This window comes from Caulobacter sp. DMC95, from assembly GCF_056313785.1.
In genome coordinates this window covers 652,913-708,978 of the sequence record NZ_JBQUZP010000001.1, presented here as the reverse complement: position 1 = coordinate 708,978, position 56,066 = coordinate 652,913, and the positions used below count along the sequence as shown (strand labels likewise).

The 56,066-nt window shown below is 66.4% G+C and carries 53 protein-coding genes and 1 tRNA gene (2 of these 54 running past the window's edge); 25 read left to right on the top strand and 29 right to left on the bottom strand.

Annotated features, from left to right (window positions below; genetic code table 11):
* Positions 1–415 carry the 5' portion of an LPS export ABC transporter periplasmic protein LptC gene (lptC, locus tag ACT53N_RS03430; protein WP_476062557.1) on the bottom strand. Its footprint begins 218 nt before the window's first position, so the window shows 415 of its 633 coding nt (coding positions 1–415); its start codon is at positions 413–415; its stop codon lies beyond the left edge, outside the window.
* Positions 416–580: 165 nt separating this feature from the next.
* Between lptC and ACT53N_RS03425 the strand changes: the two genes are divergently transcribed.
* On the top strand, positions 581–1,645 hold the full coding sequence (locus ACT53N_RS03425) for an LLM class flavin-dependent oxidoreductase (RefSeq protein ID WP_476062556.1): 1,065 nt from the start codon (positions 581–583) through the stop codon (positions 1,643–1,645).
* Entirely contained in the window at positions 1,642–2,271 is a 630-nt protein-coding gene (locus tag ACT53N_RS03420; protein ID WP_476062555.1) for a cysteine hydrolase family protein, read from the top strand. Before ACT53N_RS03425 ends, ACT53N_RS03420 begins: the two co-directional genes overlap by 4 nt.
* Here ACT53N_RS03420 and ACT53N_RS03415 read toward each other — a convergent pair.
* The gene (locus tag ACT53N_RS03415; protein WP_476062674.1) at positions 2,268–3,620 is read right to left on the bottom strand and encodes a DsbA family protein; all 1,353 of its coding nucleotides are present in this window, start codon (positions 3,618–3,620) and stop codon (positions 2,268–2,270) included. The genes ACT53N_RS03420 and ACT53N_RS03415 overlap by 4 nt on opposite strands.
* Positions 3,621–3,691: 71 nt before the next feature.
* On the opposite strand from ACT53N_RS03415, the gene ACT53N_RS03410 reads away from it, so the two are divergent.
* Both ACT53N_RS03410 and ACT53N_RS03405 read left to right on the top strand, forming a co-directional pair.
* Positions 3,692–5,347 carry a sulfatase-like hydrolase/transferase gene (locus ACT53N_RS03410; RefSeq protein ID WP_476062554.1) on the top strand — a complete coding sequence of 552 codons (1,656 nt, stop codon included), beginning with the start codon at positions 3,692–3,694 and terminating at the stop codon, positions 5,345–5,347.
* Complete coding sequence (locus tag ACT53N_RS03405) at positions 5,335–6,351, top strand: formylglycine-generating enzyme family protein (RefSeq protein WP_476062553.1); 1,017 nt, start codon at positions 5,335–5,337, stop codon at positions 6,349–6,351. The genes ACT53N_RS03410 and ACT53N_RS03405 overlap by 13 nt, the downstream gene beginning before the upstream one ends.
* Before the next feature lie 4 nt (positions 6,352–6,355).
* Here the strand turns inward: ACT53N_RS03405 and ACT53N_RS03400 are convergent, their stop codons facing one another.
* Complete coding sequence (locus ACT53N_RS03400) at positions 6,356–6,835, bottom strand: DUF1330 domain-containing protein (protein WP_476062552.1); 480 nt, start codon at positions 6,833–6,835, stop codon at positions 6,356–6,358.
* A 14-nt stretch (positions 6,836–6,849) separates the two neighbouring features.
* Positions 6,850–7,758, bottom strand: a complete 909-nt coding sequence (locus ACT53N_RS03395; RefSeq protein ID WP_476062551.1) for a haloalkane dehalogenase — start codon at positions 7,756–7,758, stop codon at positions 6,850–6,852.
* A gap of 86 nt (positions 7,759–7,844) precedes the next feature.
* On the opposite strand from ACT53N_RS03395, the gene ACT53N_RS03390 reads away from it, so the two are divergent.
* The 3 genes from ACT53N_RS03390 to egtB all read left to right on the top strand — a co-directional run bounded on the left by ACT53N_RS03390 (position 7,845) and on the right by egtB (position 11,935).
* The gene (locus tag ACT53N_RS03390; RefSeq protein ID WP_476062550.1) at positions 7,845–8,936 is read left to right on the top strand and encodes an MBL fold metallo-hydrolase; all 1,092 of its coding nucleotides are present in this window, start codon (positions 7,845–7,847) and stop codon (positions 8,934–8,936) included.
* A gap of 64 nt (positions 8,937–9,000) precedes the next feature.
* The gene (locus tag ACT53N_RS03385; RefSeq protein WP_476062549.1) at positions 9,001–9,633 is read left to right on the top strand and encodes a TetR/AcrR family transcriptional regulator; all 633 of its coding nucleotides are present in this window, start codon (positions 9,001–9,003) and stop codon (positions 9,631–9,633) included.
* A gap of 145 nt (positions 9,634–9,778) precedes the next feature.
* The gene (gene egtB, locus ACT53N_RS03380; protein WP_476062548.1) at positions 9,779–11,935 is read left to right on the top strand and encodes an ergothioneine biosynthesis protein EgtB; all 2,157 of its coding nucleotides are present in this window, start codon (positions 9,779–9,781) and stop codon (positions 11,933–11,935) included.
* A gap of 62 nt (positions 11,936–11,997) precedes the next feature.
* On the opposite strand, the gene ACT53N_RS03375 is transcribed toward egtB, so the two are convergent.
* The 7 genes from ACT53N_RS03375 to ACT53N_RS03345 form a co-directional block, all read right to left on the bottom strand.
* Complete coding sequence (locus tag ACT53N_RS03375) at positions 11,998–12,204, bottom strand: con-10 family general stress protein (RefSeq protein WP_476062547.1); 207 nt, start codon at positions 12,202–12,204, stop codon at positions 11,998–12,000.
* Positions 12,205–12,227: 23 nt separating this feature from the next.
* Positions 12,228–12,380, bottom strand: a complete 153-nt coding sequence (locus ACT53N_RS03370) for a hypothetical protein (RefSeq protein WP_476062546.1) — start codon at positions 12,378–12,380, stop codon at positions 12,228–12,230.
* A gap of 164 nt (positions 12,381–12,544) precedes the next feature.
* Positions 12,545–13,279: an EF-hand domain-containing protein gene (locus ACT53N_RS03365; protein ID WP_476062545.1), complete on the bottom strand. Its 735-nt coding sequence runs from the start codon at positions 13,277–13,279 to the stop codon at positions 12,545–12,547.
* 115 nt (positions 13,280–13,394) lie between these two features.
* Positions 13,395–14,819 (bottom strand): ATP-binding protein, encoded by a 1,425-nt coding sequence (locus ACT53N_RS03360; protein ID WP_476062544.1) that lies wholly within the window; start codon positions 14,817–14,819, stop codon positions 13,395–13,397.
* Positions 14,816–15,580 (bottom strand): response regulator, encoded by a 765-nt coding sequence (locus ACT53N_RS03355; protein WP_476062543.1) that lies wholly within the window; start codon positions 15,578–15,580, stop codon positions 14,816–14,818. Before ACT53N_RS03355 ends, ACT53N_RS03360 begins: the two co-directional genes overlap by 4 nt.
* 89 nt (positions 15,581–15,669) lie before the next feature.
* Complete coding sequence (locus ACT53N_RS03350; protein WP_476062542.1) at positions 15,670–16,386, bottom strand: MBL fold metallo-hydrolase; 717 nt, start codon at positions 16,384–16,386, stop codon at positions 15,670–15,672.
* Positions 16,387–16,487: 101 nt separating this feature from the next.
* Entirely contained in the window at positions 16,488–18,116 is a 1,629-nt protein-coding gene (locus tag ACT53N_RS03345) for an amino acid permease (RefSeq protein WP_476062541.1), read from the bottom strand.
* Positions 18,117–18,215: 99 nt separating this feature from the next.
* Here ACT53N_RS03345 and hrpB point away from each other — a divergent pair, with 99 nt between their 5' ends.
* Complete coding sequence (hrpB, locus tag ACT53N_RS03340) at positions 18,216–20,687, top strand: ATP-dependent helicase HrpB (protein ID WP_476062540.1); 2,472 nt, start codon at positions 18,216–18,218, stop codon at positions 20,685–20,687.
* A gap of 133 nt (positions 20,688–20,820) precedes the next feature.
* On the opposite strand, the gene ACT53N_RS03335 is transcribed toward hrpB, so the two are convergent.
* From ACT53N_RS03335 to ACT53N_RS03325, 3 genes are read right to left on the bottom strand one after another with little or no spacing between them, the layout of a single operon-like run.
* A complete protein-coding gene (locus tag ACT53N_RS03335) occupies positions 20,821–21,612 on the bottom strand; it encodes a TrmH family RNA methyltransferase (RefSeq protein WP_476062539.1) in 792 nt (263 codons plus the stop codon).
* 5 nt (positions 21,613–21,617) lie between these two features.
* A complete protein-coding gene (locus ACT53N_RS03330; RefSeq protein WP_476062538.1) occupies positions 21,618–22,529 on the bottom strand; it encodes an RsmD family RNA methyltransferase in 912 nt (303 codons plus the stop codon).
* 17 nt (positions 22,530–22,546) lie between these two features.
* Positions 22,547–23,986 carry a glycosyltransferase gene (locus ACT53N_RS03325; RefSeq protein WP_476062537.1) on the bottom strand — a complete coding sequence of 480 codons (1,440 nt, stop codon included), beginning with the start codon at positions 23,984–23,986 and terminating at the stop codon, positions 22,547–22,549.
* A gap of 200 nt (positions 23,987–24,186) precedes the next feature.
* On the opposite strand from ACT53N_RS03325, the gene ACT53N_RS03320 reads away from it, so the two are divergent.
* Genes ACT53N_RS03320 through ACT53N_RS03305 form a run of 4 tightly spaced genes read left to right on the top strand, consistent with a single transcriptional unit; the run spans position 24,187 to position 27,371 of the window.
* On the top strand, positions 24,187–24,822 hold the full coding sequence (locus ACT53N_RS03320; protein WP_476062536.1) for a TetR/AcrR family transcriptional regulator: 636 nt from the start codon (positions 24,187–24,189) through the stop codon (positions 24,820–24,822).
* A gap of 4 nt (positions 24,823–24,826) precedes the next feature.
* A complete protein-coding gene (locus tag ACT53N_RS03315; RefSeq protein WP_476062535.1) occupies positions 24,827–25,633 on the top strand; it encodes an ABC transporter substrate-binding protein in 807 nt (268 codons plus the stop codon).
* Positions 25,576–26,616, top strand: a complete 1,041-nt coding sequence (locus ACT53N_RS03310) for a FecCD family ABC transporter permease (protein WP_476062534.1) — start codon at positions 25,576–25,578, stop codon at positions 26,614–26,616. Before ACT53N_RS03315 ends, ACT53N_RS03310 begins: the two co-directional genes overlap by 58 nt.
* Positions 26,613–27,371, top strand: coding sequence for an ABC transporter ATP-binding protein (locus tag ACT53N_RS03305; RefSeq protein WP_476062533.1), 759 nt, complete (start codon positions 26,613–26,615; stop codon positions 27,369–27,371). The genes ACT53N_RS03310 and ACT53N_RS03305 overlap by 4 nt, the downstream gene beginning before the upstream one ends.
* A gap of 3 nt (positions 27,372–27,374) precedes the next feature.
* On the opposite strand, the gene ACT53N_RS03300 is transcribed toward ACT53N_RS03305, so the two are convergent.
* Positions 27,375–29,474 carry a lytic transglycosylase domain-containing protein gene (locus ACT53N_RS03300; protein ID WP_476062532.1) on the bottom strand — a complete coding sequence of 700 codons (2,100 nt, stop codon included), beginning with the start codon at positions 29,472–29,474 and terminating at the stop codon, positions 27,375–27,377.
* A gap of 256 nt (positions 29,475–29,730) precedes the next feature.
* Here ACT53N_RS03300 and dapA point away from each other — a divergent pair, with 256 nt between their 5' ends.
* Positions 29,731–30,615 (top strand): 4-hydroxy-tetrahydrodipicolinate synthase, encoded by an 885-nt coding sequence (gene dapA / locus ACT53N_RS03295; RefSeq protein WP_476062531.1) that lies wholly within the window; start codon positions 29,731–29,733, stop codon positions 30,613–30,615.
* On the top strand, positions 30,615–31,073 hold the full coding sequence (gene smpB, locus ACT53N_RS03290; RefSeq protein WP_010919079.1) for an SsrA-binding protein SmpB: 459 nt from the start codon (positions 30,615–30,617) through the stop codon (positions 31,071–31,073). The genes dapA and smpB overlap by 1 nt, the downstream gene beginning before the upstream one ends.
* 3 nt (positions 31,074–31,076) lie before the next feature.
* Here the strand turns inward: smpB and ACT53N_RS03285 are convergent, their stop codons facing one another.
* The 5 genes from ACT53N_RS03285 to ACT53N_RS03265 all read right to left on the bottom strand — a co-directional run bounded on the left by ACT53N_RS03285 (position 31,077) and on the right by ACT53N_RS03265 (position 34,235).
* Positions 31,077–31,226, bottom strand: coding sequence for a hypothetical protein (locus ACT53N_RS03285; protein WP_476062530.1), 150 nt, complete (start codon positions 31,224–31,226; stop codon positions 31,077–31,079).
* 76 nt (positions 31,227–31,302) lie between these two features.
* On the bottom strand, positions 31,303–31,497 hold the full coding sequence (locus tag ACT53N_RS03280; protein WP_476062529.1) for a hypothetical protein: 195 nt from the start codon (positions 31,495–31,497) through the stop codon (positions 31,303–31,305).
* Between the two features lie 130 nt (positions 31,498–31,627).
* Complete coding sequence (locus tag ACT53N_RS03275; protein WP_476062528.1) at positions 31,628–32,623, bottom strand: DUF2891 domain-containing protein; 996 nt, start codon at positions 32,621–32,623, stop codon at positions 31,628–31,630.
* Positions 32,620–33,576 carry a DUF979 domain-containing protein gene (locus tag ACT53N_RS03270; RefSeq protein ID WP_476062527.1) on the bottom strand — a complete coding sequence of 319 codons (957 nt, stop codon included), beginning with the start codon at positions 33,574–33,576 and terminating at the stop codon, positions 32,620–32,622. The genes ACT53N_RS03275 and ACT53N_RS03270 overlap by 4 nt, the downstream gene beginning before the upstream one ends.
* Positions 33,573–34,235, bottom strand: coding sequence for a DUF969 domain-containing protein (locus ACT53N_RS03265; protein WP_476062526.1), 663 nt, complete (start codon positions 34,233–34,235; stop codon positions 33,573–33,575). Before ACT53N_RS03265 ends, ACT53N_RS03270 begins: the two co-directional genes overlap by 4 nt.
* A gap of 154 nt (positions 34,236–34,389) precedes the next feature.
* Between ACT53N_RS03265 and ACT53N_RS03260 the strand changes: the two genes are divergently transcribed.
* The 5 genes from ACT53N_RS03260 (at position 34,390) to ACT53N_RS03240 (ending at position 42,711) form a co-directional block, all read left to right on the top strand.
* The gene (locus ACT53N_RS03260) at positions 34,390–35,163 is read left to right on the top strand and encodes a class II aldolase/adducin family protein (RefSeq protein WP_476062525.1); all 774 of its coding nucleotides are present in this window, start codon (positions 34,390–34,392) and stop codon (positions 35,161–35,163) included.
* A 38-nt stretch (positions 35,164–35,201) separates the two neighbouring features.
* Complete coding sequence (locus tag ACT53N_RS03255; RefSeq protein WP_476062673.1) at positions 35,202–35,951, top strand: hypothetical protein; 750 nt, start codon at positions 35,202–35,204, stop codon at positions 35,949–35,951.
* Between the two features lie 119 nt (positions 35,952–36,070).
* Positions 36,071–37,198, top strand: a complete 1,128-nt coding sequence (locus tag ACT53N_RS03250) for an efflux RND transporter periplasmic adaptor subunit (protein WP_476062524.1) — start codon at positions 36,071–36,073, stop codon at positions 37,196–37,198.
* Entirely contained in the window at positions 37,198–40,341 is a 3,144-nt protein-coding gene (locus ACT53N_RS03245) for an efflux RND transporter permease subunit (RefSeq protein WP_476062523.1), read from the top strand. The genes ACT53N_RS03250 and ACT53N_RS03245 overlap by 1 nt, the downstream gene beginning before the upstream one ends.
* A gap of 15 nt (positions 40,342–40,356) precedes the next feature.
* Entirely contained in the window at positions 40,357–42,711 is a 2,355-nt protein-coding gene (locus tag ACT53N_RS03240) for a transketolase (protein ID WP_476062522.1), read from the top strand.
* Here ACT53N_RS03240 and ACT53N_RS03235 read toward each other — a convergent pair.
* From ACT53N_RS03235 to ACT53N_RS03225, 3 genes are all read right to left on the bottom strand, one after another.
* A complete protein-coding gene (locus tag ACT53N_RS03235; protein ID WP_476062521.1) occupies positions 42,708–43,064 on the bottom strand; it encodes a nuclear transport factor 2 family protein in 357 nt (118 codons plus the stop codon). The genes ACT53N_RS03240 and ACT53N_RS03235 overlap by 4 nt on opposite strands.
* Positions 43,061–43,792, bottom strand: coding sequence for a nuclear transport factor 2 family protein (locus ACT53N_RS03230; protein ID WP_476062520.1), 732 nt, complete (start codon positions 43,790–43,792; stop codon positions 43,061–43,063). Before ACT53N_RS03230 ends, ACT53N_RS03235 begins: the two co-directional genes overlap by 4 nt.
* An 83-nt stretch (positions 43,793–43,875) precedes the next feature.
* Positions 43,876–44,388 carry a c-type cytochrome gene (locus ACT53N_RS03225; protein WP_476062519.1) on the bottom strand — a complete coding sequence of 171 codons (513 nt, stop codon included), beginning with the start codon at positions 44,386–44,388 and terminating at the stop codon, positions 43,876–43,878.
* A gap of 280 nt (positions 44,389–44,668) precedes the next feature.
* On the opposite strand from ACT53N_RS03225, the gene ACT53N_RS03220 reads away from it, so the two are divergent.
* From ACT53N_RS03220 to ACT53N_RS03210, 3 genes are all read left to right on the top strand, one after another.
* A complete protein-coding gene (locus tag ACT53N_RS03220; RefSeq protein ID WP_476062518.1) occupies positions 44,669–45,172 on the top strand; it encodes a GcrA family cell cycle regulator in 504 nt (167 codons plus the stop codon).
* A gap of 58 nt (positions 45,173–45,230) precedes the next feature.
* Positions 45,231–45,440 (top strand): hypothetical protein, encoded by a 210-nt coding sequence (locus ACT53N_RS03215; protein WP_476062517.1) that lies wholly within the window; start codon positions 45,231–45,233, stop codon positions 45,438–45,440.
* Positions 45,441–45,593: 153 nt separating this feature from the next.
* On the top strand, positions 45,594–46,121 hold the full coding sequence (locus tag ACT53N_RS03210; protein WP_476062516.1) for a MarR family winged helix-turn-helix transcriptional regulator: 528 nt from the start codon (positions 45,594–45,596) through the stop codon (positions 46,119–46,121).
* Between the two features lie 7 nt (positions 46,122–46,128).
* Here the strand turns inward: ACT53N_RS03210 and arfB are convergent, their stop codons facing one another.
* The 4 genes from arfB to ACT53N_RS03190 all read right to left on the bottom strand — a co-directional run bounded on the left by arfB (position 46,129) and on the right by ACT53N_RS03190 (position 47,738).
* Complete coding sequence (gene arfB / locus ACT53N_RS03205; RefSeq protein ID WP_476062515.1) at positions 46,129–46,560, bottom strand: alternative ribosome rescue aminoacyl-tRNA hydrolase ArfB; 432 nt, start codon at positions 46,558–46,560, stop codon at positions 46,129–46,131.
* A 4-nt stretch (positions 46,561–46,564) separates the two neighbouring features.
* Entirely contained in the window at positions 46,565–47,026 is a 462-nt protein-coding gene (locus ACT53N_RS03200) for a YaiI/YqxD family protein (RefSeq protein WP_476062514.1), read from the bottom strand.
* Between the two features lie 25 nt (positions 47,027–47,051).
* Positions 47,052–47,126: transfer RNA gene (locus ACT53N_RS03195), tRNA-Thr, on the bottom strand.
* A 198-nt stretch (positions 47,127–47,324) separates the two neighbouring features.
* On the bottom strand, positions 47,325–47,738 hold the full coding sequence (locus ACT53N_RS03190) for a DUF1761 domain-containing protein (protein ID WP_476062513.1): 414 nt from the start codon (positions 47,736–47,738) through the stop codon (positions 47,325–47,327).
* A 170-nt stretch (positions 47,739–47,908) separates the two neighbouring features.
* On the opposite strand from ACT53N_RS03190, the gene metG reads away from it, so the two are divergent.
* Both metG and ACT53N_RS03180 read left to right on the top strand, forming a co-directional pair.
* Entirely contained in the window at positions 47,909–49,618 is a 1,710-nt protein-coding gene (gene metG, locus ACT53N_RS03185; RefSeq protein WP_476062512.1) for a methionine--tRNA ligase, read from the top strand.
* 1 nt (position 49,619) lies between these two features.
* Positions 49,620–50,834 carry an MFS transporter gene (locus ACT53N_RS03180; RefSeq protein ID WP_476062511.1) on the top strand — a complete coding sequence of 405 codons (1,215 nt, stop codon included), beginning with the start codon at positions 49,620–49,622 and terminating at the stop codon, positions 50,832–50,834.
* Between the two features lie 3 nt (positions 50,835–50,837).
* Here the strand turns inward: ACT53N_RS03180 and cysN are convergent, their stop codons facing one another.
* Together cysN and cysD are read right to left on the bottom strand one after the other, a co-directional pair.
* Positions 50,838–52,745 carry a sulfate adenylyltransferase subunit CysN gene (cysN, locus tag ACT53N_RS03175; protein ID WP_476062510.1) on the bottom strand — a complete coding sequence of 636 codons (1,908 nt, stop codon included), beginning with the start codon at positions 52,743–52,745 and terminating at the stop codon, positions 50,838–50,840.
* Positions 52,745–53,725, bottom strand: a complete 981-nt coding sequence (cysD, locus tag ACT53N_RS03170; protein ID WP_476062509.1) for a sulfate adenylyltransferase subunit CysD — start codon at positions 53,723–53,725, stop codon at positions 52,745–52,747. The genes cysN and cysD overlap by 1 nt, the downstream gene beginning before the upstream one ends.
* Before the next feature lie 603 nt (positions 53,726–54,328).
* Here cysD and ACT53N_RS03165 point away from each other — a divergent pair.
* A protein-coding gene (locus ACT53N_RS03165) for a polar localization protein TipN (protein WP_476062508.1) crosses the window boundary here: on the top strand, positions 54,329–56,066 show its 5' portion. 911 nt of this gene lie beyond the right edge of the window; only the first 1,738 of its 2,649 coding nucleotides appear in the window; the start codon lies at positions 54,329–54,331; the stop codon falls past the right edge of the window.

Genomic DNA, 56,066 nt, shown 5'->3' with positions numbered 1-56,066 from the left:
GGAGGAGCGTGTTCTCGGCTTCCTGATAGAGGCCCGTCTTGGCTGTGGCCTGGCTCGAGTTTGGCTCGCCATAGCCGCGAACCAGCAGAGGCGTCGTCAGGCGGATGATATTCTGATCTTCAGAATCGCGCACAGCGCGGTCGGCCGTGATGAGGAAAGGGCGTCCATCCTTCAGAACGCCGGTGAAGCGAGGCTTGTCCAACACAAGAGGCGCTGCGGCGGCTTGGGTTTGCAGCTTGCTCGAGGCCAAGCTGCGCCAAGACGCCTGAGCGATCACGGCGACAGAGATGCTGATCGCGAAAAGAGCCAGCCCCAGACGCAGCCGCCGGACGGGCTTCCGGCGGCGGTTGCGGGCGCGTTCCGCAGCGGTTTGGGAAGGAGTGATGACGCCGGCGCCATCGGACTGGGTGAGCATTTGACGCCATGGATAATCCCCCGCCGCCGTTCGCCCAAGACCTTTGTTTTGTTAGGCTACCCACGTCGCCTCTCGAACGACGGCGACGATGAAGATTTCCGGCGGAGTTGTTTGGCGCAGCGAAGCGCGTGATCCTGACTTTCGGGCCGTGTAAGGATCCGCGTCATGTTTCCCAGACCTTCGCCGCACAAGGACTTTGGCGTTTTCCTACCCGTGGCAAACGGCGGCTGGATCGTGTCTTCGACGACCCCGACGCTCGACGGTCTCTACGCCCAGAACCGCGCCGCCGCAGTGCTGGCGGACGAGATCGGCATGGATTTCGTCATGTCGATGGGCAAGTTCCGCGGCTTTGGCGGAGAAACCGATCACTGGGGCATATCGCTCGAGTCGATCACCCTGATGGCGGCGATCGCCGAGGCCACCAAGCGCGTGCGGATCTGGGCGACCGTGCATCCGCTGCTTCAAAACCCCGCCGTGGCGGCCAAGATGATCGCGACGCTGGACCATATCAGCGGCGGACGAGCCGGCCTTAACATCGTCGCCGGCGCTTACAAGGCCGAGTTCGACCAGATGAGCGCCTGGGACGATTCGCTGTCTCACGACGATCGCTACGCCTTGGCCGAGGAGTGGACCACCCTTCTCAAGCGGCTTTGGACCGAAGACAGCGTCGACTTTGCCGGGCGCTACTTCACGATGAAGGACTGCCAGTCCAAGCCCAAGCCCTTGGCCAAGCCCCGGCCAGAGCTGATCTGCGCAGGGATGTCTGATCGCGGCTTCCAGTTTTCCGTGCGCGAGGCTGACGCCTGCTTCATCGGCGGGCGCACGCGCGAAGAGCATCGCGACGCGTCACGCCGCGCCAAGCGCATGGCGGAGACCCTGGGGCGGTCGGTTCGGACCTATGCCATGTGCACGGTCATCCACGGGACGAGCGACGCCGAAGCCCAGGTCTTGGTCACACGCTACGCGGAGGGGGCGGATATCGGCGCCATTCTCTCGATGTTGGCCAGTTGGGGCGTTCCGGCCGAACGGCTGCAGGCAACGGCCCTGCAGCAAGGGGCGTTCATGACCCAGACGGTGGTCGGCTCGCCGGCCTCCTGCCGCGAGCAGATCGAAGCCTTCGTCACGGAGTGCGATTTGGACGGGTTGATGCTGATCTTTCCAGACTACGTCGAAGGACTAGGCATGTTCGGCGCTGAGATTTTGCCGGGTCTCCGGGCGGTGTTTTCGTGAGCCTTCCGACCTGGATCGCGCCTGCGCGGACGGCGCTGGTGATTGTCGACATGCAGGTCGATTTCGCCGCGCCTGAAGGACTGTCCGCCCAATGGGGGATGGACCTGTCAGCCGTGCCCGATGCCCTGTCGGCCGCCGATCGTCTCGCCGCAGCCGCGCGGCGGGCCGGGGCGCCAGTCGTTTTCGTGGGTCTTTTTACGACCCCGGACACCGACTCTCAGGTCTGGTGCGAACGGGCGCTACGGCGCGGTCACGATCCTGCGGAAAGTCCGGCTCTGTGCCGTGCGGGTGCTCGCGGGAGCGAATTCTTCGGCCCCCGGCCTCAACCGGACGACCTGATTTTCCGCAAGACCCGCTACAGTCCGTTCTGGGACACTAACATCGCCGCTCGACTGCGAGCGATGGGTGTCGACACCTTGGTCGTCGCCGGCCTGACCACCGAGTGCTGCGTCGACAGTACGGCCCGCGACGCGTTCAACCACGACTTCCACGTGTTCATCGCCGTCGACGCTTGCGCCGCCTACGAGCCGGAGCTGCATGCGGCGGCCCTACGAATGCTGGAGCTCAACACCGCCATTCTGACCGACACTGAGAGCGTCAGCGCCGCATGGGTTCCGGCGCCCTAACGCCCGTCTTGAGCACCGCTCGTCCGTTGCATCGCCGCCCGCAGGTCTTCTTCCAGCATCCAGAGTCGATCCTGGCCCCAGTGCGCCGCGCAGCCAGTGACGCGGAAGGTGGGGGCGCCCCACAGGCCCGCGTCCAGCAGCGCCGCGCGATTGAGCTCTGCGCGCTGACGCCAGCTGTCGTCAGCCAAAGCGGCGGTGGTTTGGGCGTCGGTCAGCCCCGCCCGCCGCGCCACTGAAAACAGACCCTGATCTTCGGAGAGCGCGATCCCGTCGGCGAAAGCGGCCTTCAGCGCCAGCTCGGCGAAGGTCTCTCCCAAGCCCAGCCCGATGGCGTGATGGACAACGGCCAAGGCGCGCTCGGCCCCAGCGCCCACAGGGTCGACAATGCGGCCAAACGGCAGGCCCACCCGCTCGGCCTCCCGCTTGCAGTCCAGCGTGATGTAGATCGTCTTGATCCTTGGAACCGCCAGGCCCCGCATGACCATCGGCAAGATGGGCCGCAGTTCCAGATTAGCCCCATAGGCCTGCGCCAGTCGCCGGATACGCGGCATGAACAGCCAAGAGTAGGGGCTGCGGAATGAGAACCAGGCCTCGATGGTTGGGGCTGCGCCGCTTGGCGTGTAGGCTAAGGACGGCTCCAAGGCCGGCGCGAGCAGCGGCGAACCCGCTTCGCGATCCAGGTCCCGCGCGGCGAGGCGCGCCTCCAGATGGCCCAGGCGATCGACGCCCCAGAACCACTCGCCCTCAAAGTGGAACATGCCGCCCAGGTAGTGTCCAAGCTTGGCGCGCCGCGCTTTGCCGCATTGGAGCATGTCTTCGGTGTGATGAGGCTCCTGGCTGCCGGCCCAGGCGGACATGCCCGCTAGGCTCTTGAGGTCGCCCGCCCAAAGCGCCGCGCCTGCCGGATAGGCGACATCCTCGAAGCGCCCCCGCTCCAGAGCGTCGGCGAGCACCGACTCTAGGCGCCGAACCGCGTCGATTGGCGGTAGGGCCGTCTCGGCGGGAAAGCCAAGCCCGCGGGCCCGCGCCACGCGAGCGGCGTCGCGTAGTCCATAGGCGCGAAGCCTCTCCCGATCTGGCGCGGCGGAGTCCTCTGGTGGCGGGACGAGGAAAACCATGATCTCGGCGCCGTAGCGGGCGCGCAAACGAGGCAGCATCTGAACCGCCAAGTGAGAATAGGGGTCGTCCGCCTGGTGGAAGTAGCGGATGGTCGGCCGCTCGCCACGCAGGCGCGCCGACAACGCCGCGCCGTCTCTCGCCAGTTGGCGGCGTGTCGGGCTAGTCAGGGCGGTGGTCACGCTTCGCATGATCGAGGTGCGCAGGGACACGGGCGCGGTCTCCATGAGGATCGTTGAATGACATCTAGCGGCACGATGAATGTCAATATATGCTTCGCCAACGATAAGAGAGGGAGGCGCGCATGAAGGCTTTGAAGCCACTTGTCGCGGGTGTCGCCGTACTGGCGGTCGCGGGCGCGACGGCCTGGCATTTCCGCTTTGACCTGATCGTCATGCTGGCGAAGGCTCGGCAGCCGAAGATCGAAGCCAATATGCCGGTGACCTGGGCCAAAGGCCCCGAGACGCCGCCGGCCAACGGTCAGCGGCCGCCCAATGTCGTGTTCATTCTCGCTGACGACCTTGGCTACAACGACATCACCCTCAATGGCGGCGGCGTCGCGGGGGGCACGGTGCCTACGCCCGCGATCGACTCGATCGCCAAGGAGGGCGTGACCTTCGCCAATGGCTACAGCGGCAATGCGACCTGCGCCCCGTCACGCGCGGCGATCATGACCGGCCGCTACGCCACGCGCTTTGGCTTTGAGTTCACCCCGACGCCCGTGGCGTTCTCCCGCGTCGTCGGCGGCCACGCCGGCGACCCGTTGCATCCCTCGCGCTTCAACAAGGCCGAGGTCAAGAACATGCCTGAGGATGAGAACGTCCTGGCCGTCCCCGCCACAGAGGTGACGATCGCCGAGGCGCTGAAGACCAAAGGCTATCATACGATCCATCTGGGCAAATGGCACCTGGGCGGGGTCAAGGGCTCGCGTCCCGAAGACCAAGGCTTTGACGAGAGCCTCGGATTCATGGCTGGCGCGTCGCTATTCGCGCCTGTCGGCGATCCTGACGTGGTGGAGTCGCGCCAGGATTGGGATCCGATCGATAAGTTCCTATGGGGCGCGGCGCCGTTTGCGGTGCAGTTCAACGGCGGCAAGCTGTTCAACCCCAGCCACTACATGACCGACTATCTGACGGATGAAGCGATCAAGGCGATCGACGCCAACAAGAACCGGCCATTCTTCATGTATCTGGCCTACAACGCGGTCCATACGCCGCTGCAGGCTCCCAAGGCCGACTATGACGCGCTGGCGCACATCAAAGATCATCGGATGCGCGTCTACGCCGCCATGGTCCGCAATCTCGACCGTAATGTCGGCAAGGTGCTGCAGGCCCTGAAGGACCGGGGTCTCGACGACAACACCCTGGTGATCTTCACCTCCGACAACGGTGGCGCGAACTATGTCGGCCTGCCGGACCTCAACAAGCCCTATCGTGGCTGGAAGGCGACGTTCTTTGAGGGCGGCATCAAGGTGCCGTTCCTGCTGCGCTGGCCCGAGCAACTCCCGGCCGGCGCGGTTTATCGTAGCCCGGTGGGCCATGTGGATATCTTCGCCACGGCGGCCGGCGCCGCCGGCGCGCAGACGCCGAAGGACCGCGTGCTGGACGGTGTCGATCTCGTGCCCTTCATCAAGGGGCAAGCCTCGGGCGATCCGCACAAGGCGATCTTCTGGCGCTCGGGTCGCTACAAGACGGTGCTGGCCGGCGGCTGGAAGCTGCAGGTGGCGCAGGAGCCGAACAAGACCTGGCTCTTCGACCTCTCCACCGATCCGACCGAGCGCAAGGAGCTGTCCAAGGCGCGGCCGGAAAAGCTTCGCGAGATGCAGGCGATCCTGGCGCAGCTCGACGGACAGATGGTGAAACCGGCTTGGCCGTCGCTGGTCTCGGGCGCCTTCTATATCGACCATCCGGGCGGCCAGAAGGCCAAGCCCAGCGACGAGTACATCTATTGGGAAAACTGACGGCGCTTCCCGTCCTCGTGGTCCTGGCGTTGGCCGGTTGCGGCCGGCCAACGCCCAAGGCTTGCCTGGCGGATCTGCCGGTTCCTGATCCGCAGAATCGCACGGCGGGCATGGTCCGACTGGCGGGCGGGGACTTCCAGATGGGCGCAGCGCCGCTGCGCCCCGAGGAAGGGCCGCCCCAGACGGTCAAGGTCGCGCCGTTCTGGATCGATCAGACAGAGGTCACCAACGCCGCCTTCGCGCGGTTCGTCGAGGCTACGGGCTATCGCACCGTGGCCGAGCGACCGCTCGACCCCGCGCGCTACGCCCACGTGCCGGCGGCGCAGCGGCGTCCGGCCTCGCTCGTCTTCGTGGGGGCGAAGGGGGCGAGGTCGGACGATCCTTCCCAATGGTGGCAGGTGATCCCCGGCGCCGACTGGCGTCATCCGGAGGGGCCCGGCTCCAATATCCGGGGCAAGGATGCCTGGCCGGTGGTCCACATCGCCTGGGAGGACGCCATGGCTTACGCCAAGTGGTTGGGCCGTGACCTGCCAACCGAGGCGGAATGGGAGTACGCCGCCCGCGGCGGGCTCATCGGCAAGCGCTATACTTGGGGCGACGAGGCGCAGGATCCGGCCAAGCCGCGCGCCAACACCTGGCAGGGGGCGTTCCCGGCCCAAGACCTTGGGAACGACGGCTTCAAAGCCAAGCCTGCGCCGGTGGGTTGCTTCCCGCCTAACGGCTATGGTCTGCGCGATATGGCCGGCAATGTCTGGGAGTGGACCCGCGACTGGTTCCGGCCGGGCCTTGACCCCGTCAGCGTGATCGAGACGGGCGGACCGCCCGAGGCTCGCGCGCTCGATCCGGAGGACCCGAACACGCCCAAGCACGTGGTCAAGGGCGGCTCGTTCCTGTGCGCCGACGACTACTGCTTCCGCTATCGCCCCGCAGCGCGAACGCCGGGGCCGCCGGACAGCGGCGCGTCGCACGTGGGCTTTCGCACCGTGCTCCGCGCCGCGCGCTGAGCGTTCAGTTCACCGCGTCGGCCATTTCCGGTTTCCAGAGACGCTCATCATCTTGAACTGCCAGCGACTCGAACCCTGGCGCGGGGCGTGTGCGGATATTGAGCTGGCCCGCCAGACCCGCCTTCCGGTGGTGCTCGATGGCATGCATCTCCGGCGACAGGGCCATGGCCTGGAAGGCGGCGAGAGAGGGGTACTCGGCCAGCGCGACCGCGTCCCACATTTCTTCGACTTCGCCGAGTAGCAAACCCGTGACCGCGCCGCTGTAGCGGATGCGCCCGCCGAGGGCTTCGACTAGGCCGGAAACGACAGCGCCGTAGCGGGCATAGGCCTCGCGCCCCGACAGCTCGGGCTCCGAGCCGTCGGCGTATTCAGCCTTTTCCTTGAACTTCAGCAGGTTGACCATGACGAACGGACCATCGTCCGAGGCGCCGAAGAACTCTTGGAACTGTTCGGGGCTGGGGAAGACGGTGTTGACGACCTTCATCGAAACGCTCCGGATTAGGATTGGGGCAAGCTGGCGACGAGACCGTCCAGAAGGGCGGCGATCTCGACCGGGCTGTCTTCCTGCACGAAGTGGCCGCCCTTCAGTGTGGTGTGCGCTACGCCCTTGGTTCCGGGAACCCGGGCCAGGAACATCGCCTCGCCGCCGCGGGTGATCGGGTCGGCGTCGCTGAACGCTGTGACGAAGGGCTTTTCGAACGTCTCCAGCACGGCCCAGGCGGCCTTGTTCTCCTCGACTGAGGCGTGCTCGGGCGTGATCGGCACCAGCGCCGGGAAGATCCGTGCGCCTTCCTTGTAGCTCTCGTCCGGGAACGGCGCGTCGTAGGCTGCGCGCTCGGCCTCGGAGAGGTCGCGGGCCGTGCCCCCGTTCAGGATGAAGCCCACCGGAAGCTCCGGTGTGTTCTGGCTGAAGTTGAGCCAGGCTTCGAAACCCTCGCTCTTGCCGGCGCCGATCGGCAGGCCGGTGTTGGAGACGACCACGGCCGAGAAGCGCTCCGGGAACGCAGCCACCAGGCGAAGGCCGATCAGGCCGCCCCAGTCCTGGCAGAAGAGAACGATGTCCTTGAGGTCGTTCTTTTCCAGCCACGCGCTCATCCAGGACACGTGCCGCTCATAGGTGTAGTCGGTGCGCTTGGCGGGCTTGTCTGAGCGACCAAAGCCGACGAGGTCCGGGGCGACGGCGCGACGCCCCTTGGCGGTCAGTTCGGCGATCACCTTTCGGTAGAGGTAGGCCCACGACGGCTCCCCGTGCATCAGCAGGATCGGCTGCTGGTCCTCGGGCCCTTCATCCACATGATGGATGCGCAGCGCCGTGCCATCGGCGTCGGTCACCTCGGTGTAGCGAGGGGCGTAGGGCCAGTCGGCAAGACCCTCGAAACGAGCGTCCGACGTTCGCAACACATCCATGAGACTTCTCCGACCCTTGAGATTTGTATTGACACTATGCGTGCCATTATGTCGGCTATAGGTCAAGAACGAGATGGAGAGGGCGGATGCGCAAGGTCTGGATCGGGTTGGGAGTCGCTGCGGGTGTGATCGCGGTTGGCCTGGGAACCGCTTGGCTGATGCGCGAGCGCCTGGCGCAGGCCGCGATGCGCAAGGTCTATGAGCAGGTCCTCGCTGTAGACACGATGAAGGACCTGCCTGATGGTCTGCACGTGGGTCTCTGCGGCGCAGGATCGCCGATGGCCGATCCGCTGCGGTCAGGACCGTGTGTGGCGGTGGTCGCGGGTAAGGACCTGTTCGTCGTCGACTCCGGGTCGGGCTCGACCCGCAATCTGCTGCTGATGAACATGCCGCCGCCGCGGATCAGCGCGGTGTTCATCACCCACTATCATTCCGACCACATCGCCGATCTGGGCGAGCTGATGCTGCAACGGTGGGCGAGCGGCGCGTCCAAGACGCCGATGCCGGTCTATGGCCCGCAAGGCCTGGAGCAGGTCGTTCAAGGCTTCGAGCAGGCGTACACGCTGGATCGCGGCTATCGCATCGCCCACCACGGCGAGGCCGTCGCGCCGCCGTCAGGCTTTGGCGGCGATCCGCGCGCTTTCGTGGCGGATCCGGCGGCGCCTGACGTACTGGTGCTGGAAAAGCCTAGTCTGAAGGTTTGGGCCTTCCCGGTGGCGCACCATCCAGTCAAAGGCGCGGTCGGCTATCGCTTCGAATACAAGGGCCGCAGCGTCGTGATCAGCGGCGATACCGGGCCGTCGGAGCGCCTGGTGAAAGCTTCCAAGGGCGTCGACCTTCTCCTGCACGAAGGGTTGGCCCCGAACCTTGTCGCGGTCCAGAAGGACGTCGCGGAAAAGCTCGGGCGCGACAACTACGCCCACATCTTCCACGACATTCTCGACTACCACACCGCTCCAGAAGTGGCGGCCGGCGAGGCCAAGACGGCTGGCGTCGGGGCGCTGATGTTCTATCACATCATTCCGCCGCTTCCCGTGCGCGCGCTGGACGGCGCCTTCCTGGGTCGGTCGCGCGAGATCTTTGACGGGCCGATCAAGGTCGGCCGCGACGGCGACTTCGCTTCGCTGCCGGTGGGGTCCAAGGAGATCAAGTGGTCCAACCGCTTAATCGCCCTCTAGATTGGACTTGGCCCCGCGATACTCGCGGGGCTAAGCAGGGCGGAACACTGGGAGGGTCCCGTTCGTGAGTTCCGCGCCGCGCTATCTTCAAGCGGGGGCCGATGTCGAGCCCGAAGCCCCCGCCGCGGATGGTCGCCGCCGGCGGTCTCAAGACAGCCGCGCCCGTATCGTCCAGGCCATGCTCGATCTCGTGCGGGAAGGGGACATCTCGCCCTCGGCCGAACTGGTGGCCACCCGCGCCGATGTTGGGCTGCGGACGGTGTTCCGCCACTTCAAGGACCTCGAAAGCCTCTATCTCGAAATGTCGGCGGTGATCGAAGCCGAGCTGATGTCGCTGGTCAACACGCCGTTCAAGGGCGCGACCTGGCGCGACCGGGTGCTGGAACTGGTTGAACGCCGAGGCTGGGCCTATGAGCGGATCGGACCCTTCAAGCGCGCCTCCGAGGTTTTGCGCCATAGCTCCGCGACGCTGGTGGCGGACAACACCAAGATGGTCGAGGTCTCGCGCGAAATCCTCCGTCGCCAGTTGCCGCTCGAGATCGCCAAGGACCGCATTCGCTTCGAAGGCATCGACATGCTGCTGAGTTTCGACGCCTGGAACCGTCTTCGCCGAGACCAGGAGCTTTCGCCCAAGCGCGCGACGGAGGTTCTGCAGGCGATGATCAGCGGGCTTCTGGAGGGGGTGTCCGAGGGCTGAGGCCGTCGGATAGCGCGGGTTGCTGCCGCGCCCTGTCAGCAGTCGCGCCCCTGGCGCCTTCTAGGCGCGCGCCGGAACACTGAAGGTCGCGAGACGTTGTCGTCGCTGGGCGTCGGCGATGTTGGCTGGCCCTTCAGGAGCGCCCATGACCCCCGACGACGTACCCATGGCCGGCTTCGCGCGCGCCGTTGAGACCCTGGTGGACCGCTATTTCTTGGTGCGGCGTCGTACCGAGAGCCTGGCCGCGCCGCTATCGCCGGAAGACCAGAGCGCTCAGTCGATGCCCGACGCCAGCCCGACGAAGTGGCATCGCGCGCACACCACCTGGTTCTTCGAGACGTTTCTGCTGACGCCCTTCATGCCAAGCTACGAGGTCTTCGATCCCGCCTTTGGCTATCTGTTCAATTCTTACTATGAAGCCGTGGGCCCCCGGCAGCCACGCCCTCAACGTGGATTGCTCACCCGGCCCACGGCGGCCGAGATCGGCGCCTATCGCGCCTATGTCGACGCGGCGATGGCGCGGCTGCTGGCGAGTGCGCCATCGCCCGAGGTGATCGAGCGCGTCAAGCTTGGCCTGGCGCATGAAGAGCAGCATCAGGAGCTGATCCTGATGGATATCCTGCACCTTTTCGCCCAATCGCCGCTTTCCCCCGCCTACCTGCCTTCCGCGCCCAAGCACTATGCCGATCCGGGCCTGCAGACTTTTCAACGCTTCGCGGGCGGTCTTGTCGAGATTGGGGCGAACGAGGCCGGTTTCGCCTTCGACAACGAGCGGCCTCGCCATAAGGCGTATGTCGCGCCGTTCAGGCTGGCCGATCGTCTCGTCACCAACGGCGAATGGCTGACCTTCATCGCGGAGGGCGGGTACAGCCGCGTCGAACTGTGGCTATCGGACGGTTGGGCGATGGCGCAAGCCGGAGGTTGGGAAGCCCCTGGATATTGGCGGCGCGAACAGGACGGTTGGAGCACGATGACGCTGCAGGGACGGCGGCCCGTCGATCCGCACGCGCCGGTCCTCCACGTCAGCTACTATGAGGCCGCCGCCTTCGCCGCCTGGTGCGGGCGTCGCCTTCCCACCGAGTTCGAATGGGAGGTGGCCGCCGCCGCCGGCAGCGAGGGCCCGCTGCGCCAGGTCTTTGGCGAGGCCTGGCAATGGACTTCCAGCGCCTACGCGCCATACCCCGGCTTCCGGCCAGGACCAGGCGCGCTGGGCGAGTACAACGGCAAGTTCATGGTCAATCAGATGATCTTGCGCGGCGGCTGCTCGGCCACGCCGCCTGGCCATTCACGGGCGACCTACCGCAACTTCTTCCCGCCCGGCAGCCGATGGATGTTTGCGGGCGTGCGCCTCGCCGACGATGAGCGCCCGTCAGCGGCGACTGCGGACACCAGCTTCCTTGATGAAGTCGTCGCGGGCCTTTCGGTCGCGCCGAAGTCTCTGCCCGCCAAGTACTTCTACGACGCCGAAGGCTCACGCCTGTTCGAGGCGATCTGTGAGCTTCCGGAGTATTATCTGACCAGAACCGAGACCGCCCTGCTGTCGCGGATCGCGCCGCAGCTGGCGGCGCGGATCCCTGACGGCGCGGCGCTGGTCGAGTTCGGCAGCGGCGCCAGCACCAAGACCCGCATCCTTCTGGACGCCGCGCCGCAGGTGGCGGTCTATGCGCCGATCGACATCAGCCCCTGCGCCCTGGACGCAGCGGCCGCCAGCTTGCGTGACGCCTATCCCGAGCTCGTCATCGCGCCGCTGGTCGATGACTTCACGCGGGCCATCGATTTGCCTGACGGTGCGAAGGGCCGGGTCCCGGTGGGCTTCTTCCCCGGATCGACGATCGGCAACTTCCCGCCGGCTGAGGCTGAGGCGCTTCTACGTCGCGCGCGGACGCTTTTGGGCGAGCGGGCGATGTTCATCGTCGGCGCTGACGTCGCCAAGAGTCCCGACGTTCTCGTGCCAGCCTATGATGACGCGCAGGGCGTGACGGCGGCCTTCAATCGCAACATCCTCACCCACATTAATCGGGCGCTCGGAGGAACCTTCGATCCCCAGGCCTTCGAGCATCGGGCGGTCTGGAACGCCGAGGAGAGCCGGATCGAGATGCATTTGGAAAGTCGGTGGGACCAGATGGTCACGATCGGCGGCCACAGCTTCCGGTTCACGGCCGGCGAGACCATCCACACCGAGAATTCCTACAAGTATCGGCCTGAGGTGTTCGAAGCGATCGCCGTGCGGGCGGGGTGGATCGTGGCTGAGCGCTGGATCAACCAGGACCCGACCTTCGCCATCTATGTTCTCATCGCGTAGCGCGCACACGAAAACGCGCCGGCTCTCACGTGAGAGCCGGCGCGTCTGGTCTTTGGCGCTGATTAGAGCGAGCGGTCGTCGGCGCGGCCGCCGCGAGAGGAGGATCCACCCTTGCGACCGGCGTTGGCGGCGAGATCTCGATCCTTCGCGAAACTGCGTTTTTCGCTGGGCACGCTAGCGCCGCCCTTTCTGGCGATCTCGCGTCGGCGCTCCGGATCCATGGCGGCGAAACCGCGACGGCCGCGGGGACGTTCGCTATCGGTGTCCATTTGAGGCTCCTAGTGGGGACTGGTCACAGGCGGTACGCGGGGGAAGCCACGCCATAGGGACGGTCGTCCCCGGGATCGACCGACGGCGAGGTCGGGGGCTCCTCGACGGGAACGACGCCGGGCTCGTACTCGGGCGGCTTGGGCTCGGTCGGGGGCGGGGCGTCGGGGTCGGTCACTGGCGTCGTTTCCTCTGCGTTCCAGTGAAGTAACCAGTGAAGCCGCGTTCGGTTCACCGCTTGGGCGGACTAATTGTTCTCTGTCGGTCTCTGGCGGACGAAGGATTTGTTCGGCCACGGCCTCTCAAGCGCAAGCAGATCGCCGGTCATCGCCGGTGAAACCATCAGCCGCGCGCACCGCCGCCCCGACTGTCGGCGCCTCGCATGCGATCAGGTCCCCGCCCGCCGTTCTGTCCAGGCCGCAAACCCTTCTGCGCCGCGGTCTTTGGCAATTCCGCCAGACGCAGCTGACCATCCCTGTCGGCGTCCAGCAGGGCGAAGCGGATCTTGGCCGCCCTTGTGGCCTCGTCGCGGGTGATCCGTCGGTCGAAGTCGCCGTCGGACGCCATCACGGGCTGCGGTTCAGCGATGAGACCGTAAAGCGCGGCGCCTTGCAGCACATTCGCGCTCTGTCGTCCCCTACGAGGGGCGTCGCCGCCCTTTTGTCCGCCCCCCATCGGGCCTCTGCGCAGCGCATATGGCGCTGGGCCGCCGAGGATCTCTGGCGCAATCCGGTTCTCATAGGCGGAGACCTCGAAGCCGTCGATCAGGCCGCTGCGATCCGCGTCGAGGATCGCGAAGAAGCGCAGGGCGTCGGCGACGAACTCCTCGCGACTGAGCGCGCCGTCGTGGTCGGTGTCGGCGCCGGAAAACCATGTCTCGACGGGGTAGGGCGCTTCAGGAGGCGCGCGGAAGGGCTCGCCCGCAGGGCTTATGAAAAGCTGCGGACCCTCCATGTCGCGCCTCTGGCCAGCTCCGTCCTTCGGGCCGAAGCGAGGTGGCGTGCCTCCGGGCGGAGCGCTGGCGCAGGCGGCGAGGATAGTGGCGAGTGCGGCCGTCAGGCCTAGCGAGCGAAGCATCTTGTGGGGGTCTCCAAGCGGTCGGTCTATGGAGACCACAAGCTTGGCCTTGAGATGAACTATCCCATGGGACGCCCGTCAGGCTCGAAACAATCGGGACCCGTTCCCGCCGCAATCAGGCCGGCAGTTTCACCGTGGCGGTCAACCCGCCGCCCCGACGGTTCGCCAAGGTCACGTCGCCGCCATGCGCCCGCGCCAGTGATCGCACGACCGCGAGCCCCAAGCCGATCCCGCCGGTCTCGCGATTGCGCGAGGGTTCACGGCGATAGAAGGGCTCAAAGACCCGTTCAAGCTCGGCAGGTGGCACGCCGGGCCCATCATCGTCGATCTCGATGATCGCCATGCCGTCCTCCGAGAAGACCCGCCCGCGCGCACGGCCGCCGTACTTCAGCGCGTTCTCCACCAGATTGGAGACCAAACGCTTCAGCGCTACCGGATCGCCTTCGATCACCGTCTTCTCGGCGCGTTCGACGGTGGTGTCGCCGCCCGTTTCCGCCGCTTCGTCCATCACGCTTTCCAGCAGTGAGGAGAGCTCCAACTTGGTGCGTTCGGCGGGGCGGTTCGTATCGCGCACAAAGCCGAGCGTCGCCGAGATCATCGCTTCCATCTGATCGATGTCGGCGGCAAGCTTCGGTCGGATGTCTTCCGGAACCGCCTCGATGCGGAACTTGAGGCGGGTCAGGGGCGTACGCAGGTCGTGCGCGATCGCGCCGACCATGGCGGTGCGGTCCTCGACGTAACGCCGCAGACGTTCCTGCATCATGTTGAAGGCGTTGGCGGCGGCCACGACTTCGCCCGAGCCAGTGATGCTCAGCGGCGGCGTGCGCGGGTCCTTGCCGAGCCGTTCCGCAGCGTCGGCGAAGGCGGTGATCGGTTGGGCGAGGCGCCTTGCGAACAACCATGCCAACGGCGTGACTGCGATCACCGACAGCAGCAGGATCAGCAGAATGCGTTGCTGCCAGCTGTCGAAGCGCAGGGTGGGTTTGGGTTCGACCACCAGCCAGTGGCCGTCGCTCTGGCGGACCCCAACCTTGAAATCGCCAAAGATCAGCGGTTCGTCCCGCGCCTGGGCCCCGCGAGCGTTGGCCGCGCCTGGAGCTGCGCCTTCCCGCGCAAAGGGTTCGCGTTGACCCGGTTGACCATTCGGGGCCGGCGGCGGCGCATCCGCGCGGGGAGGCGTCACCGGCGTCCGGCGAACGAAGAAGCGTGGGCCGTTGTCGATCTGCAGCTCGACGCGATTGGCCGGCACGCCCAGCGCCTTGCCGATCCCGGCCTTGAAGTCGGCCCGGCGCGGGGTGTCGGGGCTCCCCACACGGATCGAGCCTTCGCGTTTGACGACCAGAAGACGTCCATCGCGGGGCTGGACGGACTGCCCGGTCTTGAGCGCCCTGACGATCTCGCTGGAGCGATAGAATTCCGGCGGCGGCGGGGGCAGGGTGAAGATCACCGCGATCGAAATCAGCTGCGCCGCCACCAGGGTGACGATCAACAGTTCCAGCGCCTGCACGAACAGCGGCGCGCCGCGCCGGGACAAAATCATGGCGTGCGCACAACCTTGGCGGTGAACATGTAGCCTTCGCTGCGGATGGTGCGGATCAGTTCGCTGCCGCCGCCGTCGTCGAGCTTGCGGCGAAGACGGCTGATCTGGACGTCGATCGCGCGGTCATACGCGTCGCTGTCCCGGCCCCGCGCGAGGTCCAGGAGCTGGTCGCGGGTCAGGACGCGTTGGGGACGCTCCACAAAGGCGCGCAGCAGCGAAAACTCGCCGCTCGACAGGTTCACCACGACCGATTGCGGCGAGCGCAGCTCGCGACGGACCAAGTCTAGGCGCCAACCGGCGAACTCGCAGGCCGCACCCATCGCGTCATCGACAGCCCGGGGCTCTTGGCGACGGCGAAGCACGGCGCGGACGCGGGCCAGAAGCTCACGGGGATTGCAGGGTTTGGGCAGATAGTCGTCCGCCCCGAGCTCAAGACCGACGATCCGGTCGGTTTCTTCGCCCATCGCCGAAAGCATGATGATCGCCGGCCCGTCGGGTGTCGCCGAGAGGCGGCGGCAGATGGCCAGTCCATCCTCGCCGGGCAACATGACGTCGAGGACGATCAGGTCGATCGGCCCACGCGCCAGCACCTGTTCCATTGTCCGCGCGTCCTGAGCGCTTTCGACCATGTAGCCATGCTTGGCGAGGAAGTCGGAGACCACGTCACGAATGCCCGGATCATCATCAACGATAAGAATCCGAGACGCCGCACCGCGCGCCGTCTCGAATTCGCCCTGGATGGAGTTTTGGACGTTTTCCATGCCAATTCCCTGTCACGTCCCCGTCACGTTGTGATTTCACGGCTGAAACAGCCGCGCAACCCGGCCCGCGACCGGACGCCTCAGGCCTGTCAGCCTGGCGAGTTGTTCTTCGGGATCGAGAACCCCGCGCCCTGTGCCTTCATCGCCGCGACCACGCGATCGCCGACGAAGGGATTGCCGCGCCGCTCGGCGCCGAAGGTCGACATCGGGCCGTGACCCGGCACGAAGCGGACGTCTTCCCCCAGTGGCCAAAGCTTCTGAGTGATCGAGTCGATCAGGTCCTGGTGGTTGCCCATCGGAAAGTCCGTGCGGCCGATCGAGCCTTGGAACAGCACGTCGCCGACCTGCGCGAACTTTGTCTCACGGTGAAAGAAGACCACGTGTCCGGGCGTGTGGCCGGGACAGTGAAAGACCTCGAATTCCGTCTCGCCCAGAGTGACCTTGTCGCCGTCGTCCAGCCAGCGATCGGTGACGAAGATCCGGGCCTCAGGGATTCCATACATCTCGCCGCTTTCCTGGATGCGGTCGATCCAGAACTGGTCATCCTTGTGCGGGCCCTCGATCGGAACGCCCGTTCGAGCCTTCAATTCTGCGGCCCCGCCGGCGTGGTCCATGTGGCCATGAGTGATCCAGATCTTCTCCAGCGTCAGACCCTTGTCGGCGATCGCCTTGAGCAGGCGGTCGACCTCGCCGCCCGGATCGATGACGGCCGCCTTCATCGTCTTCGTGCACCAGACGATCGTGCAGTTCTGCTGCAGCGGGGTGACCGGGGCGATCACGGCGCCGATCGGCATGGTCTGGGTCATGTATACTCCTTGGCTGCCCGCAACATAGACGCAGGTCTCGCCCAAAAGAAGAAGGCCCGGGATCGCTCCCGGGCCTTCCGTTTTCCGTCGAGGCGGCGTGCTTACTTCACGTCGTCCACGCCATGACCCATCGCCTGAGCGGGCGAGTTCATGTCGGTGTCTTCGGTGATGTCGATGCCCTTGGCCAGCTTCGAGTGCCAGAAGCCGTAGGCGATGTAGATCACCGCGCCGACGGCGGCGTAGCCGCCCAGGATCATCAGCGGCAGCGGGTTGTCGTTCATCGCGTGAACGATCATCGGCTGGAAGTTCTGGTAGGCCAGGAACAAGCAGGCCGCGATGCCCAGAGCCGCCGTGAACATGCCGCCCGGAACCTTGAACGGACGCGGCAGGTCGGGGTGCTTGATGCGCAGATAGATCACCGACAGGCAGACGATCGAGAAAGCCACGGCGGTGCCCAGCGAGACCAGATCGCCCAGCAGGCTGATCGGCAGGAACGAGGCGGCGATGGCGATCACGACGCCCAGCAGGATGGTGCCCATCCAGGGGGTGCGGAACTTCGGGTGGATCTCGGCGAACACTTTCGGCAGCAGGCCGTCGCGGGCCATGGTGTAAAAGATGCGGGTCTGGCCGTAGCACAGCACCAGCATGACCGAGGACAGGCCGGTGATGGCGCCGATCTTGATGGCGAAGCTGATCAGGTTCAGCTTGCCGCCTTCAGCTGCGGCGAACGGAATATCAGCCCATTCCAGGCCCATGCGGTCGATGGCGACGGCGATCGGGGCCGGGCTGGCCAGTTCACGGAAGGGGACGACGCCGGTCATGACGGCCGCGACGGCCATGTAGATCAGCGTACAGATCACCAGCGCGCCCAGGATGCCGATCGGCACGTCGCGCGAGGGGTTCTTGGCCTCGGCGGCGGCGGTCGAAACCGCTTCGAAGCCGACATAGGCGAAGAAGATGATGGCGGCGCCGCGGAAGATGCCGCCGATGCCGAACTCGCCGGGCTGGCCGGTCGGCTCGGGGATGAAGGGGTGCCAGTTGGCCGGATTGATGTACTGCGCGCCGACCGCGATGAACGTCACCAGCACGATCACCTTGATGACCACGATGGCGTTGTTGACGTTGGCGGACTCGCTGACGCCGACGACCAGCAGGGCCGAAACCATGGCGATGCCGATGGCGGCCACCAGGTTCAGCGTGCCGGTCATGGCGAACATCGTACCGCCGCCGGGGGCGGCCACGGCCTGAATCAGCGGCGTCGCCCACATCGGGGCGTCAGCGCCGGCCACCTGGATCATGGGGAAATTGATCCCCAAGGCGTGCAGGGTGCTGACGACATAGCCCGACCAGCCGACGGCCACGGTCGAGGCCGCGACGCCGTACTCGAGGACGAGCAGCCAGCCCATGATCCAGGCGAAGACTTCGCCCAGCGTGCCGTAGGCGTAGGTGTAGGCGGAGCCCGAAACAGGCATGGTCGAGGCCAGTTCGGCGTAGCACAGGCCGGCCAGGGCGCAGGCGATGCCCGCGACGATGAACGACAGCATGATGGCGGGACCGGCGTTGGCCGAGGCCACCTGACCCGTCAGCACGAAGATGCCGGCGCCGATGATGGCGCCGACGCCCAAGCTCATCAGGTTGATGGGACCCAGCGTACGCTTAAGCTGGCTATGGGCGGCTTCCTTCTGGATGCTCGCAATCGACTTTTTCAAAAATAGCCTGTTTCCGGCCATGTGTGCGTTTCCCCAACGACCAGCGAACCCCCGCCGGTCAGGCATTGGGGGCGGACGTTAGTCAGAGAGGCGTCATCGCGCAACGCCTTGCGGTGACGGATGCGATTTCAGGGGCTATGCCTCCACCCAATGCTGCCGATCGAGAATGTCCTGCCCGCGCTGAAGGCGGCGCTGCTCGCAAACAACGCGACCGTCCTGGTCGCGCCCCCCGGCGCGGGCAAGACCACCGCTGTTCCGCTGGCCTTGTTGGACGCGCCATGGGTCGACGGGCGTAAGATCATCGTGCTGGAGCCTCGTCGACTGGCCGCCAGAGCGGCGGCGGCGCGCATGGCGTCCAATTTAGGCGAATCCGTTGGCGACACTGTCGGTTTTCGCGTCAGACTTCAGTCGAAAGTCTCGGCCCGCACGCGGGTCGAGGTCGTCACCGAAGGCGTGTTCACCCGGATGATTCTCGATGATCCTGGCCTGGACGGGGTCGCCGCCGTGCTGTTCGACGAGTTCCACGAGCGCAGCCTGGACGCCGATCTGGGCTTGGCCTTCGCCCGCGACGTCCAGAGCGTGCTGCGCGAGGACCTGCGCCTGCTGATCATGTCGGCGACGCTGGACGGCGCCCGGATTTCGTCGCTTTTGAATGATGCGCCGGTCGTCGAGAGCCAGGGGCGGATGTTCCCGGTCGACACCCGCTACCTCGGCCGTGATGAGCGCCAACGGCTCGAAGAGCGGGTCGGGCGGGCGGTCGAGCGGGCCCTGACTGAGGAGACGGGCTCCATCTTGGTGTTCCTGCCGGGGCAGGGCGAGATTCGGCGGGCGGAAACTTGGCTGAATGAGCGCCTGCGTCGCCCGGATGTCGATATCGCGCCGCTGTATGGCGCGCTGGAGCCCGCCGTCCAGGATCGCGCCATTGCGCCGGCCCCGCCGGGGCGGCGTAAGGTGGTGCTCGCGACCTCGATCGCCGAGACCAGCCTGACCATCGAGGGCGTGCGGGTCGTGATCGATGCGGGGCAGGCGCGTGTGCCGCGCTTTGATCCGGCCTCCGGAATTACGCGACTCGAGACCGTACGCGTCAGCCGCGCCGCCGCCGACCAGCGTCGGGGCCGCGCCGGGCGCACCGAGCTTGGCGTCTGCTACCGGCTGTGGGACGAGCCCGAGACCCGATCGCTGCCGGCCTTCGCGCGGCCCGAGATCCTGGAGGCGGACTTGTCGCGCCTGGCGCTGGATCTGGCGCGCTGGGGCACAAAGGATCCTGGCGACCTGACCTTCCTGGACCCGCCGCCCGCCGCCGCCTTCGCCGAGGCGCGGACGCTGCTGACCCGGGTCCAGGCTCTGGACGCGCAGGGCGACCTGACCGCCCACGGCAAGGCTCTTGCCGACCTGCCGCTGCCGCCGCGCCTGGCGCACATGGTCGCGCGCGGCGCGGCATCAGGCAAGGCCCGGGAGGCGGCCGAGATCGCCGCCGTGCTCACTGAGCAGGGGCTGGGCGGGCGCGACGTCGACCTGCGGCGGCGGCTCGAGGGTCTGCACCGGGATCGCTCGCCACGCGGCCGGGACGCCATGGCCCTGGTCGAGCGCTGGAGCCGCGCGGCGGGCCGTCCTTCCGGCGCCAAGCCCCTCGAAGCAGGCCTGCTGCTTGCCGAGGCCTATCCCGAACGCGTCGCCAAGGCGCGCGGCAAGCCCGGCGAGTTCCAGCTGGCCGGCGGTCGCGGCGTCTATCTGGAGCCGACCGATCCCTTGGCCCGCGAGGCCTGGCTGGCCGTCGGCGAGCTGGGCGGCGGCGACAGCCGTGACCGCATCCTGCTGGCCGCGGCCGTCGATGAGGCGGACCTGCGCGAGGCCTTCGCCGATCGTCTCGTCGCCGAGGACCGTCTGGAGACCACCGGCGGCAAGGTGCGCGCCAAGCGCCTGCTGCGGCTGGGCAAGCTCGTCTTGGAAGAGCGAGTGATTGAGAACCCCGACCCGGCGATGCTCGCTGGCGCGCTCTTGGATCAGGTCCGCGCCGAGGGGCTGTCCGCCGTGCGCCTGGGTGAGCGGGGCAGGGCGCTTCTGGACCGCGTGGCCTTCCTGCGCGCTGTTGATGGTGAGGCGTGGCCGGACCTTTCAGAGGCCGCGTTGATCGAACGCCTCGATGACTGGCTGGCGCCGCTGCTTGCGGGCCGCTCGTCGCTGTCGAGCCTGGACGAGGGGGCGCTGCATGATGCGCTCAAGACCCTGGTGCCCTGGGACCTGCAACGCAAGATGGACGCGCTTCTGCCGGCCCGCTTCGAGGCTCCGACCGGCAACACCTTCGCCATCGATTACGCCGCCGAGGGCGGACCCCGCGTCGAGGTGCGGGTTGGAGAGCTCTACGGCCTTTCCGAACACCCCAGCGTCGCGGGCGGCAAGGTGTCGCTGACGCTCGCCTTGCTGTCGCCCGCCCAGCGCCCGATCCAGATCACCAAGGACCTGCCGGGCTTCTGGAAAGGCTCCTGGCGCGAGGTGAAGGTCGAGATGAAGGGGCGCTATCCCCGGCACGTTTGGCCGGATGATCCGGCGGCGGCCGCGCCGGTGACGCGGGCGAAGCCGCGGGGGACGTGAGGCGGGATTGTAGATCCTCCCCCTAGCGGGGGAGGTGGCGCGAAGCGCCGGAGGGGGAAGTGCTAGACCGCCCGCCTCTTCCCCCTCCGTCGTCGCTACGCGCCAACACCTCCCCCGCTAGGGGGAGGATTGATCAGCCCGTCACCGTGTAGATCATGATCCCCGTGGCCACCGACAGATTCAGGCTGTCGGCCCTGCCGCGCATCGGGATCTTGACGTTCACGTCGCACGCCGCCGCCAGCTCGGGCGGCAGGCCCTGCTGCTCATTGCCCATCAGGATCAGCGACGGCTTCACATAGTCGGCGGACTTGTGGTCGACGGTGGCGGTCAGCAGGGTGCCCACCACGCTGCCGGGCCAGGTCTCTCGCCAGGCCAGGAACTCCGAGATGGTCGCCTTGGCGATCTTGACCGCGAAGATCGAGCCCATGGTCGCGCGCACGCCCTCGACCGAATAGGGGTCGACGCAGTCGCCGACCAGGATCACCCCGCCGCAGCCGGCCGCGTCAGCGGTGCGGATGACGGTGCCGAGGTTGCCCGGATCGCGGACGGCCTGCATGGCCACCCAGCAGGGCGCGCTTTCGGGGACGATGGCCGACAGCGGCGTAAACACCTGCTTGAAGACGGCGACCACGGCCTGCGGGTTATCGCGGCGCGAGACCTTCTCGAGGATTTCGCGATTGACCTCAATGACTTCGCCGCCGGCCTTGAGGCACGCAGCGACGGCCTTTCTCAGCATAGGATGGTCGGCGGCGTCGGGGCCGTACATGACGATCTTGGGCGCATGGCCGCAGTCGATCGCCTCGATGACGATCTTCAGGCCCTCGGCCAGGAACAGGCCGCTCTCCTCGCGCTCCTTGCGCATGTGCAGGGCGCGCACGGCCTTGACGGTGTTGTTGGTCAGGGAGGTGACGGTCTTGGTGTTCATCGCCGTTACCCTTCCGAAGACCAGCGGGCGAAGAACGACAGGCCGATCTGGCGGTCGCCCTTTTCCTCGACCAGGGACAACTCGCCCCAGTCGATGACGCCGCCGCGTCCTTGCAGCTCCTGGGCCAGCAGGCCCGACATCGCCGCGCCCGAGACGCGGGCGGCATAGGCGTTCATCAGCAGGAACGAGGCCTCATCGCTGAGCAGAGCGGCGCAGTCCTTGGTCAGGGCGGCCAGGTCCTCGAACAGGCGCCAGACCTCGCCGTCGGCGCCGCGGCCGAACTTCGGCGGGTCCAGGATGATCCCCTCATATTTGTTGCCGCGCCGGACTTCGCGGGCGACGAACTTGCGGGCGTCCTCGACGATCCAGCGGATCGGCTTGTCAGCCAGGCCGGCTAAGGCGGCGTTCTCGCGGGCGAAACCGACCGACTTCTTGGAAGCGTCCACGTGGGTGACCGCCGCGCCGGCGGCGGCGCAGACCAGCGAGGCCACGCCGGTATAGCCGAACAGATTCAGCACCTTGGGCTGGGGGCCTGATCCCGCGCACAGCGCCCGAACGCGCTCGTCCTGCCAGGCCCAGTTGGCGGCCTGTTCGGGGAAGAAGGCCAAGTGCCGGAACGGCGTGAACTGACCGTGGAACTTCGCCTGGCCCCACCCCAGGTCGAACTTCTCGATCGGCTTGCCCTTGAAGCGCCAGCGGCCCGCCTCGTCCTCGTCGGTAGGGTCGAAGACCGCATCGGCGTTGTCCCAGACCTTCTGATCCAGGCGCGGCGCCCAGAAGCACTGCGGCTCGGGCCGAACGACGGTGTAGCGGCCGTAGCGCTCGAGCTTCTTGCCGTGGCCGCTGTCCAGCAGGGCGTAATCGGCCCAGCCGGTGGTGCGCATAACGATGGGGGCGGGAGCGATCTTCGGTGCCATCGCCCGGCAATACCGCCTTAGGCGTGCGAAGGTCCAGAGCGCGGTACGTGCAGGGTCTTATCCCAGTGGTGCGGGGCGACGATGAACTGGTGCAGCGCCTTGACCGCCGCAAGGCTCTGGCAAAGCCAGTAGACGGGCATGCCCAGCAGGTGCAGCCACCTTGGCTGGCCACCCGCGCGCAACACGCCTCGAGCGCCCGCTATCGCCGCCGCGCTCCATCCCAGCATGTAGAGCGTCAGGTCATGGGGCGGGATCTGAAAGGCGGCGTCGGGCAGGAAGTCGATGAGCGCCCAGGCGATGGCCACCGCCATGACGGGGCCATGGAGATGCGAGGCGGCGACCGACTGGGCCAGGGTCAGGACCAGCGCGATGGCGTTGCGCGGTTGCGTCGGGAGCGGACCGCGCGCGTGCACCGCCAAGGTCTGCATATGGCCCTTGATCCAGCGCGCCCGTTGCGGGAACCACTGCTCTGGTGTTGTGGGCGCTGTTTCCCAGGTGGGGCGCTGGATGACGTCGAGACGATAGCCCGCCGCTGCGAGGCGGAATCCGACGTCTGCATCCTCGGTCACATTGTATGGGTCCCACGCGCCAATCTCGCGCAAAGGACCGACCTTGAAATGATTGCTGGTTCCGCCGAGCGGAAACGGAAGACCCCATCGCGCGAGGGCCGGGAGCAGCACCTCGAAGTGGGCGGCGTACTCCAGTCGAAACTGTGAAGGCAAAAAGAGCGAAAAGCCGGGGTCCTCAATCCGAAGCGGCGCCTGAAGGCAGGCCACCCGGGCGTCGGAGACGGCGAACCTCGCGGCCGCCTCGCGGAGTTGTTGCGGGTCGGGCATGTCCTCGGCGTCGTAAATCACCACCAAGTCGCCTCGCGCGCGCTCGAGAGCGTAGTTGCAGGCGCGAGGTTTGGTGCGAGGCGTTCCGGGCGGAACGACCAGCACCTGTATGAAGCTCGGCAGGTCCAGCGCTCGGGCGGCGGCGCGGGTGATCTCGTCGTCAGCTTCGAGCACGATCAACGCCTGCAGGCGATCACGCGGATAGTCGATCGCGGCCAAGCTCTGAACAAGCTCCGACAGCACCTCCGCCTCGCGATAGAGCGGCGTGATGATTGTATAACTCGGAAGATCAGCCTCTGACGGCGGCGCTGGCGCGCGGCGGGAGGGCAGGGGCGTCATTGCTGCGGCGAGACGGGTCAGGCCGCCCAGCAGAAAGACGGCGAAGAACAGATGGTGCGCCGCCACCAAGGCGGCCATCGGCGCGAGGGCGACGCCGAGCGCGGCGAGGAGACCCGCGATGACGACCCCTATGACTTGCGTCTGGGACAGAGGTCGATGAGCGCCGTCGCGTTCGGGCGCAGTGACGACGAAGACGCCCGTGATCGTTTCGATGTGGTCTGCGGACACGGGTCCGCTCGCCGGCGTGAGCGCCGGTTCCAGCCGTCTATCTTCGCGCGCCATGGATGCCCCTGGATACGCCGATCGCCCCAACGGAAGCAGATAACGGAATCTCAACCAAAAAGTGTCAAATGAAAAAACACTCGTTTTAGGCTGCTGCTGATGAGCGCCTGACACAGGTGCGGGCGCAACGCACTGGGTTGCGACGGCTGAGTGATTCCCGTTTAGTGTTCTCCGGGGGATACTGAGGGGAAGCTAGGTCCGTGACCGTCGTTTTGAAGAAGCCGCACAAGTCCGCGCGAAAGCCCAAGGGCGACGGGCACTTGCGCCGGGGCGAGATCCTGGCGGCGGCCGAGAAGATCTTTATCGCCGAGGGCTATTCCGGCGCCACCATCCGCAAGATCGCCGACGCGGTGGGGGTGTCCTCCACCGCGCTCTACATGCACTTCCGCGACAAGGATCAGATCCTGCTGGAGATCAGCAATGACGCGATCGAGCGTCTGCTGGACCTCAATACGCAGATCGCAGGCCAACCGATCGATCCGGTCTCGCGCGTACGGCTGATGCTCGAGGCGTACATGCGCTTCGCGCTGGACAATCCAAACACCTACCAGCTGGTTTTCTGCAGCACCGGCGATCACGTCACGTCCGACAAGATCGGCGAGACCATGGCGTTGGGTGATCGCTGCTTCGAAAAGTTCAGCGAACCGGTCCATGCGATCGCCGCTCAAGGGCGTCTGCGGTCAGGTTCGGCGGTCCAGGCGGCCGAAGTGCTGTGGAGCGGCTGCCACGGCTTGGTATCCTTGCTGATCACCAAGCCTTCGCGGGGCTGGTCGGAGCCGGAGCAGTTGATGAAAGTGATGCTGGACGGGCTGCTGCACGGTCTGGTTTCGGACTGAAGTCGTGACCGCCGGCAAGGCCCTTACCGCCCTTGCGGCGGCGGTGGCGCTCGTTCCAGCGGGGGCGTGGGCCACGCCGCGCGTCATGTCGCTAGATTCGTGCGCCGATCAGTACGTGCTGGCTCTGGCGCCGCGTGAGGCGATCGTGGGTCTTTCGCACCGTGCGGTCGCGTCTGACAGCTACCTGCGCGACAAGGCCGCTGGCCTTCCGGCGCGCCGGGCCACGTTCGAGAGCCTGGCGTCCGCGCGACCGCAACTGGTGGTGCGGTTGTGGGGCGGCGACGCGCGTTTGACGAAGGCGCTGCAGGCCAAGGGCGTGACGACGGTCACCCTGGATGACGCGACCGACTTCCACGGGGTTCGCGCCAATGTTCGCAAGGTGGCCATAGCGCTTCATCGCCGATCGGAGGGCGAGGCGCTGATCGCCGCCATGGACACGCGCCTCAAAGCCGCTGCCGGCGCGGGCAGGGGTCGTGAGGCGCTTTACCTGACCCCAGGCGGCTTTACGGCCGGCGCCAACACCCTGATCGATGCGATGCTGCGCGCGGCGGGCTATGCGAACGCGACCAAGGCGCCGTATTTCGCGGCTGTGTCTTTGGAGCAAATGGTCATGACGCCGCCGGCCGCTGTCGTGCTGGGCATGTTTGATCGCGCCCGCGCTGGCGCCGACCGCTGGGGGCCGGGGCGCCATGGGGCTCTGCGCAAGGTGGTGGAGTCTCGCGCCGTGGCCGAACTGCCGGCTGCGGTGGTCGGTTGCCCGGGCTGGTTCGCGGCGGACGGCGCCGTCTTGCTGGCCAAAGCCGCACGATGAGCCTTACGCGCCTCTGTTTGCTGATGGTCTTGGCGTTGGTGCTGGCCTCTGTTTTGGCCGTTACGCTGGGCGAGACGGCATTTTCGGTCCCGCAGTACGGCCAAGCGCTGTTCCAGCCCGGCTCCCCGCCGGCCGAAGTGCTCTGGTCGATCCGTGCGCCGCGTGTTGCGGTTGCGGCCCTGGTGGGCGCGGCGCTGGGCATGGCGGGGGCGACCATGCAAGGGCTGTTGCGCAATCCGCTCGCGGATCCTGGCGTGCTGGGTGTGTCGGCCGTATCGGGCCTCGGCGCGGCCTTTGCGATCTCGGCGGGACTGGCCGTCTTGCCCGGGGCTATCGAGCTGTCGGCCCTGGTTGGCGCGCTGGTCGCGGGCGCGCTGGTGGTCGTCGTCGCCGCCCGTTTTCGAGAGCCCGAGGCGCTCATTCTGTTCGGCGTGGCGCTGTCGGCTTTCGGCGGGGCGCTGACGGCCCTGGTGTTCAATCTCTCGCGGTCGCCGGTGGCGACAGCTGAGATGCTGGCCTGGTTGATGGGCTCGGTCGAGAACCGTGACGCTATGGACGCGCTGCGGGCGGCGGTTCCGATGGCGCTTGGCGCAGCGCTGTGCCTGCGCGCTGGCGCGGGGCTGCGGATGCTGACCCTGGGCGAGGAGGCTGCGCGGATGTCGGCCCTGCCGATGGCGCGCTTGCGGTTGTATGCGGTGGCCGGCTCGGCCCTGCTGACGGGTGCGGCGGTGGCCGCCTCGGGCGTGATCGGCTTTGTGGGTCTGGCCGCGCCGCACCTAGTGCGGGCGCTGGTCAAGGATGATCCCAAGCGCATCCTCTGGCCCGCCGCCTTGGCCGGGGCGCTCCTGGTTGTGCTGGCGGATCTCGCCGCACGGATGATCCCGACCGAGCAGGAGCTGAAGCTTGGCGTCGTCACCGCGCTGTTCGGGGCGCCCGCCTTCGCCTTGCTGGCCTGGCGAGTCGCTCGGAGCTGGCGGTCATGAGCGCGCTTTGGACGCTGCGCGGCCTCTCCGTCCAACAGGGGCGTAAGATCGTGGTCGATAACGCCACGCTGAGCGTCAGCGCAGGAGCGCTGGTCGGCGTGGTTGGCCCCAATGGCGCGGGCAAGACCAGTCTCTTGCGCGGCGGGCTTGGGCTTTTGCCCGCGGTTGCTGGGGAAGCGTTTCTGTCCGGCCAGCCGGTTAAGCGACTCGCGCCGGCGGCCCGCGCGAGCATGGTCGGCTACCTGCCGCAGGACCGCCGCGTAGCCTGGAATGTCCCGGCCCGGATGGTAGTCGCCCTTGGCGCCAGTGATCTGGCCGAAGCCGAGGCCGACTCTTTGGCGATGGAGTGTTTGGCGCGGGTCGGAGCGCAAGATCTCGCCGATCGTGGGGTGCTGGACATGTCGGGCGGTGAACGGGCGCGGGTGCTCCTGGCGCGCCTTTTAGCGACCCGCGCTCCGCTGCTGGTGGCCGATGAGCCCGTGGCGGGCCTTGATCCCGACGCCCAGCTCCTGACACTGGACCTGCTGGGGGCGGAGGTCGCGCGGGGCTCGTCCGTCGTCGTCACGCTTCACGACCTTGGCCTCGCCGCTCGGACCTGCGATCGGATCGTCGTGATGTCGCGAGGGCGCGTCGTCGCCGACGCCCCGCCGCGTGAGGCGCTGTCGCCCGACGTGCTCGCCGAGGTGTTCGGGCTGCACGGCGCGCTGCTCGAGACCGAGGCGGGTCTCGTTCTGGCGGCTCGCCGTCGGGCGTGATGCTTAGGGCTGCCCGCTAGCCGTTTCGGCGGACGCGACCGACGGCGTGTAGACGTAACCGCCGCGTTTGAGCTCCGAGGACAGCGTCAGCGGCGTGACGCCACCGTTCAGGCGCGCGCGATAGACCATCGTCGTCTCAAGCGTTCGCATCACGTAGTTGCGGGTCTCGGAGAACGGGATGCACTCGATGAAGTCGAGCGGATCGGTGGACGCGCCGCGCGGATCGCCGCATTGGCCAGCCCATTGCGCCGGACGTCCGGGGCCGGCGTTGTAGGCGGCGGCGGCCATGATGTAGGAGCCGCTGAAGGTCCTGATCATGTCGCCCAGGTACACCGAGCCCAGGCGCATGTTGTAGGAGGCGTCGCCCAGGCGATCGATCGAGTGCGGCTCGCCCAGCTTGCGGGCGACCAGCGAGGCGGTGGCGGGCATCAACTGCATCATCCCACGCGCGCCGACACCCGAGCGGGCGGCCGGATCGAAATTGCTCTCCTGGCGCGAGATCGAATAGACGAAGGCCGTCTCCGCTGCGCCGGGACCAGGCGTGAAATGGTGGTCCAGCAGCGGATAGCCGCGCTCCGGCAGGATGAACCCGCGCTGGGCGGCGGTGCGCACCGCGCGCATCGCCAGGTCCTGGTCGCCATAGCCGCGCGCCATGTCGACTAGCAGCGCGGTCTCCTCGGCGTTTGGCAGGGTGTCGTCGATGTAGAGAACCAAGCTGCGGAACAGGTCTCGGGCCCCGATGTCGGCCAGTATTCGCGCTGCTCGGACTTGCTCACGGCCGTAAAAGCGGGCGCGGTCGGCTTGGGTGACAATCGGATCGCGCTCAAGCCGCAGCTCGCGGATCCCCGCCTTCTCTGCGGCCAGCTGACCATAGAAGGTGGTGATATGCCGCGCGCCCTCGGCGTAGAAGGCCTGGGCGGCGATCGGGTCGCCTTGCGCCTCGGCCGCGCGCCCTTGCCAGTACAGCGCCCGACCGCGGGTGATCGGCGACGCGCCCACCGCCGCGATCTGAGCAAAGTGGGCGGCGGCCGCGTTGGCGTCGCGCAGCCGGGTGAGGGCGATCCAGCCGGCGTAGAATTCCGACTCGGCGATGTCGGCGGGAGCGAGCGCCCGGGTGTTGTAGGCGGCCGCGTAGGCGCCGTTGCTGTCACCAGCCTTTAATGCGCCGACGATCAGCAGCTTCCGCTCCCGCCAGATCGCGGTCGAGGCTTCCTCGGTCGGCGGCGCGGGAAAGTTTGCCACCATCGGCAGGGCCAAGGTGTCCATGCCTTTGCGGCGCAGATAGGCGGCGCGCTCGAAGACGACGCCGGGCGAGTCTTGCAGATCGGGCGTCAGATTGTTGTAGAGGTCGTTGCCGCTGGCCGAATTGGCGCGATAGGCCATCCGGACGCGCGCGGCGGCCTGCTGGGTCTCGGACAGCATGGCGACCATCTCACGGGCCGCCGGGCCTTGCTGGCCGTAGAGCAGGATGTCGGCACGACGGACATAGTCCTCGGGCGTCAGCATGGCCCCGAAGCGGGCGATCATGCTGCGCTGGGCGTCGACCTCGAACACCTTGTCGCGGAACGTACGGCGGATGAGATCCGAGGCCTGCTGGTTCTGGCCAGTGGCCTGGTAGGCGCTAGCCAAGGCCATAGCGCCTTCGGCGGTCGTCGGCTGGGCGCCGCCGAACCAGGCGATGATCCGCGCGGGGTCGAGGCCCGAGGTCGAGAGCGCCTTTTCCGCAGCGGCGTCGCGGCGGGCTCCGCGCGGCCAGCCGGCCAGATCGCGGCGCGCGGAGTCCAGCTCAAAGAAGCTCAGCGCTTCGGCGTTGCTGTCGACCAGCTGCCATTGGGCGATCTTCTTGGCGATGGGGTCCTGCAGGCTGTCCATGGCCATGCGCGCGCCGGAAACATCGCCGCGCTTGGCGGCCGCCAGGGCGGTCTGCAGATTGGCCGAGTCGGTGTCGCTCAGCGCCGTGCTGACAGCGGTGGGGGGCGTGGTGATCAGGCTGGGCGTGGTTTGCGCGGAGGCGTAGGACGTCGTCGTCTGGGCGCCAGCGGCCCCGACGATAGTCACGATACACGCTCCTCCGAGCAGCAACCGGCGCATTCCTGAAACCAAAACGCTCTCCTTACGGTCCTTGGGAGACCTCATACTCGAATTCGTTCGTTAGCCCTATGCGGCGATTCAGGCTGCAATAGGGTTCTTAAAGTCGGCTCGCGGGCTTGACCCGGATGGCTTGGCCCATCAAATCGCACCTGCTCCTTTGGATCCGCACCGAGAGCCGGTTGCGGGACGGCGGGGCAGGGACATATTGTCCGCCCCCATCGTCCCGCCGCAACACATGCGGCTCCATCCTCACGGCAATTTGCAAGTCATGGTCCAGTCTCACTTCAAGGGCGTCATTCCGGCCCTCGTCACGCCGTTCCGGGACGGTGAGGTGGACGAGAAAGGGTTCGTGGCCCTTGTCGAGCGCCAGATCGTCGGGGGCGTGCATGGCCTGGTGCCGGTCGGCACCACGGGCGAGACCTCGACCCTGTCGCATGAAGAGCATCGCCGCGTCGTCGAGCTATGCGTGACGACCACGGCAGGCCGCGTTCCGGTGATCGCGGGCGCGGGCAGCAATTCCACCGATGAAGCCATCGAGTTGGCCCGTCACGCCAAGACCGTCGGCGCCGACGCCTGCCTGGTGGTGACGCCGTACTACAATCGCCCCAGCCAGGAGGGCATGTACCAGCACTACAAGGCGATCAACGACGCCGTCGAGCTGCCGATCTTCGTCTACAACGTGCCGGGCCGGACCGGCGTGGACATCAGCAACGAGACGCTGGCGCGGCTTGCCAAGCTGCCCAACATCGTCGGGATCAAGGACGCTACGGGCGACCTGACCCGGATCAGCTTCCAGCGCCTGATGTGCGGGCCCGAGTGGGTGATGCTGTCGGGCGATGATCCGACCGCGCTTGGCTACATGGCTCACGGCGGCCACGGGGTGATTTCGGTGACCGCGAATGTCGCGCCTGAGGCCTGCTCGGCCTTCATGAACGCCTGCATGCAGGGCGAATGGGAGAAGGGGCTCTACTGGCAGGATCGCCTGGTGCGTCTGCACAAGGCGCTGTTCCTCGACTCGTCCCCCGCGCCGACCAAGTTCGCCATGGCGCAACTGGGTCTTTGTGCGGAAGACGTGCGGTTGCCGATCACGCCGTGCGCCGAAGCCGTACGTCCGACGATCCTGGAAGCCATGCGCGAGGCAGGTCTGCGCTGATGTCCAAGCCGATCGCTGAAAATCGGCGCGCGCGCTTCGATTACTTTATCGAGGAGACGTTCGAGGCGGGCATCATGCTGACCGGCACCGAGGTGAAGAGCCTGCGGACCGGTCGGGCGAACATCGCCGAGTCCTACGCTTCGGTTGAGGGGCGCGAGATCGTACTGATCAACGCAGATATCCCGCCCTACGGCCATGCCAATCGCTTCAACCATGAGCCGCGTCGTCACCGGAAGCTGCTGCTGCACCGTCGCCAGATCGACAAGCTGATCGGCGCGGTTCAGCGCGAGGGGCGTACCCTCGTGCCGATCAAGCTCTATTGGAACGATAAGGGTCTGGCGAAACTGGAAGTCGGTCTCGCCAAGGGTAAGAAGCTGCACGACAAGCGCGATACGGCCGCCGAACGCGATTGGCAGCGCGACAAGGCGCGCTTGATGAAAGGCGATCGCGGCGATTGAGGCTTAGTAGCGGCCCATCATCACAAAGCCGAGCGCCAAGCCAAGGGCGAACGCACCAGCGCTGACGATCAAGAAGGTGCGAACTTCGCTCCGCAGGGTGTTACGCGTAGTCTGGGCCATACCCGGCTCCGGTTGGCCGCCCCCCGGCGGCAAATCAGTCCCCGACTTCTAGGGTAACCCTAACAGGGGGTGGCAATTGTCAATGATTGTAAATCCAGCGCTCGGGACCTTAGGCTGCGCGGGGCAGCTCATACACCTGAGACGGTACGCCCTGTTCGAAGAGCGCTCCGCAGATGGCGAGCGCCTGTTGGTAGGCGGTCTCAACGGACTCGAAGCGCCCCGCTAGACGGCCGCCTTCGGTGACCACCCAGCCTTCGGAAACGTGGGCGATTTCAATACGCTGACAATGCGCGGCGTCAAACATGACGACGAGCTCCCTAGATTTGAGGCGCGCCCTTAGGTTGGGCTCAGGTCGTGCTTAGCGCGCGTCTGGTCCAAATCATTGTCAAAGATTGTAAAGGTGGTAGCGGTAACGAGGTGTTCGCAGGTTCAGCCTAACTGTTCTCAAGCGCCAAGAGAGCGAACGTCGCCAACCAATGTTCGCCCATATAATCGCCAGAGACATGCGGAACAGCAGCCGCCAGGTGGCTCATGGCGGCGTTCACCGCGTGGGCTTGGCCGGCGTCATGCTCTGACATGGATCCCGCCAACAGGCGCCAGCACCAGGCGCGCGAGAGATTCAGCCCGTCCAGATGGGCGATCTTGCCGTCGGTACGGTCGCTGACGCGGGCAGGCGTGAACAAGGTCGCTGGTTGCTTGTCGGCCAGATGGGGCAAAAAGCGCGGAAACCAGAGATCGAAGCGCTCGCGCGGCAGCAGCCGCCGCATCGCTTCAGCCTCCATCAGGGCCGGAGAAAGGAAGTCGTCGCCGGACGGCTCCCACGCTTGGCAATCGGCGTCCTGACCGTACCAGATCAGCGCCCGGTTCTGCAGCAGATCGAAAAACGCCTGATCACCGGTCATTTCGGCGAACTCATAGGCGAGCGCCAGCGCGAACGCGGTGTTGTAGTGCGTGCCGGCGCGAACTGGATAGTCGGCGATCGGCAGGAAGGCTTCGAACCGTTGCTTGAAGGCCAGCGCCAGCGGAGCGTGGATTTGCGCCCACGGGCGGTTGTGCCGCAGCAGTTCGGCCTGCAGCATCAGGCTCCAGGCCCAGCCGTAGGGGCGTTCAAAGCCCCGGCTCTCCGGACGCTGCAGATAGGCGACCTCGCCAGCGACCTTCTCTTCGGTGAAGGCGTCGTCGAACAGCGCCGTGATGGTCGGCGCTTCGGCCATCTCTGGACGCAGGCGCAGAAGGGTGGCCAGCAGCCAGTAACCGTGCACGCACGAGTGCCAGTCGAAACTGCCGTAGAAAATGGGATGCAGCGCCTGAGGCGATTGCACGTCCTCTGGACCGCCCATCACGTGGTCTAGCTTGTTGGGATACTCGCGGGTCAGGTGGCCCAGCGCGATCTTGGCGAAGCGGGAGGCAGTGGAGCGGGCGAGGCTCATCGATGGAAAGCCAGGGCGTTCATCAGGATCACGTTGACGATCAGCATCAGGACGGCCGTGGGCGCCTGGGCGCGGATCACGGCGTAGCGGTCCTTCAACTGCAGGAGGGCGGCGGGCACAAGATTGAAGTTGGCGGCTAGCGGCGTCAGTAGCGTTCCGCAGAAGCCCGACAGCATGCCGATGGCGCAGACCACGGCCGGGTCCCCGCCGAAATGACCGATGACCAGCGGCAGGGCGATGCCGCCCGTCATGACGGGGAAGGCAGCAAAGGCGTTGCCCATCATGACTGTGAAAGCCGCCATCCCCAGGCAGTAGGCGGCGACGGCGGCGAAGCGGTTGTCGACGGGGGTGATCATCACGGCGATCTCGCCGATCGACTTGCCGACGCCCGCCAGCGCGAACACCGCGCCCAACGCCGCCAGCATCTGCGGCAGCAGCGCCGCCCAGCCTACAAGATCCATCAGGCGGCGGCCCTCCTGAACCGGCGCGCCGGCGGGCTGCTTGAACATCACCTGGGACAGAACCGCCGCGATCAGCGCCGCAAGAGCCAGCGCGATCAGGGTCGCCTGTTTGGGATCGACCAGATGCACGCCCTGGACCATCAAGTGCTTGAAGGTCAAGGACCCGGCCAGGACCAGCACCGGGATCACCAGGGCGGGCGCGTAGAGTTTCACGCCATGAGCCGCCGCCAGACTCTCCCGCTCTTCGGGTGAGGTGCTCTTCGGCGCACCGACGCCTAACTGGCCGCTCCCGGCGATCAGCGCCAGGCACATCACCAGCACTCCGTTGCCTAAGTCGCCCAGATGGTCGCCGGCCAGGAAGCTCAAGGCGAACAGGCCCCAGAAGGCGGCGTTGCCGAAACGCTTGGGATTCTCACGGTCGCCGGCGCTGAGCACGGCGAAAGCGGCGAACATCAGCCCCGACAGCAGGTAGACGAGCGGCAGGCCGATCATGCGGCGTCCTCCGTCTTGGGCGCGAGGTGGCGGTCGAACATCAACAGCCGTGCGCCATGGATCAGGAAGGCGGCGATGGCGGTCGGAATCGCCCAGACCGAGAGGGCCAGGGGCTCGACGGTGATGCCGCTCTGGTCCAGGAAACCGACGATCAGCAGGATTGAGCCGATCGCCAGGAAGATGTCCTCGCCGAAGAAGAGGCCGATATTGTCCGTGGCCGCGCTCATGGCCCGGACCTTCTGGCGCTGGTCGTCGGACAGGGGCTCCGCGGCGGCCTCGGCCATGGGCGCCAGCAGCGGACGGACGGTCTGGGCGTGGCCGGCGACCTGGGTCAGACCCAGCGCGGCAGCGACCTGGCGCAGCGCCAGATAGGCCAGCAGGATCCGTCCCGCCGTCGCCGCCTGCAGGCTCTGGATCGTGCGCCGCGCCTGTTCGCGCAGTCCCACGCGCTCCAGCACGCCGATGGCGGGCAGGACCAGCCAGGCGACGCTGACATAACGGTTGGTGTTGAACGCCTTGCCAAACGCGGCCAGCACCTCGACCGGGGTCAGGCCCGCAGCCAGGCCCGATGTCATGGCGGCGGCCACCACGACCAGCAGCGGATTGAACCGCAGGGCGAAGCCCAGCACGATCACCGCAACGCCCAGTAGGCTCAGCATCCCCGGCGACTCCCCCTCATTCCGAGGGGGACCGTCCGACGGCTTGGCCTTGCTGGCAAGCCAGTGTCGCATCGCTGCGGACGAGGTTCCGCTTGACGACCCGACGCCTCGGCGCGACGCTCAACTCAACAATGATAACCTACGGGAGGCCCCAATGGCCGACGGCGCTATGCCCATCACATCCCTGAAGGGCAAGGTCAGCGAAGCGGAATGGCAAGCGCGGGTCGATCTCGCCGCCCTCTATCGTCTCGTGGCCCTGCACGGCTGGGACGACATGATCTTCACCCATATCTCGGCCCGCATTCCGGGCCCTGACCATCATTTCCTGATCAATCCCTATGGGATGTTCTTCGGCGAGATCACGGCCTCGAGCCTGGTGAAGGTCGATCTCGAGGGCAACGTGATCGACAAGACGCCATACTACATCAATCCGGCGGGCTTCACGATCCACTCGGCCGTCCATGCCGCGCGGGACGACGCCCACTATGTGATGCACCTGCACAGCGACCAAGGCGTGGCGGTTTCGGCGCACAAGGAAGGCCTGTTGCCGCTGACTCAACATTCGCTAATCGTCTTGCCTCAACTCGCCTATCACGATTATGAAGGCATTGCGCTCAACCTTGAGGAGCGAGAGCGCATCGTGGCCGACCTTGGCCAGAAGAAGCTGATGATGTTGCGCAACCACGGCACCCTGTCGGTGGGCGCTTCCGCGGCTGAATGCTGGTTGGGTATGTTCTTCCTGGAGCGAGCATGCGCGCAGCAGGTGATGGCGCTTTCGATCGGACGCGAAAACGTCCTGCTGGCCCCCGACGCCGCGCAGGACGAGGTTCGCAAGCAGACCGGTATGGGCATGGGCATGATCGGCGGCCTGGCTTGGCCGGGCTGTCTGCGCAAGCTCGACCGCGAGTCGCCGGGCTACGCCGACTAGCCACTGCTTCAGACGTCGCAAAGGCCGCCGTGATCCTGGTGATCGCGGCGGCTTTTTCGTGTCTGGGCGTCGATACGGCGACCGCAGGCGCCTGGCCCGTTCCGCCGGGCAAGACGCAGGTCATCGTCAAGTACGAGCGACAGACCGCCGATCAGGGCTTTGATCCGCAAGGCCAACAGATCGACATCAACCGGCGCCGCGACGAGGCGGTTTCCATGTTCGTCGAGCGCGGCTTGACCGAGCGGCTGACACTGCAAGCCAAGGCGGGCGTCACACGTGGGCGCGACCGATGGACGGACTACGCAGGCCGAGGGCCGATTGAGCTGGGGCTGCGTTGGGCCGTGCGCCAGGACGACCGCTCAGCGCTGTCGCTTTATCTTGGAGCGGCCGAGGCGGGCGCGGGGCGAAACGCCGGCTATGCGGCGCCCGGGGAGGGCAGTCTGGATCTGGAGGCCAGAGTGCTCTACGGACGTTCGGCTGTCTGGCGCGGGAAGCCGGTCTATCTGGATGTCCAGGCCGCCCGGCTTCGGCGAGAGGGGCTGGCGGACGAGAACCGACTGGATGTTACGCTGGGCCTTCGTCCGACGTCCAAAACTCTGGTCCTGGCGCAGACCTACGCCGGACAAGCCGAGCGCGAAGGCCCGGATTCGCAGTGGCTGAAGAGCGAGATTTCAGTCGTCCGCGCCTTTGGACCCTGGAGCGCGCAAGTCGGCTGGCGAAACACCCTGGCGGGGCGCGAAACCGCCCGAGATCGCGGCGTCGTGCTGGCTCTATGGCGTAACCTCTAGCGTATTTCAGCGCTGCAACACACAGTCATCCTGGTGTCACTGGACGTCGGTTTACGGTGCGGTCATATCTCGCCGCGTTTGTCACCCCGCCGAGCTTGTTCGGCGCCCGGAGCACTTCCTTGATCCGTAGGCACTTCTTCCTCGTCGTGGCCCTGGCCGCCGTCGTTCTCATGCTGGGCGTGGGCGGCTTCAAGCTGGCTTTCGCCAACAAGGAGACCAAGGGCGGTGGCGGCGGTGGCCGCGCGACCGCCGTCACGCAGACAGTGGTCGGCGAGCGCTCGTTCACGGACCGTATCGAAGTGCTGGGCGCGGCCAAGGGCCGCCAGTCGGTGACCATCACCTCCAACACCGCCGAGCTGATCACGGCCGTCCGCTTCACCGACGGCCAAGCCGTCTCGCGCGGTCAGGTCTTGGTCGAGCTCAAGGCTGAAGCCGAGGACGCCGGCATCGCCGAGGCCCGTGCGCGTCTGGCCCAGGCCGAGCGGGACTACAAGCGCTGGAAGACCTTGGCGGACAAGGGCATCGCCCCGCGCGCCACCGCCGAGCAGTACTTGGCCGCCTATGAGACGTCGAAGGCTGCGGTCGAATCCGCCCAAGCCAACAAGCTTGACCGCGTGATCCGCGCCCCCTTCGCCGGCCGCGTCGGGATCTCGGACGTCGCGCCGGGCATGCTGATCAGCCCCGGCACCGCGATCGTCACCCTCGACGACACTGCTGTGATCCGCGTCGATTTCTCGGTCCCTGACCGCTATCTGGGAACCCTGCGCGTCGGCCTGCCGATCGTCGCCAAGCCCGACGCGCTGCCGGGCGAGACGTTTCAGGGACGCATCGCTCAGCTCGACACCCGCATTGATCCGACCACGCGGGCGCTCAAGGCCCGCGCGGAATTCCCCAACGCCAGCGGACGCCTGAAGCCGGGCATGCTGGTCAAGGTGGCGATCGACCAGGGCGTGCGCACCAGCGTCGCCGTGCCGGAAGCCGCCGTGCAATTCGAGGGCGAACAGGCCTCGGTCTATGTCGTCGCCAAGGGGCCGAAGGGCATGGTCGCGCGCCGCACTGACGTCAACACGGGGCTCACCGAGGGGGGCTTTGTCGAAATTCGCTCGGGCTTGAAGACGGGCGACAAGATCGTCGCTGATGGTCTGAACAGGATTCAGGACGGCGCCTCGATCGCCGGCGGCAAGTCTGGCGAAAAACCGGGACAAAAGGCTGACGCCAAGGGCGGCGCTGACCGTAAGGCCGGCTGATGCTGTCCGATCTTTCCGTCCGTCGCCCCGTATTCGCCGCCGTCGCGGCGATCATCCTCTGCGTCATCGGTCTGGCGGCGTACACCTCGCTGCCGATCCGCGAGCTGCCCAGCGTCGATCCGCCCGTAGTGTCGGTCTCGACCAGCTATCGCGGCGCCTCGGCCGAAGTCATCGAAGAGCGCATCACCCAGGTGATCGAGCGCCAGGTCGCCGGCATCCAAGGCATCGACCGGGTCAATAGCTCGTCGCGCGACGGCCGCTCGAACATCAGCATCACATTCAATCTGGACCGCGATCTGGACGCGGCCGCCAATGACGTGCGCGACGCCGTCAGCCGCGTGACCAGCAACCTGCCGGATCAGGCCGATCCGCCGCAGATCGCCAAGGCCAACGCCGACGCTGCGCCGATCATCATTCTGAACCTCACGTCCACAACGCTGAACCCGTTGCAGCTGGCTGACTATGCTGACCGCTATCTGGTCGAGCGGATGTCGACGATCGACGGCGTGGCCCAGGCCAACCTGTTCGGCGCCAAGATCTACGCCATGCGGATCTGGCTCGACGCCAACGAGATGGCCGCGCGCGGCGTTACGGTGGACGATGTCGAGAGCGCGCTCAACGCGCAGAACCTCGAGTTGCCCGCTGGCTCATTGGAGAGCTCGGCCAAGGACTTCACGATCCGGGTGGCGCGTAGCTACGCCAAGCCGGAAGACTTTGCGCGCCTGCCGCTTCGGGCCGCCAACGGCGCTGGCTACGTGCTGCGCTTGGGCGACGTCGCGCGGATCGAAGAGGGGCCCGATGAGCGCCGCCGTCTGTTCCGGGGCAACGGCGTCGATCAGGTCGGCATCGGCCTGACCCGCCAGTCCCAAGCCAATGACGTCGAGATCTCCAAGGCCGTCCGCGCCGAGGTGGAGGTCATCAACCAAACCCTTCCCCCAGGCACCAAGATGGTGGTGGCGGTCGACAACTCGGTTTTTACCGCCGAGGCGATCCACGAGGTGTGGATCACCATGGCTCTGTCGATCGGCCTGGTGGTGCTGGTCAACCTGCTCTTCCTGGGCAGCTGGAGGTCGGCGCTGATCCCGTCGATCGTCGCCCCGATTTGTATCCTGTCGACCTTCATCATCCTGGCGCCGCTGGGCTTCTCGCTGAACCTGCTGACGCTGCTGGCCCTCGTGCTGGCCGTGGGTCTGGTGGTCGACGACGCCATCGTGGTGGTCGAGAACATCCAGCGCCGGGTCGATGAAGGCGAGCCGCCGCTGGTGGCCGCCGAGCGCGGCACCCGCCAGGTGTTCTTCGCCGTCGTGGCGACCACCATCGTGCTGGTGTCGGTGTTCGCGCCGCTGATGTTCCTGCCGGGCTACATCGGCCGTCTGTTTGTGGAGCTGGCCGTAGCGATCGCGGCGGCGGTCGCCTTCTCGGCGCTGCTGGCGCTGTCGCTGTCGCCGATGATGGCGTCTAAGCTGCTGCGCCCGGCGCATGGCGAAGGCTGGTTGGCGCGACGTGTCAACAAGGCCATGGGCGCGCTGAGCGCCTCCTATCGCGCGTCTCTCTCCCAGATTCTGGGCGGGTGGTCGGCGGCGATCTCTGGCGGGCTGGTGCTGCTGCTGGCGGGTTTCGCGGCGCTGTTGTTTGTAAGCCTGCCTAAGGAGCTGGTGCCGGCCGAAGACCGTGGACGGGTGGACGTCTCGATCTCGGCGGCCGAGGGGGCGGGTTACGACTACACCTCGGCGATTGGTCTGAAGATCGAGAAGGTCCTCGACAAGTATCGCCAGGATGGCGTTTCCGAACGGACCATCATGACCATCCCCCGATTTGGCGGGAACTCGTTCAACAGCGCCAACGGCGTTGTCGCGCTGAAGCCCTGGGGGGAACGCGAAAAGACCGCTGACGAGGTCGCTGCGGAGCTCAACAAAGAGCTCTCCAAGTTCACCAGCGTTCGCGCCGTGGCCAGCGTGCGCGGGCCGTTCCAGCGCGGTGGCGGCGGTGGCGGTGGCGGCGGCACGAACGTCGATCTCATCGCGGTCGGCAACGACTACGTACAACTGGCGCAATGGCTGAAGCCGATCCTGGCGGAGGCGCAGGACAATCCGGGCCTGGCCCGTCCACGCCTGGACTATGAGCCGACAGCGCCGCGTCTGCTGGTCCAGATCGACCTCGACAAGGCGGCGACGCTCGGCGTCTCGGCGCAGTCGGTCGGCCGCGCGCTTGAGACCATGTTCGGCTCGCGCCGGGCGACCACCTACATCAAGAACGGCCAGGAGTACGACGTAATCCTGCAGACCAATCTGGATCAGCGCCGGAGCATCGAGGATCTGAACCGCCTCAATGTGCGGACCAGCACAGGGGCGATCGTGCCGCTGTCCACCGTGGTCACCACCGAGTTGAGAGGCGACACGCCGGACCGGCCCCGCGTTGACCGTTTACGTTCGGTGACGCTGACGGCTCAGCTCAATCCAGGCTACACGGTCGAGGACGCCGTGGCGTTCTTCAGAGATCAAGCTGCGCAGCGCCCTGTGCCCGGCGTCAGCATCAAGTGGGGCGGTCAGGCCAAGGACTACATTGAAGGCTCCGGCGGCATCGCCATCGCCTTTGGTCTGGCGCTGCTGTTGGTGTTCCTGGTGCTAGCGGCGCAGTTCGAGAGCTGGATCCACCCTGCCGTCATCATGCTGACGGTGCCTCTGGCCGCGCTGGGCGGCTTGTTCGGCCTGCTCATGACCGGCTCGACCATCAACACCTACAGTCAGATCGGTCTGATCATCCTGATCGGCATCGCCACCAAGAACGGCATCCTGATCGTCGAGTTCGCCAACCAGCTGCGCGACGAGGGCCTGACGGTGCGCGAGGCGGTGATCGAGGCGGCGGCCCTGCGCCTGCGTCCGATCATCATGACCTCGGTCTCGGCCGCTATGGGCGCGCTGCCGCTGATGCTGTGGGCGGGCGCGGGCGCGGGCAGTCGTCAGACGATCGGTGCGGTGATCTTCACCGGCGCGATCTTCGCCACCCTGCTGACGCTGTTCATCGTTCCGGTGTTCTACGACCTCCTGGCGCGCTTCACGAAGTCGCCGGAGTGGACGGCGCGCCAGATCGAAGCGTATGAAGCCCAGGAAAAGTCGGGTGAGGGGCAAACCTCACCCGCATAAACCGGGTGAGGAAGCATGCCTGACGGCTCTCTGACGGCCAAGCGGCAGGAAATCGCGCTGCTTCGGCGTCTCGAGGAACGGATCCTCTGGTTAGCGGCGTGGACCATCCACAACGCCAACCATCTCCGGGAAAGCCGCGACGGCCTGAAGGTTGGCGGCCACCAGGCGTCTAGCGCCTCGCTGACCACGATCATGACGGCGCTCTATATGAAGGCGCTGCGACCGCAGGACCGGGTGGCGGTCAAGCCGCACGCCAGTCCCGTCTTCCATGCCATCCAGCACCTGTTTGGCCGGCAAAGCCTGGATAATCTCAAGCGTTTCCGGGCGCTCGGCGGCGCGCAGTCCTATCCCTCGCGGACCAAGGACGTCGACGACGTCGACTTCTCGACAGGCTCGGTGGGCCTGGGCGTGGCCATGACCGCCTTCGCCTCGCTGACCCAGGACTATCTGGCGGCGCGTGGCGCAGTGAAGCCTGAGAAGATGGGGCGGATGATCTCGCTGCTGGGCGACGCCGAGCTGGACGAGGGCAATATTTACGAGGCCCTGATCGAGGCCTGCAAGCACGACATCCGCAACACTTGGTGGATCGTCGACTATAATCGCCAGAGCCTGGATGCGACCACCCAGGACCGGATGTTTACCCGCTATGGCGAGATCTTCGAGGCGGCCGGTTGGGCTGTCGAGACGCTGAAATGGTCCAGGCGCCAGCGCGAAGCCTTCGCCAGGCCGGGCGGAGACCGACTGCAGGCCTGGATCGAGACCGCTCCTAACGATCTCTTCTCGGCGCTGACCTATCAGGGCGGCGCGGCTTGGCGGGAGCGGCTGACCGCAGACCTCGCCGACAGTCCCGACGCTCTGGCCCTGATCGCGGCCTATAAGGACGCCGATCTCGCCGAGCTGATGACCGAACTGGGCGGGCACTGTCTGGAGACGCTGCTGGAGGCCTTTGAAAGGGCCAGCCAGGATGACCGCCCGCGCTTTTTGATCGCCTACACCGTCAAGGGCTTGCGGCTGCCGTTCCAGGGCCACAAGGATAATCACGCGGGCCTGATGACCCCGGCCCAGATCGCCGAGCTGCGGGCGCGTCTCGGCGTGGTCGAGGGCGAGGAATGGGACCCTCTGTCGGGCCTGTCATCCGCCGAGCGCACCGCGATCAAGGGACTGGTCGCGCGCGCGCCGTTCGCCGCCGAGGTCGAGCGCGAGCATCTTGCGCGGTCCATCCCCACGCCGTCGGCCGACGAACTTCTAGCCGCGGTGACTGGCGGCGGCGATCAGTCGACGCAGGCCGCGTTTGGCAAGGTGATGTTCGAGATCGCCGCGCGAAAGGACGAGTTCGCGGGCCGCGTGGTCACGACCTCGCCGGACGTGACGGTCTCGACCAATCTCGGCGGCTTCGTGAACCGCCGCGGGGTCTTCCAGCGTCGCGCCCACGACGATGTCTTCAAGCGTCGGCGCATCCCCTCGGCCCAGGTGTGGTCCAAGGCCGAGACCGGCCAGCATGTCGAACTGGGTATCGCTGAGAACAACCTGTTCATCGCACTGGCCGCGCTGGGTCTGACCGCGCCGCTATTTGGCGAGCGGCTCTTTCCGGTCGGCACGCTCTACGATCCCTTCATCGCCCGTGGTCTCGATGCGTTGAATTACGCCTGCTACCAGGACGCCCGGTTCCTGCTGGTGGCGACCCCGTCCGGCCTGACGCTGGCGCCGGAGGGCGGGGCGCACCAGTCGATCAACGCACCGGTGATCGGCATGGCTCAGCCCGGCCTCGATACCTACGAGCCGGCCTATGCGGACGAGACAGCGGTGTTGATGGCGCATGCCTTCGACCGCATCCAGGCCAAGGATGGCGCCTCCACCTATCTGCGCCTGTCGACGCGAGTTATCGCCCAGCCGGAGCGAACGGATGACGCCTGGCGGCAGGGTGTGATCGACGGGGCCTACTGGCTGAAAGCTCCAGCGCCGGGCGCGCGACTGGCGATCGTCTATAGCGGCGCTTTGGCGCCCGAAGCGCTCTCGGCTTTCGAGGCCCTGGTCGAGGACATGCCCGAGGCCGGCCTGCTGGCGGTGACCTCCGCCGACATGCTGCACCGAGACTGGACCGCCTCGGGGCGGGCGCGTTGGACAGGGGAGGGGCGCCGCCCCTCGACGATAGAAAGCCTATTGGCGCCTCTGGATCGCGATGCGGGCCTGGTGACCCTGACCGACGGAGCCCCGTTAGCTCTGTCGTGGCTAGGCTCGGTCCGTGGTCAGCGGGTTCGCGCGCTGGGCCTGGAGACTTTTGGGCAGTCAGGAGACCTGCCAGATCTCTACGCCAAGTATCGCCTGGACGCCGACGCTGTGCTGGACGCGTGCGCTGACCTTTTGGCTTAGAAGCCGCTCAGGATCGTCATCCCTGACAACAGGCCGTTGCGGAAGTGGTAGGTCAGGCGAGCGCGTGTGTCGGACCAGATCTGGCCCTGTTCGGTTTCGACCGCGTACTGGGCCTCGACGGTCAGGGCGTCCTCAGTCTCCGCGAGCACCGCGATCAATTGGATGTTCGGCCTTATGGCCGCGAATACGCGTTCGAAGTGACCCAGAACGGCGTCTTGGCCAATGAGATCCTCGCCCGTTTCAAGCGTGTTCGGCCAAGTCGCATCGGGATGGATGAACCGGCGCAAGGCGGCGGCGTCGCGGGCGTTGAACACCGCAAAGGCCTCTTCCAGTACGGTGCGCAAGGCGCTCACGGCGACTCCTCGCCGCTGTCGTCGACGTCCTGTTCGATGATGCGCCCCGCCTCAAGTCGATACCAGACCGTGACGCCGCCATCCTGCCACAGGCGGCCGTTCGCGCCGCGCGCCTCGACCTGCAGCCGGGCGCGGACCCGATCGTCCGCCTCAAGGACATAGTCGCGCATCGCCAGAGTGACCTGCAGGGTCTCAAACAGGTGCTCGAAGTATCGTCGGATCGCCGGGCCGCCGCTGATGTACCCGTCTTCCAAGTTGTCCTGGAAGCGGGCCTCATCGGCATAGCAGCCTACGATTGCGTCGATATCGTGGGCGTTGATCGCTTCGTATAGCCGCCGCAGAAGGCGCTCGACGCCGTCAAAGCCTTCGACCGCATAGTCTTGCTCGCTGTCCAGCCGGGTGATCAGGCCATCGACCATCGTGAAGCGGTGTCGTACCCGCAGGCTCGACCACAACGAACCGTCGGCGGCGCTAACGACAGTCTGGCGCGCCAGCACTTCAACCTGACCCGGAGCGGCCGTGAACAGGGCGATGGGTTGATGTCGCACCCGTAGCGGAGCCGTGGCCGTCTCGAAATAGTCGCGCACGGCGTCGACGCCCTCAAGTCGACGGTCCTCAACCTCGTCGGGCCAGGACACGTCGGGCGCCAGTCCCGCGATCACACGATCGAAGGCGCGACTGTTGAAGGCCTCGTAGAGTTTCGCGATCCGGTCTTCGTCAGGCGTCATGGGCGTCGAACGGCGTTCTCCGTGCAGCCTGTGTCCATGCGCCAGAACGGGCTGCCCGGGAGCGTGTAATATTGCCGCACGGACTATTTCGCTGGAGCCTTGAAGCCCGTCTCGACCTTCAGATAGGCGATCAAGTCGATCCGGTCCTTCTCACCCTTGATGCCCGCGAACGTCATCTTGGTGCCCGGCATGAAGCCGCGAGGATCGGCCAGCCACTTGTCCAGCTGCCCAGCGTCCCAGACGAAGCCTGCCGCCTTCACCGCGTCCGAATAGCTGTAACCCTCCTTGGCGCCGGCCTTGCGACCGAACACGCCGTAGAGGTTGGGACCAGTCAGGTCAGGGCCGCCTTCAGTAATGGTGTGGCAGGAGCGGCAGAGCGCGAACTTGCTCTGGCCGTTCGACAGATCGCCGGTGTTGTAGGGGGAGGGGAGGGAAGCAAGGATGGCGGCCTTCTCGACGTCGGTCGGCGCGGGCGCGGCGGCTGCCGCTGGTGTTGGCGCGTCGGCGGGGGCCTCGCTGGAGCTTCCACCATCCTTCGAACATGCCGAAACGGCCAGGCAAAGAGCCGCGACGGCGGCCAGTTTCAACGATCGCATACTCATCCTCGACTGACGTTTCGTCGCAGGTTCTGCGACGCCGCGACGCATTCCAAACCCTTATAAAATCTGGTCCCGCAGCTTGTCACGTAACAACGGTCCTTAACCGTGGAGGTTACAGCAAGGCTGCGACAATTGTTGGTATCTACGTGATTCTCATGGCGAAAAGTGAACTTGCAAAACGTGGGTCTGCACATAACCGTTTGACGGTCGTTAACCATAAATCTTACCCCTTTTCTCACGGAGCGGGCTGGCTCCGGGCAGGGCTGGAAGCAAGATCATGGACTGGAGCGAAGAACGGACCGCGACCCTGAAGAAGCTGTGGCTGGAGGGCCTCAGCGCGAGCCAGGTGGCGCGACAACTGGGCGGCGTCAGCCGTAGCGCGGTGATTGGCAAGGTGCACCGACTGGGCATCACGGTTCGCGAGACGCCCGTCCGCAAGCGCGCCACCACCGTCCGGGCCCCATCGCGTCTAGCGGTTCGCCAGCGCCCCTCGCGCGACGTCGCCGTCCCCCGTATCGCCCCGCGCTTTGAACGCATCGAGGAAGATCTGCTGCCGACCTCGGGCATTCTGGGCCTGGGCGCCCATTCGTGCCGCTGGCCGATCGGCCATCCGGAGAATGATGACTTCGGCTTCTGCGGTCGTCCGAAGACCAGCGCGCGCGGCTCCTACTGCGAGCAACACAGCCAGGGCGCCTTCCGCCGACTGGGCAGCAGCGAGGCGGTTGAGGCCTGGGCGCTGAAGGGCGTCAAGGAGAAGCGGGTGCAGCCTCGACTGGTCTGATCGACCGCAACCGCAAAAACCGCCCTCAGAAACTCCCACGATAGCCACGAGCCGTCCCATGAACATGGTCCTGATCGAGAACGCAGCCGGCAGCAGCCAAGTGATCACCATCATCGAGGAGTTCGCAGGTCACTCCGTGTCCCGCGATCTCAATCCTGGCGATCACGCGGAGATCCCCGTCACCCAGTTCAAGTCGATCACCGTGCGCGAGACCTATCCAGATGACTGGTTGACCCGTGGTCTGCACCGGAACCGCGTCGCCGCCTGACCCCCAGCAGCGGTCTATGCCCAAACTGAGCTCAAGACGTCCGACCCCGCGAAGCCTTTCGCGGGGTTTTTCGTTTCCGTCCCGGCGCTGCGGATTGCGTGGCTATTAACCTTGTGACACACAGAGCGCCGTTTTGCGGGGGCGGACACAAAGATGGGCGAGGGGGAACAGCGCGCCGAGGCAGGGCCCGATCACGCGCTGCCGTTGTCGAGCTATCTGAGCTATCTGCTCTATCAGACCGAGCAACATCGTCGCGCCGTGGCCGCCGATCTCCTGGCTCGGCACGGTCTGTCCTTCGCAAAGTGGGTGGCGATGATCTCGCTGCGGCGGTTCGGCGATCTGTCGATGACGCGTCTGGCGAAGCTGGCGGCCACCGATCGCACCACCCTGACCCGCTCCATCGACGGCCTGATCGCCGATGGCCTCGTGGCCAGAGAAGCTTCGGCGCGCGATCGCCGCATTGTGGTGATCCGACTGACCGAAGCGGGGCGGACCCTGCTGGAAGCGATCCGGCGCGAGATCCGTCCGCTGAACCAGGAAGTCTGCGCCCAGCTGACCACAGAGGAGCAGGCGACCATGACCCGGTATCTGCAGAAGATGCTGGGCGGCCTGATCGTCGAACCCGACTGGAAGCAAGACGTCATCGCCTTCAGCGCGCCTGCGCCGCCCGAAACGGTCTGAGCAATCCTCAGTCGTCGAACTTCACCCGTCCGCGGCCCGACTTTACGGTCCCGCGCTTGGCCTTGGTCTCCAGTCGCTTGAGCTTGCTGGAATAGGTCGGCTTGGTGGCTTTGCGGGGCTTGGGCTTTTCCGTGGCCCGGCGGATCAGGTCGACCAGACGGTCAAGCGCGTCCTGCCGGTTCATCTCCTGCGAGCGCGAGCCCTGGGCGAACAGCACCAGCACCCCGTCCTGGGTCAGGCGGCTGCCCGCCAGCGTTTCCAGCCGCGCCTTCACGTCGTCGGGCAGGTAGGGTGAGTTGCGCACGTCGAAGCGTAGCTCGATGGCGGTCGCGGTCTTGTTGACGTGCTGGCCGCCAGGGCCCGACGCGCGGGTGGCCTTCCAGACCAGGTCGTCTTCGTCGATCCGTAGCCAGGACGTGATCTCGATCATCGCGGGCATGGGATCACCGCGGCGCCGCGCGCTTGGCCTTGACCACCAATTGGTCCAGCGCCTGCAGGAACCGCGAGCGATCAGCGTTGGCGAACGCCGCCGGCCCTTTCGTGACCTCGCCCATCGAACGCAGATGCTCGCCGATCGAGCGTGAGGCCAGCGCCGAGCCGATCATGTCGTGTGAGAACACCCGCCCGTTGGGGGCCACGGCCGCGCCGCCCGCCTTCAACACCCGATCGGCCAGGGGAATGTCGTTCGTGACGACGACATCGCCGGGACCGCACCGCTCGGCGATCCAATCGTCGGCGACGTCCGGCCCCGCGTCGACGACGATCTGTTCGATCACCGGCGTCTGCGGTACGCGGATCCAGCTGTTGGAGACGACAAAGGTCTTGAACCCATGCCGGGCGGCGACCTTATAGGCCTCGTCCTTCACGGGGCAGGCGTCGGCGTCGATGAAAAGCGTGGCGACCATCGCGCAAGACCCTGGACGAGGGAAATGGTGCCGGCTGAGGGGATCGAACCCCCGACCTTCGGTTTACAAAACCGCTGCACTACCGCTGTGCTAAGCCGGCGTGGGCCAGTGACCCGAGGTGAGGGCTTATGCCGTCTGTCGCCTCGAACGGCAAGGGGCGCCGATCCTCGACGCGCGGCGGGAACAAACAGCTCTCCCGCCAGGAACGCGTAAGCTTGCGCGCGGCGACCGGGAGAGGTCGCGCAGTACGAGCTCCCCCGGAAAACCTATACTTTTACAGTGTCTTGATCGGGTTGGTTCAGTCCGTCTTCGGCTTACGCTTCAGGCCACCCAGCAGCGCCCCGGCGATTGTGTAAGTCACGAGCTGATAGCCGCCATCGATGACAAGCAAAGAGAGCGTGCCCGCCGCATAGATATAGTTGAGGGCCGCCACGGTCAGGGCGAATGCCACACAGGCGCTCAGCGCCGTTTTGGCCCCGGCGACATAGCCTTCGGCGCCAAGGCGCCGGATCAGCCAGTCCAGACCCAGCAGGATGACGATCATGTTCACGACACCTAGCGCCATCTTCCAGTCCTGACCGATGAAGTCGGCCTCGGTCAGGCGCTGGGCCTCCATCCAGGCGGCGCTGAAGAGGTTGCCATACCAGAGGATGCCGATCGCCTGCCCGGCGACCAGAGCCACCACAAGGCCCAGCCAGTTCACGTTTTTCATAGACGTTTCCCCCGAAACGGCCGGATCGCGCTGATCCGGCTCAGCTTTCGGAAGGCTGCGCCCAAGAACGCTGTTCGGTCAATCGGCTTGCGCTTTCGTTTCCGGCCCGAGCCTTCTATATGCGGACCCTTCCAAGCGTTCCGTAGACTCCCCCGAAAGGCCGCGCCCGCATGGCTCGCATCCTGATCACCTCCGCCCTGCCGTACATCAACGGCATCAAGCACCTGGGGAACCTCGCGGGCTCCATGCTGCCGGCGGACGTCTATGCGCGTTTCAAGCGAGCCCAGGGCCACGAGACGCTCTATATCTGCGCCACCGACGAGCACGGCACGCCCGCTGAGCTGGCCGCCGCTGCGGCTGGCCAGGACGTGGCGACATACTGCGCCGAACAGCACGTGCTGCAGCATGATGTGGGCCGGGCGTTCGGCCTCTCCTGGGACCATTTCGGCCGCTCGTCCTCGCCACAGAACCATCGCCTGACCCAGCATTTCTGCCAGGCGCTGGAAGACCACGGCCTGATTGAGGAACGCGTCGACCAGATGGTCTATTCGGTCGACGACAAGCGCTTTCTGCCCGACCGCTATGTCGAGGGAACCTGCCCGCACTGCAAATTCGAAAAGGCGCGCGGCGACCAGTGCGACAACTGCGGCAACCTGCTGGACCCCACCGACCTGATCGACCCGTATTCGGTGATCTCCGGCTCGCGGAATATCGAGGTGCGCGACACCAAGCACCTCTACCTGCTGCAGACCAAGATGCAGGACAAGATCCGCGCCTGGGTCGACAGTCACGCCGACTGGCCGCCGTTGGCCCGCTCGATCGCCTACAAGCATCTGGACGAGGGGCTGATCGATCGCGGCATCACCCGTGACCTGGCCTGGGGCATCCCGGTGGCCCAGAACGGCGTCCCGCGCCCGGGCTTCGAGGAAAAGGTCTTCTATGTCTGGTTCGACGCCCCGATCGAGTACATCGCCGCGACCCAGGAATGGGCCGAGGGCTCGGCCGACCGCGACTGGAAGCGCTGGTGGCGCACCGACGCGGGCGCCGACGATGTCCGCTACGTCCAATTCATGGGCAAGGACAATGTGGCGTTCCACACGGTCAGCTTCCCGGCCACGATCCTCGGCTCCGAAGAGCCGTGGAAGAGCGTCGACATGCTCAAGGCCTTCAACTGGCTGAACTGGTATGGCGGCAAGTTCTCAACCTCAAACAAGCGCGGCGTGTTCATGGACGCTGCGCTTGAGATCCTGCCGCCCGACCTGTGGCGCTGGTACTTGACGGCCAACTCGCCGGAAGGTTCGGACACCGCCTTTACCTGGGAACAGTTCGCCAGCGCCGTGAACCGCGACCTGGCCGACGTGCTGGGCAACTTCGTCAACCGCATCCTGAAGTTCAACGAAAGCAAGTTCGAGGGCGTGGTCCCCGAGGGCGGCGAGCCGGGGCCGCTGGAAGAGAAGATGTTCGCCGATGTTTCAGCGCGGCTTGCGGACCTCGCCGAGCAAATGGACGCCATCGAGATCCGTAAGAGCGCCCAAGCGCTGCGGGCCCTCTGGGTTGTCGGTAACGAGTATCTGCAGGAAGCCGCGCCGTGGACGGCGATCAAGACCGATCGCGACCGGGCCGCCGTCATTGTCCGCACCGCCCTGAACCTTGCGGCGCTCTACGCCAAGATCTCGGCCCCGTTCATTCCGTTCGCCGCCGAGAAGATCGGCGACGCCTTTGGTCTTGCCTCCCCGGCCGCTTGGCCATCGAACGACGCCAAGGCCGAGCTCAACACCCTAGCGATCGGCGCTCCGGTGACCGTGCCCGAGGTCCTGTTCAAGAAGATCGAGGACGAGCAGATCGCCGAATGGACGGCGCGCTTCGGCGGCGCGGAGTAAGGTGACGGGCGGGGCGGACAGGACGGAGGGGCAGGGGTTCTCGACCCTAGTGCGCCTGTGCTTGTTCTACGCCGCCATCTTCCTGAGCTCAGGCGTCAGCCTGCCCTACATCGGCACCTATCTGCGCGACCGGGGCATGACGGGCGGCGAGATCGGGCTGATCCTGGCCGTACCCCTGCTGCTGAAGCCGTTCACTGGACCGGTGCTGGCAGTGTGGGCGGACGGCTTCACCCTGCGCCGCACGCCGATGGTGCTGCTTCTGGTCGGCGCGGCGATTGGCTATGGCGCGCTGCTGGGACCGGCGAACCTGTGGTGGTTCATCTTGGCCTGGTTCGTCGGCCAGACCCTGCTGTCGACCGTCTCGCCCCTGATCGACGTCATCACCCTGCGCCGGGCGCGGGTCGAGAACTTCAACTACGGGATTCCGCGCGGCACCGGCTCCAGCGCCTTCATCGCGGCCAACCTAGCAATGGGCGCGATCCTGACCTTCGCCGCGCCGACGATCATCGCCATCTGGATTGCGGCCGCCTGTCTGTTCGGGGCGCTGGCCGCCGCGACGTTGGTGCCGCCCGAACGCGTTCATGCCGAGGGCGCCAAGCCGCTGAAGTCTGAGCGCTGGAACGGACTCTCGGAGTTGCTGCGCAACCGAACCTTCCTGCTGGCGGTTGTCACCGCCGGCCTCATCCAGGGCGCGCACGCCTTCTACTACAGCTTCTCGGCCATCCTCTGGCGCAAGCAGGTGATCAGCGAGCCGATGATCGGCGTCTTGTGGGGCGTAGGCGTGGCGGCTGAGGTGGCCTTCATGTGGTTCCTCGAACCCCTACGTCGCCGTTGGGGGCCGGAGTTGTTCCTAGTGCTCGGCGCGGGCGCCGCCGTCCTGCGCTGGACGATCTACGCGTTCGAGCCGCCCCTGTGGTCGCTGTTCCCGCTACAGATGCTGCACGCCCTGACCTTCGCCGCCTCATTCCTGGCGTCCCTGCGCCTGATCGAGAAGCTGGCCCCGCCGACCGCCGCCTCGCCGGCCCAGGCGATCAATTCGGCGCTGTCGTCGGGCTTTACGTTGGGGATCGCGACGCTGGCGTCCGGGCCGCTGTTCGACGCCTTCGGTGCGTTCGGCTATCTGGTCACGGCCTTCATGGCGCTGCTAGGCCTCGTCGGCGCAATCCTGCTGACGCGCCGCGCCGGGAGCCTGTCTTCCGACAGGCTCCGGTTCTGAGCGTCAGATCGTGTAGTCGATCTCCTGGCCTTCCAGCCACGCCACGATCCGCTCGGCCGCCTCGACGGGATCGATCGCGGTGGTGTCGATCCGTAGCTCCGGCGACTCCGGGGCTTCGTAGGGACTATCGACGCCCGTGAAATTCTTCAGTTGGCCCGAGCGGGCCTTCTTGTAGAGGCCCTTGACGTCCCGCGCCTCGGCGACGGCTAGCGGCGTGTCGACGAAAACCTCGATGAACTCGCCGGCCTCCAGCAGGTCGCGCGCCAGTTGGCGTTCGGCCCGGAACGGCGAGATGAAGGCGGTCAGCACGATCAGGCCCGCATCGACCATCAGCTTGGCGACCTCGGCCACCCGGCGGATGTTCTCGACGCGGTCCTCCTCGGTGAAGCCGAGATCCTTGTTCAGCCCATGACGAACGTTGTCGCCGTCGAGCAGATAGGTGTGACGACCCAGGGCGTGCAGGCGCTTTTCCACCAGGTTTGCGATGGTCGACTTGCCCGCACCCGACAGGCCGGTCAGCCAGACCACCTGACCGCGCTGACGCTTCAACGCCGCCCGCGAGACCTTGGTGACGTCGGTGTGCTGCCAGTGGATGTTGTCGGCGCGCCGCAGGGCGAAGTTGATCATGCCGGCGCCAACCGTACGGTTGCTCAGCCGATCGATCAGGATGAAGCCGCCCATCTGGCGATTATCGGCGTAGGCCTCGAATGGGATCGCCTGATCAAGGGATAGATTGCAGACGCCGATCTCGTTCAGTTCGAGGCGCTTGGCGGCGGTCTTTTCCAGCGTATTGACGTTCACGCGGTGCTTGATGTCGGTGACGCTGGCGCCGACCGTCCGCGCGCCTAGCTTCAGCAGATAGGTCCGTCCCGGCGGCAGCGGCTCGTCGTCCATCCAGACGACGGTCGCTTCGAACTGGTTGGCCACGGAGGCGGGCGCGTCGGCGGCTGCGATCACGTCGCCGCGCGAGATGTCGATCTCGTCTTCCAGCGTCAGGGTGACTGACTGGCCGGCGACGGCGCGGTCCAGGTCGCCCGGCAGGGTGACGATCCGCGCCACGCGGCTTTCGCGGCCCGAGGGCAGGGCGCGGATGCGGTCACCAGGCTTGATCGAGCCGGAGGCGACGAGGCCCGAGAAGCCCCGGAAGTCGAGGTTGGGGCGGTTCACCCACTGCACGGGCATGCGGAAGGGCTTAGCCTGAAGGTCGTCCTCGACCTCGACGGCTTCCAGCCAGTCCATCAGGATCGGGCCGTCGAACCAAGGTGTGGTGTTGCTGCGCGTCGCGATATTGTCGCCGCCCAGGCCGGAGATCGGTATCGGGGTGACCACTGAAAGACCGATCTGCTCGGCGAAGGCCCGATAGTCAGAGACGATGGCGTCGAACACGCCCTTGTCCCAGCCGACCAGGTCCATCTTGTTCACCGCCAGCACCACGTGGCGGATGCCTAGCAGGCTGACGAGATAGCTGTGGCGGCGGGTCTGGGTCAGCACGCCCTTGCGCGCGTCGATCAGGATCACGGCCGCGTCGGCGGTTGAGGCGCCGGTGACCATGTTGCGCGTGTACTGCTCATGGCCCGGCGTGTCGGCGACGATGAATTTGCGCTTCTCGGTTGAGAAGAAACGATAGGCGACGTCGATGGTGATGCCTTGCTCGCGCTCGGCGGCCAGCCCGTCGACCAGCAGGGCGAAGTCGATCGCGCCACCTTGCGTGCCGACCTTCCTGGAGTCGGCCTCGAGGGCCGCCATCTGGTCCTCGAAGATCATCTTGCTGTCGTACAGCAGGCGACCAATCAGGGTGGACTTGCCGTCGTCGACGCTGCCGCAGGTGATGAAGCGCAGCAGCGACTTGTGCTGGTGCTGATGCAGGTAGGCGCCGATGTCTTCGGCGATCAGGGCGGACTGGTGCGCCATCAGAAGTAGCCCTCCTGCTTCTTCTTCTCCATCGAAGCCGACTGGTCGTGGTCGATAACGCGGCCTTGGCGCTCGCTGGTCGTGGTCAGCAGCATTTCCTGGATCACCTGGGGCAGGGTGGTCGCCTGGCTTTCGACCGCGCCGGTGAGCGGGTAGCAGCCCAGGGTCCGGAAACGGACGCTCCTCATCTGCGGTACTTCGCCTTCACGCAAACGGAAGCGGTTGTCGTCGACCATGATCAGCGCGCCGTCGCGCTCGACCACGGGCCGTTCCGCCGCGAAGTAGAGCGGCACGATCGGGATGTTCTCCAGATGGATGTACTGCCAGACGTCCAACTCGGTCCAGTTGGAGATCGGGAAGACCCGGAGGCTCTCCCCCGGATGTTTGCGGGTGTTGTAGAGGTTCCAGAGTTCCGGACGCTGGTTCTTGGGGTCCCACCGTTGCTCGGCCGAGCGGAACGAGAAGACACGCTCTTTTGCCCGGCTCTTTTCCTCGTCGCGGCGCGCGCCGCCGAACGCCGCGTCGAACCCGTACTTCGACAGCGCCTGCTTCAGCCCTTCGGTCTTCCACAGGTCTGTGTGAAGCGCGCTGCCGTGGTCAAACGGATTGATCCCGCGAGCCTCGGCGTCGGGGTTCTTGTGCACCATGAGGTCGAACCCGAGTTCCGAGGCGACGCGGTCGCGTAGCGCGTACATGTCCCGGAACTTCCAGGTCGTATCAACGTGCAGGAGGGGGAATGGCGGCTTGCTGGGATAGAACGCCTTGGCGGCCAGATGCAGCATCACCGCGCTGTCCTTGCCGATCGAGTACAGCATGACCGGGCGCTCGCACTCGGCGGCGACCTCACGAAGGATATGGATGCTTTCGGCCTCGAGGCGCTGGAGATGGGTCAAGCGCGCCGGGGTGATCGCAGCCTGGGTGAGATCGGGCGTCATCGGATCCGGCGAAGGGGCGGCGGGTGCGAATTGCGTAAGGGCCAAGGCTTGGGTCCGCAAAGGAAAAATCTCCGACATGGCCTTGTTTGAAGGCGCGCCGGGCTCAGGGTGGCACCTAGGCCCGGCGGAGCACGGGGACAACCGCCGTAATTCTGAGGGCGCTGTGAGATGCCGTGGCGCCCTTGGCCCGCACGGCCATTCATGACCAAAACTTCATTCGCCTTTCGCATCACGTTCTCGCATAACGCCGCTATGGGATCGTGAGGCGAGCTATGGGCTTCCTGGCGGAAATGTTGGCTGTGGCGGTTGTTTGGCTGTCGTCGTTCGCGCTCTGCCAGTTCGGCGTCGTGATCGACCACGCCGTTCGGCCCAACGCCAAGGCATCCGAAGCGCGAACCGTCAACCGATCGCGAGACGTGAATCAGCCACCCCCGATCACCGCGAACGGGCCCTCAGCCGCATCCGCAGGCGCTTAAGGTCGCGCCCTGACGTCGCAACCCCTGCGAACGCAACCAAAGTCGCTTTTCGCCAAGGCTTTTCACCGTTAGGTTCATGTGACACGCGAAGGAGGGGTTCGGCGCGCGACGCTCTATCCGCGCCCCCTCGCCGACGCCCCTTTTACGCCCCGTCTTGGGACCCTGGCTGTGTATGAAGCCTAAGAAGCGCCAACCGCTCGATTTCTCCGCGACGCCGACGGAGATCCCTCCCGAGGCCCCCAAGACTGCGTCTGAATACTTGGAGCCGTCGTCTGTCGTGGCGCCGGAAGTTGAAGAACAGTCCGCCGAGCCGCTGACCTTGAATGATCCCGCGCCGGATGACCTCGCTGTGCCGGCGCCGCCGACTGTCCGCTCGCGGCGTCGTCGCGAAGCCGAGCCCGTTCGGCTTGCCGAACCGGAGATCAAGCTCGGCAACTCGCTTGCCGCGACACCACAACCGCCCGCGCCCGTCGTAGAGGCTCCGGCTGCGCCCGCGACAAAGCCTGAAAAGCGCGAAGCAGCGCTGGATCTTCGTGGCCCTGTCTCGGACCCGCCTGTCGCCTTGGACTCCGAAACTGTTCCGCGCCGCATGTCCGGCGTCCTTTTCTGGACGCTTGCGACCGCAGTAGCGGCGCTTTGGGCCTTGGCGCCGATCGCCTTCGCGCTCGGCTATGCCAGGGGCGTCCCGGCCTTCAAAATCGAAGGCTTTGCGCTGATGGTGTTCGCGGGCCTCGCGATCGGGCCTGCGCTGTTGACGCTGCTGGGGGCCTATCTGCTGCGCCAGGCCAACGGCATTTCTGATGAGTTGCGGCGTAACCGCACCCTGACCGACCGTCTTGTGACCCCTGCGGCCCTGGCCGCCGCCGGCGCGACCAACGCCGTCGACGCCATGCGTCAAGGTGTCGACGAGGCGGCGGCCGCCGCGGAAAGGGCTCGAGAGCACATCATCTCGCTGCGAAAAGCCTTGGCTGAGGAGACAGCGCGTCTCGCGGACGCCGCTGCGGACTCCGCGCGGATGGCTAATCAGCTCGCCCAGGGCCTGAGCCACGAACGCTCGGCCATGGAGACGCTGTCGCAATCGCTGGATGCGCGCTCGACGGCGGTGGTCGACGCCATCGGCAGCCAGGCTCGGATGGTCGCCGAGGCCTCCGATCTGGCCGAGACCCAGCTCCGCGAGGCTGAAGCAGCTTTGGCGGCCCGCGCCGCCGATCTGGCCGCCGCTGCAGCCGAAGCGTCGGACGCCGCGCGTGTCGGCGCCGAGGACCTCTCCCGCCAGATCGCGCGCCTGGAGACAGCTGGCGTCGGCGTCGGCGATCAGGTCGCTTCGGTCGAAAAGACGCTCGCCGCGCAGCGCGCCGCCCTGGTCGAGATCAGCCAAGCGCTCCGGTCCGAGCAGGAAGACTTCGCCGCCGAAGCCGAGACGCGAACCGCCCAGCTCACCGAGTTCGTGGCCTATACCCGGGTCGGCGCGACGGAGCTTTCGGACACCGCCGCCATGGGCGCGGAGATTCTGCGCGGCCTGATCAGCTCGGCCGCCGACCAGTTCCGCGAGATGGCGGATGGGGCGAAATCGCAACGCGAGATCCTGGCCGAGGAGGCCAAGAAGACCCTCGAGACGATCGGCGACGTCGCCGAGAACCAGCGGACCCTGCTTGAGGAAGAGCTGAAGGCGGCGATGGAGTCCATGGCTGAGGCCGCGCTGAAGGCCAGCGAAAGCGTTGAGGCGCGGGTTGAGGCGGCGCGCAGCCGTGTGGATCAGCTCAACGAGATCGCCTTCGCCGCCGGACAGAAGGCCGACGCGGTCTTCGAGTCGCGGATGGAAGAGGCGCGCGACATCATCGAGCACTCGGCTCAGATGGTCGAGCAGGCCGGGGCGCGGACATCCCAGAAGCTCCAGGACTCCGTGCAGA

Excerpts from the sequence above, each read along its gene's own strand:
- ACT53N_RS03425 (WP_476062556.1), top strand. The coding sequence starts at position 581 with ATGTTTCCCAGACCTTCGCCGCACAAGGACTTTGGCGTTTTCCTACCC.
- ACT53N_RS03410 (WP_476062554.1), top strand. The coding sequence starts at position 3,692 with ATGAAGGCTTTGAAGCCACTTGTCGCGGGTGTCGCCGTACTGGCGGTC.
- ACT53N_RS03400 (WP_476062552.1), bottom strand. The coding sequence starts at position 6,835 with ATGAAGGTCGTCAACACCGTCTTCCCCAGCCCCGAACAGTTCCAAGAG.
- ACT53N_RS03395 (WP_476062551.1), bottom strand. The coding sequence starts at position 7,758 with ATGGATGTGTTGCGAACGTCGGACGCTCGTTTCGAGGGTCTTGCCGAC.
- ACT53N_RS03390 (WP_476062550.1), top strand. The coding sequence starts at position 7,845 with ATGCGCAAGGTCTGGATCGGGTTGGGAGTCGCTGCGGGTGTGATCGCG.
- egtB (WP_476062548.1), top strand. The coding sequence starts at position 9,779 with ATGACCCCCGACGACGTACCCATGGCCGGCTTCGCGCGCGCCGTTGAG.
- ACT53N_RS03375 (WP_476062547.1), bottom strand. The coding sequence starts at position 12,204 with ATGGACACCGATAGCGAACGTCCCCGCGGCCGTCGCGGTTTCGCCGCC.
- ACT53N_RS03365 (WP_476062545.1), bottom strand. The coding sequence starts at position 13,279 with ATGCTTCGCTCGCTAGGCCTGACGGCCGCACTCGCCACTATCCTCGCC.
- ACT53N_RS03360 (WP_476062544.1), bottom strand. The coding sequence starts at position 14,819 with ATGATTTTGTCCCGGCGCGGCGCGCCGCTGTTCGTGCAGGCGCTGGAA.
- ACT53N_RS03355 (WP_476062543.1), bottom strand. The coding sequence starts at position 15,580 with ATGGAAAACGTCCAAAACTCCATCCAGGGCGAATTCGAGACGGCGCGC.
- ACT53N_RS03350 (WP_476062542.1), bottom strand. The coding sequence starts at position 16,386 with ATGACCCAGACCATGCCGATCGGCGCCGTGATCGCCCCGGTCACCCCG.
- ACT53N_RS03345 (WP_476062541.1), bottom strand. The coding sequence starts at position 18,116 with ATGGCCGGAAACAGGCTATTTTTGAAAAAGTCGATTGCGAGCATCCAG.
- hrpB (WP_476062540.1), top strand. The coding sequence starts at position 18,216 with ATGCGATTTCAGGGGCTATGCCTCCACCCAATGCTGCCGATCGAGAAT.
- ACT53N_RS03335 (WP_476062539.1), bottom strand. The coding sequence starts at position 21,612 with ATGAACACCAAGACCGTCACCTCCCTGACCAACAACACCGTCAAGGCC.
- ACT53N_RS03330 (WP_476062538.1), bottom strand. The coding sequence starts at position 22,529 with ATGGCACCGAAGATCGCTCCCGCCCCCATCGTTATGCGCACCACCGGC.
- ACT53N_RS03325 (WP_476062537.1), bottom strand. The coding sequence starts at position 23,986 with ATGGCGCGCGAAGATAGACGGCTGGAACCGGCGCTCACGCCGGCGAGC.
- ACT53N_RS03305 (WP_476062533.1), top strand. The coding sequence starts at position 26,613 with ATGAGCGCGCTTTGGACGCTGCGCGGCCTCTCCGTCCAACAGGGGCGT.
- dapA (WP_476062531.1), top strand. The coding sequence starts at position 29,731 with ATGGTCCAGTCTCACTTCAAGGGCGTCATTCCGGCCCTCGTCACGCCG.
- smpB (WP_010919079.1), top strand. The coding sequence starts at position 30,615 with ATGTCCAAGCCGATCGCTGAAAATCGGCGCGCGCGCTTCGATTACTTT.
- ACT53N_RS03280 (WP_476062529.1), bottom strand. The coding sequence starts at position 31,497 with ATGTTTGACGCCGCGCATTGTCAGCGTATTGAAATCGCCCACGTTTCC.
- ACT53N_RS03275 (WP_476062528.1), bottom strand. The coding sequence starts at position 32,623 with ATGAGCCTCGCCCGCTCCACTGCCTCCCGCTTCGCCAAGATCGCGCTG.
- ACT53N_RS03270 (WP_476062527.1), bottom strand. The coding sequence starts at position 33,576 with ATGATCGGCCTGCCGCTCGTCTACCTGCTGTCGGGGCTGATGTTCGCC.
- ACT53N_RS03265 (WP_476062526.1), bottom strand. The coding sequence starts at position 34,235 with ATGCTGAGCCTACTGGGCGTTGCGGTGATCGTGCTGGGCTTCGCCCTG.
- ACT53N_RS03260 (WP_476062525.1), top strand. The coding sequence starts at position 34,390 with ATGGCCGACGGCGCTATGCCCATCACATCCCTGAAGGGCAAGGTCAGC.
- ACT53N_RS03245 (WP_476062523.1), top strand. The coding sequence starts at position 37,198 with ATGCTGTCCGATCTTTCCGTCCGTCGCCCCGTATTCGCCGCCGTCGCG.
- ACT53N_RS03240 (WP_476062522.1), top strand. The coding sequence starts at position 40,357 with ATGCCTGACGGCTCTCTGACGGCCAAGCGGCAGGAAATCGCGCTGCTT.
- ACT53N_RS03230 (WP_476062520.1), bottom strand. The coding sequence starts at position 43,792 with ATGACGCCTGACGAAGACCGGATCGCGAAACTCTACGAGGCCTTCAAC.
- ACT53N_RS03225 (WP_476062519.1), bottom strand. The coding sequence starts at position 44,388 with ATGCGATCGTTGAAACTGGCCGCCGTCGCGGCTCTTTGCCTGGCCGTT.
- ACT53N_RS03220 (WP_476062518.1), top strand. The coding sequence starts at position 44,669 with ATGGACTGGAGCGAAGAACGGACCGCGACCCTGAAGAAGCTGTGGCTG.
- ACT53N_RS03215 (WP_476062517.1), top strand. The coding sequence starts at position 45,231 with ATGAACATGGTCCTGATCGAGAACGCAGCCGGCAGCAGCCAAGTGATC.
- ACT53N_RS03210 (WP_476062516.1), top strand. The coding sequence starts at position 45,594 with ATGGGCGAGGGGGAACAGCGCGCCGAGGCAGGGCCCGATCACGCGCTG.
- arfB (WP_476062515.1), bottom strand. The coding sequence starts at position 46,560 with ATGCCCGCGATGATCGAGATCACGTCCTGGCTACGGATCGACGAAGAC.
- ACT53N_RS03200 (WP_476062514.1), bottom strand. The coding sequence starts at position 47,026 with ATGGTCGCCACGCTTTTCATCGACGCCGACGCCTGCCCCGTGAAGGAC.
- ACT53N_RS03190 (WP_476062513.1), bottom strand. The coding sequence starts at position 47,738 with ATGAAAAACGTGAACTGGCTGGGCCTTGTGGTGGCTCTGGTCGCCGGG.
- metG (WP_476062512.1), top strand. The coding sequence starts at position 47,909 with ATGGCTCGCATCCTGATCACCTCCGCCCTGCCGTACATCAACGGCATC.
- cysN (WP_476062510.1), bottom strand. The coding sequence starts at position 52,745 with ATGGCGCACCAGTCCGCCCTGATCGCCGAAGACATCGGCGCCTACCTG.